This window comes from Alteromonas sp. 14N.309.X.WAT.G.H12 (genome assembly GCF_036697315.1).
Lineage (GTDB): Bacteria > Pseudomonadota > Gammaproteobacteria > Enterobacterales > Alteromonadaceae > Alteromonas.
Genome location: NZ_JBAHZB010000002.1, coordinates 79,713 through 137,383, shown reverse-complemented (window position 1 = coordinate 137,383; position 57,671 = coordinate 79,713). Strand labels below are relative to the sequence as shown.

Annotated in this window: 47 protein-coding genes (1 of these 47 only partly in view); 15 read left to right on the top strand and 32 right to left on the bottom strand. The window is 47.9% G+C overall.

Annotated features, from left to right (window positions below):
- Both V5298_RS02040 and V5298_RS02035 read right to left on the bottom strand, forming a co-directional pair.
- Positions 1–619: the 5' portion of a type 1 glutamine amidotransferase domain-containing protein gene (locus tag V5298_RS02040; RefSeq protein ID WP_332929798.1), read on the bottom strand. 56 nt of this gene lie to the left of the window's left edge; 619 of the gene's 675 nt are visible here — the first part of the coding sequence; it begins with the start codon at positions 617–619; the stop codon falls past the left edge of the window.
- Positions 620–652: 33 nt separating this feature from the next.
- Entirely contained in the window at positions 653–2,071 is a 1,419-nt protein-coding gene (locus V5298_RS02035) for a coniferyl aldehyde dehydrogenase (protein ID WP_332929797.1), read from the bottom strand.
- Between the two features lie 163 nt (positions 2,072–2,234).
- On the opposite strand from V5298_RS02035, the gene V5298_RS02030 reads away from it, so the two are divergent.
- Positions 2,235–3,122, top strand: a complete 888-nt coding sequence (locus tag V5298_RS02030) for a LysR family transcriptional regulator (RefSeq protein WP_332929796.1) — start codon at positions 2,235–2,237, stop codon at positions 3,120–3,122.
- A gap of 42 nt (positions 3,123–3,164) precedes the next feature.
- Here V5298_RS02030 and V5298_RS02025 read toward each other — a convergent pair whose 3' ends face one another.
- Positions 3,165–4,085 (bottom strand): LysR substrate-binding domain-containing protein, encoded by a 921-nt coding sequence (locus V5298_RS02025; RefSeq protein WP_332929795.1) that lies wholly within the window; start codon positions 4,083–4,085, stop codon positions 3,165–3,167.
- A gap of 111 nt (positions 4,086–4,196) precedes the next feature.
- Here V5298_RS02025 and V5298_RS02020 point away from each other — a divergent pair, with 111 nt between their 5' ends.
- From V5298_RS02020 to V5298_RS02005, 4 genes are all read left to right on the top strand, one after another.
- The gene (locus tag V5298_RS02020) at positions 4,197–5,105 is read left to right on the top strand and encodes a dimethylarginine dimethylaminohydrolase family protein (protein WP_332929794.1); all 909 of its coding nucleotides are present in this window, start codon (positions 4,197–4,199) and stop codon (positions 5,103–5,105) included.
- Positions 5,106–5,114: 9 nt separating this feature from the next.
- Positions 5,115–6,344: a Zn-dependent hydrolase gene (locus V5298_RS02015; protein WP_332929793.1), complete on the top strand. Its 1,230-nt coding sequence runs from the start codon at positions 5,115–5,117 to the stop codon at positions 6,342–6,344.
- A gap of 16 nt (positions 6,345–6,360) precedes the next feature.
- Positions 6,361–7,782, top strand: coding sequence for an aldehyde dehydrogenase family protein (locus tag V5298_RS02010; protein WP_332929792.1), 1,422 nt, complete (start codon positions 6,361–6,363; stop codon positions 7,780–7,782).
- Between the two features lie 71 nt (positions 7,783–7,853).
- Positions 7,854–9,032, top strand: coding sequence for a pyridoxal phosphate-dependent aminotransferase (locus V5298_RS02005; protein WP_332929791.1), 1,179 nt, complete (start codon positions 7,854–7,856; stop codon positions 9,030–9,032).
- A 70-nt stretch (positions 9,033–9,102) separates the two neighbouring features.
- Here V5298_RS02005 and V5298_RS02000 read toward each other — a convergent pair whose 3' ends face one another.
- From V5298_RS02000 to V5298_RS01935, 14 genes are all read right to left on the bottom strand, one after another.
- A complete protein-coding gene (locus V5298_RS02000) occupies positions 9,103–9,426 on the bottom strand; it encodes a (2Fe-2S)-binding protein (RefSeq protein ID WP_332929790.1) in 324 nt (107 codons plus the stop codon).
- Entirely contained in the window at positions 9,419–10,645 is a 1,227-nt protein-coding gene (locus V5298_RS01995; RefSeq protein ID WP_332929789.1) for an FAD-dependent oxidoreductase, read from the bottom strand. Before V5298_RS01995 ends, V5298_RS02000 begins: the two co-directional genes overlap by 8 nt.
- Positions 10,645–11,946, bottom strand: coding sequence for a 4-aminobutyrate--2-oxoglutarate transaminase (gene gabT / locus V5298_RS01990; RefSeq protein ID WP_332929887.1), 1,302 nt, complete (start codon positions 11,944–11,946; stop codon positions 10,645–10,647). The genes V5298_RS01995 and gabT overlap by 1 nt, the downstream gene beginning before the upstream one ends.
- Before the next feature lie 17 nt (positions 11,947–11,963).
- Complete coding sequence (locus V5298_RS01985; protein ID WP_332929788.1) at positions 11,964–13,418, bottom strand: NAD-dependent succinate-semialdehyde dehydrogenase; 1,455 nt, start codon at positions 13,416–13,418, stop codon at positions 11,964–11,966.
- Between the two features lie 8 nt (positions 13,419–13,426).
- Entirely contained in the window at positions 13,427–14,569 is a 1,143-nt protein-coding gene (locus tag V5298_RS01980) for an aromatic ring-hydroxylating dioxygenase subunit alpha (RefSeq protein ID WP_332929787.1), read from the bottom strand.
- A gap of 106 nt (positions 14,570–14,675) precedes the next feature.
- Entirely contained in the window at positions 14,676–16,049 is a 1,374-nt protein-coding gene (locus V5298_RS01975) for a YjiH family protein (RefSeq protein ID WP_332929786.1), read from the bottom strand.
- Positions 16,050–16,116: 67 nt separating this feature from the next.
- Positions 16,117–17,733 carry a 5-guanidino-2-oxopentanoate decarboxylase gene (locus V5298_RS01970; RefSeq protein WP_332929785.1) on the bottom strand — a complete coding sequence of 539 codons (1,617 nt, stop codon included), beginning with the start codon at positions 17,731–17,733 and terminating at the stop codon, positions 16,117–16,119.
- 86 nt (positions 17,734–17,819) lie between these two features.
- A complete protein-coding gene (locus tag V5298_RS01965; RefSeq protein WP_332929784.1) occupies positions 17,820–18,677 on the bottom strand; it encodes a hypothetical protein in 858 nt (285 codons plus the stop codon).
- Entirely contained in the window at positions 18,674–20,293 is a 1,620-nt protein-coding gene (locus V5298_RS01960) for a tetratricopeptide repeat-containing sulfotransferase family protein (RefSeq protein ID WP_332929783.1), read from the bottom strand. Before V5298_RS01960 ends, V5298_RS01965 begins: the two co-directional genes overlap by 4 nt.
- A gap of 51 nt (positions 20,294–20,344) precedes the next feature.
- Positions 20,345–22,786, bottom strand: coding sequence for a TonB-dependent receptor (locus tag V5298_RS01955; protein WP_332929782.1), 2,442 nt, complete (start codon positions 22,784–22,786; stop codon positions 20,345–20,347).
- A 340-nt stretch (positions 22,787–23,126) separates the two neighbouring features.
- Positions 23,127–24,290, bottom strand: a complete 1,164-nt coding sequence (locus V5298_RS01950) for an iron-containing alcohol dehydrogenase (protein WP_332929781.1) — start codon at positions 24,288–24,290, stop codon at positions 23,127–23,129.
- Positions 24,287–25,402, bottom strand: a complete 1,116-nt coding sequence (locus V5298_RS01945) for a serine hydrolase domain-containing protein (RefSeq protein ID WP_332929780.1) — start codon at positions 25,400–25,402, stop codon at positions 24,287–24,289. The genes V5298_RS01950 and V5298_RS01945 overlap by 4 nt, the downstream gene beginning before the upstream one ends.
- A 59-nt stretch (positions 25,403–25,461) precedes the next feature.
- Positions 25,462–26,448 carry a carbon-nitrogen hydrolase family protein gene (locus V5298_RS01940; RefSeq protein ID WP_332929779.1) on the bottom strand — a complete coding sequence of 329 codons (987 nt, stop codon included), beginning with the start codon at positions 26,446–26,448 and terminating at the stop codon, positions 25,462–25,464.
- Between the two features lie 10 nt (positions 26,449–26,458).
- Entirely contained in the window at positions 26,459–27,652 is a 1,194-nt protein-coding gene (locus V5298_RS01935; RefSeq protein WP_332929778.1) for an MFS transporter, read from the bottom strand.
- 359 nt (positions 27,653–28,011) lie between these two features.
- Here V5298_RS01935 and V5298_RS01930 point away from each other — a divergent pair, with 359 nt between their 5' ends.
- Positions 28,012–28,917: a LysR substrate-binding domain-containing protein gene (locus V5298_RS01930; RefSeq protein WP_332929777.1), complete on the top strand. Its 906-nt coding sequence runs from the start codon at positions 28,012–28,014 to the stop codon at positions 28,915–28,917.
- Between the two features lie 9 nt (positions 28,918–28,926).
- Entirely contained in the window at positions 28,927–29,742 is an 816-nt protein-coding gene (locus V5298_RS01925) for a helix-turn-helix transcriptional regulator (protein WP_332929776.1), read from the top strand.
- Positions 29,743–29,813: 71 nt separating this feature from the next.
- On the opposite strand, the gene V5298_RS01920 is transcribed toward V5298_RS01925, so the two are convergent.
- Positions 29,814–30,569: an SDR family NAD(P)-dependent oxidoreductase gene (locus V5298_RS01920; RefSeq protein WP_332929775.1), complete on the bottom strand. Its 756-nt coding sequence runs from the start codon at positions 30,567–30,569 to the stop codon at positions 29,814–29,816.
- 325 nt (positions 30,570–30,894) lie between these two features.
- On the opposite strand from V5298_RS01920, the gene V5298_RS01915 reads away from it, so the two are divergent.
- Positions 30,895–31,626, top strand: a complete 732-nt coding sequence (locus V5298_RS01915; protein ID WP_332929774.1) for a FadR/GntR family transcriptional regulator — start codon at positions 30,895–30,897, stop codon at positions 31,624–31,626.
- Between the two features lie 811 nt (positions 31,627–32,437).
- Here V5298_RS01915 and V5298_RS01910 read toward each other — a convergent pair.
- Genes V5298_RS01910 through V5298_RS01900 form a run of 3 tightly spaced genes read right to left on the bottom strand, consistent with a single transcriptional unit; the run spans position 32,438 to position 34,622 of the window.
- On the bottom strand, positions 32,438–34,063 hold the full coding sequence (locus V5298_RS01910) for a PepSY-associated TM helix domain-containing protein (RefSeq protein ID WP_332929773.1): 1,626 nt from the start codon (positions 34,061–34,063) through the stop codon (positions 32,438–32,440).
- Complete coding sequence (locus V5298_RS01905; protein ID WP_332929772.1) at positions 34,060–34,359, bottom strand: hypothetical protein; 300 nt, start codon at positions 34,357–34,359, stop codon at positions 34,060–34,062. Before V5298_RS01905 ends, V5298_RS01910 begins: the two co-directional genes overlap by 4 nt.
- The gene (locus tag V5298_RS01900; protein ID WP_332929771.1) at positions 34,359–34,622 is read right to left on the bottom strand and encodes a hypothetical protein; all 264 of its coding nucleotides are present in this window, start codon (positions 34,620–34,622) and stop codon (positions 34,359–34,361) included. Before V5298_RS01900 ends, V5298_RS01905 begins: the two co-directional genes overlap by 1 nt.
- 403 nt (positions 34,623–35,025) lie before the next feature.
- On the opposite strand from V5298_RS01900, the gene V5298_RS01895 reads away from it, so the two are divergent.
- From V5298_RS01895 to V5298_RS01885, 3 genes are all read left to right on the top strand, one after another.
- Entirely contained in the window at positions 35,026–35,379 is a 354-nt protein-coding gene (locus V5298_RS01895; RefSeq protein ID WP_332929770.1) for a hypothetical protein, read from the top strand.
- 283 nt (positions 35,380–35,662) lie between these two features.
- Complete coding sequence (locus tag V5298_RS01890; RefSeq protein WP_332929886.1) at positions 35,663–36,316, top strand: tRNA-uridine aminocarboxypropyltransferase; 654 nt, start codon at positions 35,663–35,665, stop codon at positions 36,314–36,316.
- Positions 36,317–36,390: 74 nt separating this feature from the next.
- The gene (locus V5298_RS01885) at positions 36,391–37,503 is read left to right on the top strand and encodes a hypothetical protein (RefSeq protein WP_332929769.1); all 1,113 of its coding nucleotides are present in this window, start codon (positions 36,391–36,393) and stop codon (positions 37,501–37,503) included.
- A 53-nt stretch (positions 37,504–37,556) separates the two neighbouring features.
- Here the strand turns inward: V5298_RS01885 and kduD are convergent, their stop codons facing one another.
- The 5 genes from kduD to V5298_RS01860 form a co-directional block, all read right to left on the bottom strand.
- Positions 37,557–38,312 (bottom strand): 2-dehydro-3-deoxy-D-gluconate 5-dehydrogenase KduD, encoded by a 756-nt coding sequence (gene kduD, locus V5298_RS01880; protein WP_332929768.1) that lies wholly within the window; start codon positions 38,310–38,312, stop codon positions 37,557–37,559.
- A gap of 40 nt (positions 38,313–38,352) precedes the next feature.
- Positions 38,353–40,419: a DUF4962 domain-containing protein gene (locus V5298_RS01875; protein ID WP_332929767.1), complete on the bottom strand. Its 2,067-nt coding sequence runs from the start codon at positions 40,417–40,419 to the stop codon at positions 38,353–38,355.
- Positions 40,420–40,491: 72 nt separating this feature from the next.
- A complete protein-coding gene (locus V5298_RS01870; protein ID WP_332929766.1) occupies positions 40,492–42,309 on the bottom strand; it encodes a sodium:solute symporter family transporter in 1,818 nt (605 codons plus the stop codon).
- Positions 42,310–42,499: 190 nt separating this feature from the next.
- Positions 42,500–43,606: a cytochrome-c peroxidase gene (locus V5298_RS01865; protein ID WP_332929765.1), complete on the bottom strand. Its 1,107-nt coding sequence runs from the start codon at positions 43,604–43,606 to the stop codon at positions 42,500–42,502.
- Positions 43,607–43,617: 11 nt separating this feature from the next.
- Positions 43,618–46,059: a TonB-dependent receptor plug domain-containing protein gene (locus V5298_RS01860; RefSeq protein ID WP_332929764.1), complete on the bottom strand. Its 2,442-nt coding sequence runs from the start codon at positions 46,057–46,059 to the stop codon at positions 43,618–43,620.
- A gap of 270 nt (positions 46,060–46,329) precedes the next feature.
- Here V5298_RS01860 and V5298_RS01855 point away from each other — a divergent pair, with 270 nt between their 5' ends.
- The 3 genes from V5298_RS01855 to V5298_RS01845 are packed head-to-tail and all read left to right on the top strand — an operon-like array spanning position 46,330 to position 49,500.
- Positions 46,330–46,530, top strand: coding sequence for a DUF1656 domain-containing protein (locus V5298_RS01855; protein WP_332929763.1), 201 nt, complete (start codon positions 46,330–46,332; stop codon positions 46,528–46,530).
- A gap of 2 nt (positions 46,531–46,532) precedes the next feature.
- Positions 46,533–47,399 carry an HlyD family secretion protein gene (locus tag V5298_RS01850; protein WP_332929762.1) on the top strand — a complete coding sequence of 289 codons (867 nt, stop codon included), beginning with the start codon at positions 46,533–46,535 and terminating at the stop codon, positions 47,397–47,399.
- A gap of 31 nt (positions 47,400–47,430) precedes the next feature.
- A complete protein-coding gene (locus V5298_RS01845) occupies positions 47,431–49,500 on the top strand; it encodes an FUSC family protein (RefSeq protein ID WP_332929761.1) in 2,070 nt (689 codons plus the stop codon).
- A 15-nt stretch (positions 49,501–49,515) separates the two neighbouring features.
- Here V5298_RS01845 and V5298_RS01840 read toward each other — a convergent pair whose 3' ends face one another.
- The 6 genes from V5298_RS01840 to V5298_RS01815 form a co-directional block, all read right to left on the bottom strand.
- Complete coding sequence (locus V5298_RS01840) at positions 49,516–50,841, bottom strand: sugar MFS transporter (RefSeq protein WP_332929760.1); 1,326 nt, start codon at positions 50,839–50,841, stop codon at positions 49,516–49,518.
- A gap of 45 nt (positions 50,842–50,886) precedes the next feature.
- Positions 50,887–52,011: an N-acetylglucosamine-6-phosphate deacetylase gene (nagA, locus tag V5298_RS01835; protein WP_332929759.1), complete on the bottom strand. Its 1,125-nt coding sequence runs from the start codon at positions 52,009–52,011 to the stop codon at positions 50,887–50,889.
- Between the two features lie 2 nt (positions 52,012–52,013).
- Positions 52,014–53,015 (bottom strand): glucosamine-6-phosphate deaminase NagB-II, encoded by a 1,002-nt coding sequence (nagB-II, locus tag V5298_RS01830; RefSeq protein ID WP_332929758.1) that lies wholly within the window; start codon positions 53,013–53,015, stop codon positions 52,014–52,016.
- Between the two features lie 2 nt (positions 53,016–53,017).
- Positions 53,018–53,899: a BadF/BadG/BcrA/BcrD ATPase family protein gene (locus tag V5298_RS01825; RefSeq protein ID WP_332929757.1), complete on the bottom strand. Its 882-nt coding sequence runs from the start codon at positions 53,897–53,899 to the stop codon at positions 53,018–53,020.
- Between the two features lie 168 nt (positions 53,900–54,067).
- Positions 54,068–55,519 carry a M20 family peptidase gene (locus tag V5298_RS01820; RefSeq protein ID WP_332929756.1) on the bottom strand — a complete coding sequence of 484 codons (1,452 nt, stop codon included), beginning with the start codon at positions 55,517–55,519 and terminating at the stop codon, positions 54,068–54,070.
- Positions 55,520–55,552: 33 nt separating this feature from the next.
- Positions 55,553–56,224 carry an NUDIX hydrolase gene (locus V5298_RS01815; protein WP_332929755.1) on the bottom strand — a complete coding sequence of 224 codons (672 nt, stop codon included), beginning with the start codon at positions 56,222–56,224 and terminating at the stop codon, positions 55,553–55,555.
- Between the two features lie 104 nt (positions 56,225–56,328).
- Here V5298_RS01815 and V5298_RS01810 point away from each other — a divergent pair.
- On the top strand, positions 56,329–57,671 hold a 1,343-nt coding region (locus tag V5298_RS01810), incomplete at its 3' end, for a YcjX family protein (protein WP_332929754.1).

The following is a 57,671-nucleotide window of genomic DNA, read 5'->3' as shown; positions in this document are numbered from 1 at the left end:
CGGTAATTAACTGGCCATCTTCAACTACAAATTCACTCCAGTCATCGGCTTTTTTATACTGGCCACCTAAGCGAATAAATTCATCTTCAATTAAAAATGGCACCACGTCAGTGAGACCAACCGCGGCTTCTTCGCCATTGGTAAAGCCGGTGACGTTACGGCCTTTGATTAAGGGTTCGCCATTGGCGGCTTTTACATTTTTAAGCACCCCCGGCGCGTGACACACGAAGCTAATAGGTTTGCCGGCGCGGGTAAATTCTTCAATTAACTCAATAGAGGTTGCAGACTCGGCTAAATCCCAAAGGGGGCCATGACCTCCTGGGTAGAACACTGCGTCAAAGTCGCCGGCATTCACCGTATCCAGCTTTACTGTTTCTGCCAGTGCCCGTTGGGCTTGCTCATCTTCATTAAAACGACCCGTGGCCGGGGTTTGGAAATCGTCTAATTCACTTTTCGGATCGAGTGGGGGCTGTCCTCCCAGCGGTGAGGCAAGGACGATCTCACTGCCAGCATCCAGAAATTGATAATAGGGCGCGGCAAATTCTTCCAGCCAAAAGCCAGTTTTTTCGCCGGTACCGCCGAGTTTGTCGTGTGAGGTCAGTACCATTAGTATTTTCATTGTAACACTCCTACATTTAGGGAAATAAGTCATCTACGCTTTAAAAAATGCATCCAATGCAACGAGTTTGTCTTGATAAGGTGCGCGTAAACGTTGGCTGGATTCAGCCTGTTCACTTTGCACCACCACAGGTTTGGCGTGGGAAAATTGACGGAAGCCGTATACGCCATGATAGGCGCCCATGCCTGACGGACCCACGCCGCCAAAAGGTAAATTCTCAATACTGACATGGGTCATCACATCGTTGATGACCAAAGCGCCAGAGGTGGTGCGTTTGGCAAAACTCTGCTGCTTAGATGGCGACTCGGTAAATAAATATGCGGCGAGTGGGCGAGGATGAGCATTAATATAATCGATGGCTTGCTGTTCATCTTGATAGGTCATGATGGGGAGCAGAGGGCCAAATATTTCCTCTTGCATGATGGCCATATCATCGGTTACATCAAGTATCAAATGGGGCGCTATTTTGCCGGTATGCTTGTCATAGGCGGGTTCATCGTTGCTAGCCAATTTGATGATCCTCGCGCCTTTCTTGTTGGCATCATCCAGTAGCCCCACCAAACGGGTAAAGTGACGGGCATTGATGATGGCCGTGTAATCTGGGTTGTCATGAAGGGTAGCAAAAGCGCTGGTTAAAAATTGATGTGCCTTGTCGACAAAGCTGTCCGCCTGAGATTCAGATAGCATCAAGTAATCTGGCGAAATACAAATTTGCCCGGCGTTAAAGGTTTTTACCGTTAATGTACGCGCTACCGCTTTGTCTAAATCAGCATCTTTTGCTACCACAACGGGGGATTTACCGCCCAGTTCTAGGGTTACGGGTACCAGATTTTCAGCCGCAGCACGCATCACGTGTTTACCCACCGCCGTACTGCCGGTAAAAATTAAATGATCAAACGGCAGGGCACTGAAGGCTTGTCCAACTGTGGCATCGCCAAGTACCACGGTGAGTTCTTCAGGACCAAAGTAACGACCCACGAGTTCGGCGAGCAGCTCTGAGGTTTTTGGCGTCAGCTCAGAAGGCTTTAACATGGCGGTGTTACCCGCGGCGAAAACGCTGGCCAGTGGGCCAAAGGCCAGATTGACCGGAAAATTCCAGGGACTAATCACACCCACCACACCCAGTGGTTGATACTCAACGGAGGTTTGCATGCCTTCCACAGGGGCGGGCACGATTTCAGGCTGCATCCATTGCGCTACATTATCACTTGCGTGCTGCAATAACTTGATGGTGCCAAGTAAATCAGCGGCACCACTTTGATACGCGCTGCGATGGCCAAAATCTGAATTCATGGCATTGGTAAGCGCTTGGTAGTTCTCTTTGATTAACGCAACCGAGCGAGCCAAACGATCTCGACGACACTGAGCAGAAGCAGGCCCATTGTTGGTCTGCTGTTTTTTCATGCTGGCTAGAATGCTGCGTAAATGAATTTGATTGTCACTGTTGCTCATAAGGCCTCCTTGGGGGCGCAGGGGTTACTGAGGTAACCGCATATTGGGCTTTTAAGCGGTGGGCTATCCCGTTTGTAAGCAGTGAGTTCATCTTAATTGGAATAGGTGGCACTTTAAATTCATGGTATTTTGTAGGGGGTATAAATATATTTATGGGTAAGGCATGTCACTGACACGAATGAGAACCTTTATTGAAGTGTACCGGCAACGTTCCATTAGCCGGGCAGCGAAAGCGTTGAATTTAACCCAACCGGCGGCCTCCCAACACATTGCTGGTCTTGAGATAGCGGTGGGTAAGCCCCTGTTTCAGCGCACCGTGTCTGGGGTAGAGCCTACCTCGGCGGGCCAGGAATTGGCCATTGATATTGGTGACACACTGGATTTGGCCGAAGCGGCGTTAGCCAATGCCCGCGCCCGTTCTATGGATGTGTCTGGGGTGCTGCAGATTGTCGGTCATGCCGATTTTATGGCCGAAATATTAAGTGAGCCGCTACAACCCTTATTGCAATCGGGGATCAAGGTGCGCATGCATACCGGCACCGGGGCCATGATCACCCAGATGCTTTTAGAAGGCCATTGCGATTTAGGCGTATCAGCACACCCGGTAATTGATGAAAGGCTGCGTAGTGAACGTATTTATACCAGCCGGGTGATGCCCGTGGCCTCTAAAGCGGTGGCGGAGCGTATTATGGCAGCGGACGATATGGCCACAGCCCTTGGCAAAGAGCCGTTGGTGGCCTACAACTTAGAATTAACTTTGATTGAAACCTGGCTAAAGAAAAATAAATTTGCCCTGAAAAACCTAACGCCAAGCTTGGTTAATTTGGATTTGCGCGCACAGCGAAAAATGCTGATGCAGGGGTTTGGTTGGTCGGTGATGCCCGACTTTTTGTGCCAGGAGCAGATTAAAACAGGCCACATCGTAGAGTTACCGTCTCCCATTGGCACTCATGACATTGATTATTTTTTAATTTGGTTGCCCAGCGCACTGCGTCAGGTACGGGTGGCCCATGCCCGGCAAACACTGCTAAATCTCATCCGCCAACAATAAGCCAATATTGGGTGTTAGTTCAGCCTGTTGGTTATCGTCTTATCACTCAAGGCGAGCGCCCTTGTCTGCTAAGTTCTTGAGTACACTTTGTAACACCAACTGGGTACGGTAATTCATTAAAGGTGCAGGATGGGTAACCAAATATACCGATTCCCCTGCCGGATGGGCCGAGTCTAAGGCCTGCATCAATTTACCTTGGCGAATATCGTCACTGACTTCCACAATATCGGCCAGTGCCAGGCCCATTCCTAAGCGCGCCGCTTCAATGGCCTGATACGCATAATCAAAATAGGTATGTTGGGGCGACTGATGCCCATCAAGCTGATGTTGTTCAAACCAGGTAAACCATTGGCCAAGGCTGTCGTGCAGTAAGGGGTAATGAAGTAAGTCGGCAACGGAATGTAAGGTTTTCCCTTTTAGCAGTGCTGGGTTACACACGGGCACATAGTATTCGTTATACAGTTTTTTCACGGTTTTATCCGGCTCATTGGGTCGCCCCAAGCACAGGGCAATATCCAGTTCTGCCGGCAGGTTTTTCTGGTGGGGTTCCAGTGTGCGTAGTTTAAAGGCAATTTCTGGATATTGGTGTTGCATGTCCGCCAGTATGGGGAGCAACCAGTTAAGCATAATGGTACCTGTGGTACCGATGATGATTTCGCCTTCTACCTGGGTGGGATCCAGCAAATGCAAGCCATTGTTCAACTCGCTAAAGGCCTTTTGTACCGAGGTTAATAAACGCATTCCCGGTGCGGTTAATTGCAATTTATTGTTTTTACGCTCAAACAATTGCGTATTTAGCCGGGCTTCCAGTTGCTTGATATGGCGGCTAAGGGCCGAGTGAGACACAAACATTTCCTGGGCGGCTTTGCGCATATGGCAGTGTCGGCCGGCTGCTTCAAAGGCCACCAATGCATTAAGAGGAATTTGTCGTAAATCTAAATAAGGGGTTTGCTCTGTTTTCATGCTTCACTGTTTCTGGTCTAATTATTAGACCATCTTGGTAATAAAACGATGCTTGAGTATTTGATAGGTCACCATAAACTGGTTTTATTGAAACATAAAGAGTGAATTGCAATGAGTAAATCGTTTTATCGTCGTAACCCCGCGGGTAATACTGGTCGTTTAGATCATTGGAGCATGGACTCCGAGTACGGAGAACTGCAAGAAGTGCTGATTGGTCCTATGGATCACTACAGTTGGAAAGACGGCAATGCCATGTCCCGTCGTTCAGTGCGGTTAGGTCGACAGTTTGATAAAACGGTGGCCGCCAAGCAATACCAAGAGATGGTAGATGTGTATCACCACTGCGGCGTAAAAACCCACTTTCTCGCCCCTGATGAACACCTGCCTTATCAAATTTATGCCCGGGATTCATCCGTATTAACCCCGTGGGGCCCCATTATTACCCAAATGCAAAGCCCTTGGCGTCGTGGCGAATGGGTGAGCGTGAGTAAGTTCTACGAACAGGCCAATATCCCTGTTTATGACGCTGTAACCGCCGGCTCTTTTGAAGGGGGTGATTTTATGGTGTTAGAGCCGGGTGTGATTTTATGCGGTTACACCGGTGAGCGCACTAGCGAAGCGGGCTTAAATCAGGTGAAAGGCTGGGTGGAAAAAGAAGGCTGGGAATTTAAGTCGTACCAGTTTGATCCTTATTTTCTGCATCTGGATGTGAAGTTTGCCATGCTTACAGAAAAGCTTGCTGCAGTGTGTACCCAGGCAGTGGAAGATGAACTTCTTGACTGGCTAAAAGCCCGCAATATTGAAATTATTGATATTTCCTATCGTTCGGTGCTTGAACTGGGCGTTAACGTGGTGGCGCTAGGAAAAGACAGAGTGCTTATTCCTGAGGCCAGTACTGAGCTGGTGGAAAAAGCCAAAGCCCATGGTCTTGAGGTGTTCTCGCCGGATATTTCCATGTTTACTTCTGGTGGCGGCGGCGTACATTGTATGTGTCAGCCTCTTAGTCGAGCAGATGCGTAGGAGCATACTATGGCGTTACAAATAAACGGTGAACGCCTGTGGGCGACCCTGATGGAAATGGCACAAATTGGCGGCACCGACAAAGGTGGCTGTAATCGTCAGGCCTTAACCGACAAAGACAAAGCGGGCAGAGAGTTGTTTATCTCCTGGTGCAAAGACATTGGTTGTACCTTGCGAGTTGATCAGATGGGTAATTTGTTTTTGCGTAAAGCGGGCACTGACGATTCCTTGCCGCCGGTGATCACCGGCAGCCATTTGGATACCCAGCCTACGGGCGGTAAATTCGATGGGGTATACGGTGTGTTGGCCGGATTAGAAGTGTTGCGCACCTTGCATGAAAACCAGATAAAAACACAACACCCCTTAGAAGTGGTGGTGTGGACCAACGAGGAAGGGGCACGATTTTCCCCGGCCATGATTGGTTCTGGCGTCTGGTGTGGCGAATTTAGTTTAGACTACGGACTAAGTCGCACAGATAAAGCCGGCGTGAGTATTGGCGATGAATTAGCCCGTCATGGTTACCAAGGCGAGACGCCGTGTGCCCCGTTTGAGATCAAAGCGGCCATCGAACTGCACATCGAACAAGGCCCCATTTTAGAAGCCGAACAAAAGCCCATTGGCGTGGTGAAAGGTGTTCAGGGCATGCGTTGGTATGATCTTGTGATCACAGGTCAGCCTGTTCATGCAGGGCCCACGCCCATGGAGCAGCGCCACGATCCCATGAAAGCCGTAGCAAAAATTATCACTGCCCTTTATGCCCTTGCTGACGAAACCGGCCCATTAGCCAGGGCGACCTTTGGTGATATCAATGCCAGTCCGGGTTCACGTAATACGGTGCCAGAAACCGTCACCCTTACGGTGGATTTACGTCATCCAAATCAGCAAACGCTGGATAAAATGGATGAGGCCTTTCGCCGTATTGCCAGTGATTTCAGCCGTGAGTGTGGGGTAACACACGAAATTATTGATGAGTGGAATTCTCCGGCGGTGGAGTTTGATACAACCTGTATCGACGCGGTGCGCACCTCTGCAGAACAAGCCGGGCTTGCCTATGAGGAGATGTTCTCTGGTGCAGGGCATGATTCTGTGTATGTATCTAAAGTGGCGCCGACGTCCATGATCTTTATTCCCTGTGAAAAAGGGATCAGTCATAACGAGGCCGAAAACGCCACACCCGAAGACATTACAGCCGGATGCCAGGTGTTGTTAGGCACCATGGTCACACTGGCAAACGCCTAAACGACGAGAACAGCAGATGAAAAATTACATCCAGCTTTATATTAACGGTGATTGGGTTGCCAGTACCGGCGACCAAACCCTCACGGTTGTTAATCCTGCTAACAGCGAAGTGGTTGCCCAAGTGCCTGCAGCCACCGTCGACGATGTGGACTCCGCGGTGAAAGCGGCTAAAAAGGCTTTTGCGAATTTTAGTGCCACCTCGTCTGCTTATCGCGCCGGTTTAATTCACAAAATTGCCGATGTCATGGAAGCACGTAAAGATGAGCTAATCCAAGCCATTGTGAATTCCATGGGATGCCCCGTGGCCTTTGCCGATGATATTCAGGTGCAAGGGGCCATTGACTCCTTTCGCAGTTTTGCCGATCTTGCCGGTGAGCTGGATAAACAAGAGCAACATGATGCTTTTATTACTGTACATGAAGCGATTGGGGTGTGTGTCCTTATTAACCCCTGGAATTACCCGTTATCACAGTTGGTGGGTAAGTTGGGACCGGCGTTAGCCGCAGGTTGTACGGTGGTTATCAAACCTGCGGAACAAACGCCACTACAGGATTTGATTTTGGCCGATATTATCCATCAGTGTGATGTACCTGATGGCGTGGTAAATGTACTTACCGGGGTGGGCCGGGACATTGGTGAAGCCTTGTGTAGCCACCCTGATGTGGACATGGTGTCTTTTACCGGCTCAACCCTTGCGGGTATTAAGGTGGCTCAGGCGGCAGCACCCACGGTGAAACGGGTTTGCCAAGAGCTTGGCGGCAAATCACCTTATATCATTGCGCCCGGTGCGGATCTTAACGCCGCGGTAAAGTATGGCGTTGAAGATATCATGATCAATTCGGGCCAAACCTGTAGCGCCCTTACGCGCATGCTTGTTCCCCGTGATGTACTTAGCGAAGTGGAGCATATTGCCCTTAATATGGTTTCTGCCTGGACGCCCGGCGACCCCAATAACCCAGATACGCTAATGGGGCCCTTAAGCTCAAAGTTACAGCAAGAGCGAGTACTTACTTATATTGATGCTGGTATTAAAGAAGGGGCAAGGCTGCTGTGTGGTGGTAAAAAATTACCTGAATATCTTAAAAATGGGGCGTATGTTATGCCAACCATTTTTTCCGATGTCACGCCTAATATGACCATTGCCCGGGAAGAAATTTTTGGCCCGGTGCTGTGTATTATTCCTTACGGCAGTCTTGACGAAGCCATACAAATCGCCAACGACACGGTATACGGGTTGTCCTCTGCGGTGTATGCCACAGATAAAGAACAGGCGCTTAAAATTGCCGCACAATTAAAGGCGGGTCAATGTCTTATTCAGGGCGCTTATTTTAATACGCATGCGCCCTTTGGCGGCTATAAACAGTCGGGAAATGGTCGTGAATGGGGCGTTGAAGGCCTTAAGGAATACACCGAAACCAAAGCGATTATTTTTCAGTAAGGGCTTACACCTGTGAAGACGATGAAAGGTTCACGGGTGAGGTTGTTGCGATTCAGTTAGGAAGTAAATTTATGCGTTATGCGCCATTAACCCAGGCCATTCAAGGGGAAACCGTGGATGCCTGGGATATTCATTTTAAAGCCACGGCATTAAAAGAAGAGGATCCCGGTGTCATTATACTTAGCATTGGCGATCCAGATTTTGACACGCCGCCAGCGGTAGTGGAAGCGGCGGTATACGGCCTTCGCAATGGCGATACCCATTATGTGGAAATTGAAGGGCGGGACCCTTTACGCAGTGAAATTGCCCGGCAGCATCAGGCAAAATGCGGTCAGGTAGTCAGCAAAGAGAATGTGATATTACTTGCCGGGGCGCAAAATGCGCTGTTTTCTACTTCCTTGTGTATTTTAGCGCCGGGGGATGAAGCTATTGTGTTGCAACCCATGTATGTGACCTACGAGGCTTGTATTCAACTTACCGGCGCAACCTTGGTGCCGGTGGCCATGGATAAACACAATGATTTCAGGCTAGATCCCGATGCGTTGGCCACCGCCATTACGGATAAAACCCGGGCTATCTTTTTTGCCACGCCCAATAACCCCAGTGGTGTCATGCTAAATCGTGAAGAACTGCAATTTATTGCTGATCTTGCCATTAAACACGACTTGTGGGTGGTTTCTGATGAGGTATACAGCCAAACAATCTTTGAAGGCGAGCATTTAAGTATTGCCGGTTTCCCTGATATGGCCGAGCGCACGGTAACCTTAAACAGTTTATCAAAGTCTTATGCCATGACCGGTTGGCGTGCAGGTTGGGCCATTGCTCCTGAAACCCTGGCTAAACACCTGTCTAATTTGTCTTTATGTATGTTGTACGGGTTGCCGGGGTTTGTGCAACAGGCTGCGTATGCGGCATTAACGGATAAAAGTGCCATCGAAGCATCAGAACAGATGCGTCAAACTTATCAGCGTAGGCGGGATACCTTGGTAGCGTGTTTTGAAAAGCATAAAAACCTTTCCTGCGTCCCGCCTGAAGCCTCCATGTTTTTACTGGTGGACGTCAGTCAAACCGGGCTTAACGCGCAACAGTTTGCTGAAGCGTTACTGGAATTTGAACGTATCGGGGTGTTGCCGGCGACGGCCTTTGGTCAATGCGCTTCCGACTATATTCGGATTTCTTATGTGGTGGATGATGAACAACTTGCCGATGCGTGTTCCCGAATCGACAGGTTTATGACCCGCTTTAACTAGCACTTTGGTTAACGAACACCACAAACAAAAAACGGGCATAGCGCCCGTTTTTTAGTATCAGGTTCTTCGGTTACCAGTCGCTTTCGGGTACTTTTACCACCAGACCATCCAGATCATCAGAGACGGTGATCTGACAAGATAACCGGCTACCAGGCTGGCAGTCTTCAATGGCACTTTCAAGCAGCGCCGTTTCCATTTCGTCGGGGGGCGTGACCTTATCCAACCACGCTGTATCGACAATGCAGTGGCAGGTGGCACAAGAACAACATCCACCACAATCAGCGGTAATTTGCTCAACGCCGTTATCTACCGCGGTTTGCATCAGGCTATCGCCCTCAATAGCGGCTACAGTCATTTGGCTGTCATCAGGTAAAATAAAGGTTACGTTAGGCATGCTGTGGTGCTCCTGTGAATATGTCGCTAACAGGGATACTGGCATCGGCCAGTAAGATCTTGTCTAGTTCGGGTCGTTCAGGAAGGTATTTGCGTGCCACCATAAAGGATTTAGGCTGATTAATGGTGTCCACAGCAATAAGCTGACTTCCTGAAAAATAAAACGCCGCTAGGCTTTTTTCTGATTCTTGGCGCACAACCACATCGGTATACCCGGCAGATAACCCGGCAATTTGCAGCTTTGCATCGTATTGATCAGACCAAAACCAGGGCAACGCGTTGTATGGCGCAGGTTTGTTACAGATTGCGAAAGCCACGGTCTTGGCTTGATCTGTTGCGTTTTGCACCGACTCAATGCGTACTTTTTTATGATACACTGGATGGGTGAAGTTGGCGCAATCGCCAATGGCATAGATATGTTCGTCATTGGTTTGCATAAAGGCATTCACATCAATACCGTTACTTACATTCAATCCACTGTCTGCAGCCAGGGAATGGGCAGGTTGTACGCCTATGCCCGCCACTACCATATCGGCGTCGTAGTGTGTGCCATTGTCGGCTATTACGGATGTCACCTGTTTGTCACCGGTGATTTCTACTGCCAATGTATTGGTGTCAATAACCACACCATGTTGCTGGTGCAATTGGGTCATAAAATCACTGATGGCCGGGCAGGTTAAATGCTGCAATGGTCTGGCGGTATTGATTAAGACAGTCACGTCTTTACCCATTTTGCGAAGGGATGCCGCCGCTTCAAGACCAATGTAACCGCCGCCGATCACCACCACTTTTTGCGCCTTGGGTAAGGCTTGTTTAATACTAGCAGCATCTTGATGATCACGTAGATAATACACGTTCTCAAGATCCGCGCCTGGAATGGTCAGGCGGCGTACTGATGCGCCTGTGGCTAAAATGAGATCATCATAAGCCAGTGCTTGGCCATCCGCCAGTTCCACGGTTTGCGCCGACCGGTTAATTTTCACCACCTTAGTATCCAACATTAAACGGATGTTTTTTTGCTGGTAAAAGGCTTCAGGGCGCAGCCATAAACGGGCCTCGGGTAAGGTGTCTTGCAAAAACGCTTTAGACAATGGCGGGCGCTGATAAGGCAATACCTTTTCGGCGCTGATAAGGGTAATGTCGCCCTCATAGCCCTGGGCGCGCAAGTTTACTGCGGCTTGCACGCCGGCATGGCTAGCGCCTACGATGACACAATGCATTAGTAACTTACCTCTTCCGCGTTATCTAACAACGATGCCAGTAAAGCGTCAAAGTTATCTAAACCTTCAGCAGCAATATCTGGGGTCATGGTCAGCGCCGGTAAAAAGCGTATCACATTCCCGTAGTAACCACAGGCCAGCAGAATAAGGTTGTGCTCTTTGGCTTTAGCAATGATAGCTTGGGTAAGCGCAGGGTTGGTTTGCTCAGGGTCGCCGTTGTACATAAATTCAATGGCTATCATGGCACCGGTATTACGTACTTCTGAGATGAACTTGGGATAGCGGGCTTTGAGCGCATTAAGTCGTGCCGAGAACAGTTCGCCCAATGCATTGGCTTTACTGATCAACTGTTCTTTTTCAATGACATCTAATACTGCCAAGGCTGCGGCGCAGGCCACCGGTGAACCACCATAGGTGCCGCCTAATCCACCGGGCAAGGGCGCATCCATGATCTCAGCTTTCCCCACAACCGCGGATAACGGGAACCCACCGGCAATCCCTTTGGCCATGGTCATTAAATCAGGCTCAATACCGGCATATTCGCAGCAGAACATTTTACCTGTGCGGCCAAAGCCAGTTTGAATTTCATCCACAATCAGCATGATGCCATGCTCATCACAGAGTTTGCGCAGAGTTTGTAAAAAACTCACCGGGGCAGCATTAAACCCACCTTCACCCTGAACCGGTTCAATAATGATGGCGGCTACGTCGTCAGCGGCAATGGTGGCTTTAAACAGGTTCTTTAGCGCTGCTAATGCGTCTTGCTCGGTGATATTGTGCAGCGCATTTGGATATGGCACATGGTAGATATCCGCGGGGAAGGGACCAAAGTCTTTTTTGTAAGGGGCTATTTTACCGGTAAGTGCCATGGTTAAATTGGTGCGGCCATGAAAGCCGGCGTTAAAGGCAATCACACCACGACGGCCAGTATGGCAGCGGGCAATCTTGACGCAGTTTTCCACCGCTTCGGCGCCGGTTGTTACAAAAATGGCTTTTTTGGGGGTGTCGCCTGGCGCTAGGGCCGTTAGTTTTTCCGCCAGTGACACGGCACTTTCATAAGGATTGACCATTAAGCAGGTATGGCTAAAGGCGTTAATTTGCTCGGTAACGGCTTTTACCACATCCGGGTGACTGTGGCCGGTATTACATACAGCAATGCCGGTGGCAAAATCGATAAACCGATTGCCTTCAACATCGAAGACTTCAGCGTTGCGGGCTTCTTTTACGTACACCGGGTAGCTGTTACCCTGACCGCGGGCGAATACTTTGTTTTTTCTTGCTTGCAATTTTTCGTTGTTCATTACTGTTTCTTCTGTTTTCATTGCCCGATTCCCCCCATACAGAGATATTTAATATTGGTGTAATCACTTAACCCATAATGGGAGCCTTCACGGCCCGTACCTGATTGCTTAACGCCACCAAAGGGGGCGGCAGTATCAGAAATTAAGCCTTCGTTAATACCTACCATGCCAAAATCCAGCGCTTCAGAAACCCGCCATACCCGGCTGATATCTTTAGAATAAAAATACGACGCCAAGCCATATTCCGTGTCGTTTGCCATGGCAATGGCTTGTTGTTCATCAGCGAATTTAACCATGGGCGACACTGGACCAAAGATTTCTTCGCGAAATACCCGCATGTCAGGGGTAACGTTTCCTAACACCGTGGGAGGATAAATATTGTCGTCACCGGCGGGGGTACCGCCAAGTACTAAGGTGGCCCCTTTTTCGATGGCATCTTCCACTAATCCATGCACATTTTTGCAGGCGTTTTCATGGATCATGGGGCCTATGTCTGTGCCTTCGGCCATGCCGTCACCCATTTTTAGGTTAGCCACCTTGTCTGTGTATATGGCGAGGAATTTGTCGTAAACACTTTCTTGTACCAGGATACGGTTGGTACACACACAGGTTTGCCCCGCGTTGCGGTATTTTGATTGGATCAAGCCTGTTGCCGCGGCGTCAAGATCCGCATCGTCAAACACAATAAAAGGGGCGTTGCCGCCAAGCTCCATGGATACCCGTTTTACCGAGTCGGCACACTGTTTGGTCAATAATTTGCCCACCCGAGTAGAACCGGTAAATGAAAATTTGGCCACGTCGGGATGTTGGGTTAACACTTTACCCAATCCAGCCGCATCTGCGCCGGGTACCACATTGAAAACACCACTGGGGATCCCCGCTTTTTTAGCCAGTACTGCCAGCGCCAGTGCCGAAAGTGGCGTTTCTGTGGCTGGACGCACCACAAAGGTACAGCCGGCAGCCAATGCTGCGGCTGCTTTGCGGGCAATCATGGCATTAGGGAAGTTCCATGGCGTAATGGATGTCACCACACCCACGGGTTGTTTGATTACCACAATGCGTTTATTGGCTGCCGGGGCCGGAATGGTATCGCCATAGACACGTCGGGCTTCTTCGGCGAACCATTCAATAAAGGAGGCGCCATAGCCAATCTCGCCCACGGCTTCTTTTAACGGTTTACCTTGTTCTAGGGTCAGCAGTTTGCCCAGTTCTTCTTGGTGCTCAATGATCAAGGCATACCAAGCCTTTAATAACTTGCTGCGTTCGATGGCGGGCATGGCGGCCCAGGCTGGAAAAGCTTGTTTGGCCGCTTCAATCGCCGATGCCGCATCGTTCTCGTCACAGTCACTGACGTCAGCAATATGCTCACCATTCAGCGGGTTGGTTACCGCGAAGGTACCAGGTTTCGTCACCCATTCACCATTAATGTAGGCAGCGGTGGCAACTAATTGTTCATTGAATGAAAAAGACATGTTCGATCCTACTTTTGACTTGCTGCAGCGGCCATCTTTTGTAGCCACATTTGATGGAACGTCATGTTGACCTGATCCCAGGCCTTGTTCAAGTGACCTTGGTTGGCGATGTCATTACTGCGGGTCACTTGCAGTTTATCGAGCAGTTCGATGTCCTGTTCATTCACTTCGTTTAACACCTCATGGAGACGATCTCGCTCTGCCTGGTATTCGTCACTGGCCGCGTCTTCGCTTACCACATAAATACTCAATGATTCATCAGTACGGGTTTCCCCCATGGGTTTAATCACAATGGTTTGAACCCAGCATGGATCCACAAAAAATAAGGTGTTAGGGAAAATGCCAAACCATTGTTGGGTGCCTTTTTTCTCATCCGGTAAGCCTTGCCAATGGGGGAGTTGCTTACTGGTTTTTGCCGGTTTGGCGCTGGCACCGTTTTTGAGTCTTAGTCCCACAATATCGTCAGATAAAAATAAGTCGTCTTGTTCCAGTACCGATTCCACGGTACAGGCTTGGGAGTGAACAAAGGGCACATGGTAGCCGTCAAGGAAGTTATCCACTGCCAGTTTCCAGTTCACCTCACCGGAGTAATCGGTGGTGCTCACCATTTGCATGTCTTGTTTCGGGTAGTCGGACAACAAGTCATCAAGGGGCTTAATAAATTCGTCAAAGGGCTGGGCATCGCCGCTCACGTTAACAAAGATAATGTCCCACCAGAGGGCAAAGCGAACAGGAATCAGTCCTTTATCGGCTTTATCTTCAGCTGACATCACTTTGTTTTCTTTGCCGAAATACCGTGGTGCGCTTAACAACGAACCATCAATTTTAAAGCTCCATTTATGGTAAGGGCACACTAATGAGCGTTTGTTACAAGGTTCGTCCACCAAAGGCGCTGCTTTATGGCGGCAAATATTATGAAACACACCGATTTCACCGTCTTTATTGCGCATGGCAATTAATGATTGCCCAGCAATGCGAACGGGCATGATATCGCCGGGCTTAGCAATTTGCTGGCCGCAACCGATGCTGGCCCAGCCGTTAGCAAAAATAGCGTCACATTCCGCGTTATAGGTATCAGGATCTTTAAATACGTTTGCAGGGAGTCCATGCAAAGCAACGTGTTCACTGGTAATAGTTTCTACCGTGTTCATAAATTTACTCCAGATTTTCGGGTGCCTGTTCTTCATGTTCTATCTAATCACAACCGTGTAACCGCGAACATACGAAGAATGTTATGTTGTTCGCGGTGATGACCGATTAAAACAGAAGATGCGCCATGCCATAGAGTATGGGGAAGGCAATAACAGTGCGGATCGCAAAAATAGCAATCAATTGCATAATGGTTAATGGGATCGCAGAACGCATAATGAGAATGGCGGTTTCTGCGAAGAAAATCAGTTGGGTAATGGAAAGGCCCGCTAAAATAAACTTAGTAAAGGGGTCGGCAATGCTACCTGCAATAATGGTAGGTACAAACTGATCCAGTAAGCCGATAAACATACCCGGTGCTGCCATCTCGGCCTGGGGAACGTTCAGCAGTTCCAGTAATAAATACGCGGGATAACTGATCATTTGCATAATACTGGTGTTGTAATACACCGACAACGTTAAAAACTCTATGGCCATGGCAGCGGGCATCATCATTAGATAGATGTCGAACATGGACCAAAACCCTTTTTTCATGGACTGCACCGGCGACGGCGCTCTTTTGGCTGTGGTGATGGCACGTCGGCTGGCAACTATCAAACGGCTTTCACCAGAATCCACATCTTCGTTTAGCTGTTTTTCTTGTCCTTCAAAATACTCGTCTTTGAAAGAAGAAAGGGGCGGTAAGCGGGGGGTGATCACGGCACATAAAATACAAATACCAAACATGGTGCCGTACAGGGGAAGAAAATACTGCTCGATACCGGCTACTTGTGAGGTTAATAGCACGAAGGGGATAGAGACCACAGAAAAGTTGGTGGCGATCACCGCCGATTCACGAGCGCTGTAATAGCCTTGCATGTATTGGTAGTTGGTCATAACGACAGCAATACTCGATGAACCAACCCAGGATGCCAGGGTGTCGATGGTAGCGCGTCCAGGAAGGTTGAAAAATTTTTGAAAGCCCTTTTGCAGCAGTGTACCGACAAAATCTAGCAAGCCGTAATCGGTGAGAAAGGGCAGAAAGAAACACCCGAGTCCGATAAGCATAAAAATGGCTCCGGCCACATCGATATAGGCGGTAACGCCAGTTTCTTTGCTGGTTATCCATTCTGGTCCCACCTGAAATAAGGTCATGGCGGCAGTAACGCCCCCAATAAGGGTCAGTACTGTCCATGACCAGTGTGACGCCATCAAACGCCGACTATGGGGCAGGCGGATAGCGAAGCTGTGGGGAGTAAGATTATAAATGGCGGACAATATTGCACCAAGAATAAAAATACTGCAGGTAAAGTACTTCATGTTGTCGCCTAACAGGGAGACAAAAAAGTTCGATACCACGCCAAGCACAATGGTCCAGGAGCCATCGTAAGTAAATGGCACAAGGAAAAAGCCAATGCCAAACAACGAACAGCAAATCAGTTTCGCCCACACAATTAACGGTGTGGGATCCAGTTTAGTGGTTGATGCTTCTACTTTAATCATGGTGCTCTCCTTACGAGAAGCTTAACTTGCGAGGAGATAAGAAAATCAATCATCACTATCAACTCCTTTAAAATGCATAACCGCAATCTAAGGAGGCTTCATTCACTTCAATCAGAAAAGGGCCTCCCTGTTGCTTGGCGTCAAGTAAGGCCGCTTTCAATTCAGCCAGACTATGGGCTTTGGCTGACGCACACCCCATGGCTTCGGCCAGTGCCGCATAATTCGGCGCGGCAATATCCACACCAGTACGGGTTACTTTGGCGTCGTCCATAAAGCGGCGGATTTCGCCGTGACCACTGTTGTTCCATACCACGTAAATAACCGGCACGTGGGCATCCACCGCGCTGATAATTTCGCTTAAGCTAAATTGGCCGCCGCCGTCGCCGGTCAAGCCCACAACCGCTTTCTCTGGTGCCCCTAGCGCCGCACCAATGGCGGCGGGAAAGGCATAACCTAAGGTGCCGTAGCCGGTGGTTGAATGGAAATAGCGGGCAGTGTGTTGGGTTTCGTAGTAGGCCTGGGCGTAATACGCCGGTTGGGTAGAGTCTCCCACAATGATGCAGTCGCCTAATACGTCGGTGAGGATCTTAAAAAAGCTGGCATACACGGGCTTTTTCATATCTCGTGTACGCTCTTTGAGTTGCGTGCATAAACCTACAATATGGTCGTCCATATCACGGTTAACATTAGTGAGCGTATCGACGATTGCCCCTAAGGCTTGTTTAGCGTCAGACAACACCGGCACATCAGGGCGATGATTTCTTAGCAACTGGGCATTGTCGATATCAACCCGAATAAGCTTTCCCTGAATGGCTAAATCGCCTAAAAAGAAAAAGTCATAATCGGTTTCCGATAGTTCCGTCCCCACAGCCAGCACGACATCGGCATTTTGTTCAATTTCTTCCCGAATGGCCGGGTGAGAAGGGGTAGAGCCAATACTTAACGGGTGATCGCCAGGTATAACGCCCTTTCCGTTACAGGTATTGACCACGGGCATTGCCAGTTTTTCCGCCAATGCTTTTGCCTCTGCGCCCGCTTGTCGGGCACCGCCACCTAAGATCATTAATGGGCGCTTGGCGTCTTTTAATAAAGCAGCGGCAGCAGCAATACTGGCTGGGTGTGCCACAGGGCATGCGGGCATGGGCCAGGGGGTGAGATCAAGGTGGCTGGCATCAGCCGATAGCACATCAATGGGGATTTCGATGTGTACCGGACCCGGACGCTGACTGTTAAATACGGCAAAGGCCCGGGCAATAACTTTAGGTAAGTTGTCTACGCTAAGAAGGGTATGGTTATACAAGGACACACCCGCGGTAATGCCTGCCTGGTTGGGAAGTTCGTGTAATCGCCCTTCGCCCATGGCCAGTTGTTCGGTACGGTTAACCGAAGAAATAACCAGCATAGGAATGGAATCTGCCAAGGCTTGGCCCATGGCGGTGATAATGTTGGTGAGGCCGGGACCTGTAATGATGTAGCACACGCCGGGCTGGCCGGTTACCCGCGCGTAGCCATCGGCCATGAAACCCGCGCCTTGTTCATGGCGAGGGGTAATATGGCGAATATTGGTATGGTTAAACCCTCGGTAAAGCTCGATGGTATGAACGCCAGGAATACCAAAAACGGTGTTGACACCATAGGCTTCTAAAAGCGTGGTTAACGCTTCACCACATGTTCTTTCCTGCATAACTTACTATTACCTTTACTTAATATCTTGTTGCCGGGGTAGCGCATCATGGCCCTACAGGCTGCAACAAGGCTTTTATTGTCTATTTATTGTTCGCTGATAGCCTGTTGCCATAACTGGTGCGCGGTGTCGCGCAATATCAGGGCTTCTTCCCAGCGATCACTGAGTTCTTGTCCATTGCCATCGGTAATGGCGTAAACCGGCGGCCCGAGTTCGCATAAAAATACACAGGCGTCGTCGCTTTGCTTTCCATGGCGCGCCAACCAACCTTGGAAGCCTTCTAACCACCACTGTTTGAATAAATCGAACCAGGGTTGATTTTGTTCGAACATTAAGGGCACCTGCACTTGTTCCCGGGTGGCTACCCGGCCATGAAAGGCTTCAGCGCGGGTAAGAAATTCAGAGATTCGTTGCTTGGCCATATCGTGTAGAGGCAAGTAGTATTCCTGATTGACCAAAGTGTGAGATAAATCTGCCACCATGAGTAAATCGGGGACCCTTTCCATCAGTTGTAAGGTGAACAACAGATCGTTAGTCATGCAGTTACGGTGGATCTCCACATGAGAGGTAATGCCGGCTTTTTCGCTAATGGTCATCCATTGACGGGTGACGTCGGCCACCGCGTCCACATTCCAGGGCTCGATTTGCCCAACAATGGCAATAAAGCGAGGTTGCACAGGCTGACTGGCCACGAATTCTATGATTTCTTCGTAGTGGGGAACGCTTTTTACAAAGGCGTTGTACACCAGGTCTAAACCGTATTTCTGTAACAGGGGCATGGCGGTTTGAATGGTCTCAAAAGAGTGGTAACCGATATCAAAGCTAAGACCTACAAAACCGGCGTCTGCGATTTTTTTAATTTTCTCTTCCAGGCTTAACTCGAAACCGTCTGGGCGTCGGTATTCCATGGCCCACATAGATTGAAAAACATCGAGCTTACTCATGATTGTTCCTTGGCTGTCTCTGGCATGATGCCGTGTGCTGCAAATACCGTTTTAAGCGGCGTAAGGTGCTTATCAAACTGACGCCACAGGGCCACGGAACGCTGATAAATAGGTTCGCGAACCTGGCTGGCGCTGGCGGTTTGGCTGGCATTGCTATTGCGATGAAAATGAAGGCAGTCGTCGGCCCAGGGGAGCTGACAAAACTGCAACAATGTTTGGGTTTCTGTTTGTTGGTATGTTACCAGTTGTTCGTATTCAACGGTGTGGATCTGGCCGGGAAAACGCTCCTTCCAGTTCTCCATTAACTGCTCGTAAGCGGCGATAAAACGGGCCGTATCTTCTAAGTTGTAAGAGTACTCATAACCCCGGTCAAACAGCATTTTGAAGTTGCTAACCGCCGCATCAAAGGGGTTACGTTTGACATGGATAATTTTGGCGTTAGGGATGGCCTGTAAAATAAAACCGCAGTACAAAAAGTTATAGGGTAGCTTGTCCACAAAGCGGGCTGCCCCTTCCACGTGATTGTTGGCAAGGGCAAGGTAACGGCTGGCAAGGGTTTGTAATCCTTCGCCATTTAAGGCGGCTATCAATTCGCTGTTAAGCCCGTCTAAGCCTGTGGAAAGGGGCTTGCCGCCGGCTTCCAATAACGCCATAGGAAACGCATTAAGTTCACCGCCACTGACCACCTCTGGGTGAGAATCTAAAATTCTTTCCACCAGCGTGGTGCCGGTACGGGGCAAGCCCAATACAAATAGGGGCGTTTGAGATACGGTTTTTTCGGCAGATTCTGCAGGTGGACAGACGGACTGTAGTGAGTCGGAAACCCGACAAACCGTGTCCATTAGCTGTATATCTTGCGCGATGTCGTAGGGCCGCTGTGTACGCTTTAAATTGGCGCCTTGTTGGTAGCTGGCAAAGGCCTCATCAAAGTTGCCCGTATCTTCCAGTACCTTGCCTTTGGCGTAGCTAAGCATAATGTGACCATGGTGAGTCGCTGGCAGCCGTTTTTCACATTCATGAATATGGCGAAGTAAGGGCGCGGCGGTTTTAACGCGGCGAAGTTGCGATAAGGCATAGCAGGCCTGATAGTTACCCGGCTCGCTTTCCAGTACCTCCTGATAAAGCTGTTCAGCGTCATCCAACTGGCCTTTAAACCGTAGTAGCGCGGCCAGATGGTTTTTGCTGCTAACGCTGTCAGAACAGCAACGAAGTGCCTGGCGATGGGCCTCAATGGCGGCATCCAGATTATTGGCGGTGTAATACAATTCCCCCAGTTTGTCCCAGGCGTTTTCATCGCTATTTTGCGACATAATGGTGCGTGCGCGAGCAAGCACGTTCTTTGCTGGTGCAAAAGCCTGGAAGTGCAGATAGCATCCAGCCAGATGGAAATAGTGCCAACACGCATCCGGTTCACAGTCGATGGCTTTAATTGCCATATTGATGGCGGTTTTTCCCTGACCTAAGCGCATACTGATGTCCGACAGGGTGACCCAAAGCTGGCCACTTTGGGGAAAGGCTTTGAGTCCTTCGATGCACAATGACGAAGCCTCAGACAGCTTGTTGTTGGCAAGCTGCTGTTGTACGGCGTGGTGGTATTGTTGCGCTGAATTAAACAAGCACATGCTCCCTTTTAAAGCCCTTCGGCATGCGCCGAAGGGAAAGGCCAATTAAAAAGCATAGCTCATTGAAATGCCCACAGTACGTGGTCTTACCCGGTATACCTGGTCTCCCAGTTGGTCGGTATCATACTGCTCACCGGCTTTGCTTTCGCCGGCAGATTCATCAATGATGTATTTGCCATCACCGTCAGAAGCGGTGATGTCATCGGCGTTAAACAGGTTGTCGGCGTACAAGGATATGGACCAGGCGTCTTGCTCGTATCTCACACTGGCGTTCCAGAGTGTGGAAGAGGGGATCTCATCGTAACCGGATTCATAAAAAATAGACGGCGAGTCAAACCCGGTAGCGAAACTGTCTTTGTACGATACGCCTAACTGGGCGGTTAAGGAGCCCTTGGCAAGCTCTTGTGAATAAATAAGAGTACTGACCAGGGTTTGCTCTGGAATACCCGGTAACGATTCGCCTTTGGCACCACCAAAGTCACCGTCAGGTGTAATAAAGTCTTCTGTAAGTTCAGCACTGGTATAGGTATAACCGAAGTTTAACTTAACGTGTTCACTTAGCTGGGCGTTCATTTCCAGTTCAATCCCCTTTGACTCAGCGCTTTGGGCGTTGATCATGGCGGGGAAACCGCCGTTAGGAGACTGTATCAGCAAAATGGGATCTTCCCAGTCGATATAAAATGCGGTGGCACTGTAGTACAGGCTGCTATTAAGCAGGTTACCCTTTACACCCACTTCATAGTTGGTGGTTTTATCAGGATCGAAAAATAAATATTCTTCACTTTCGGCAAAAATCCCTGTGGTTGGCAGGCCGTTTGCGCCGCCATGACGGAAGCCCTGGGAAATATTTAAGTAAACCTTGGTATCCAGGTCGATGTCATAGGCAACGTTAAAACGATACAACACGTCGTCGAAGTCTTTTTCATCTTCACCGGCAGCATAGCCTCTAGGATCAATGCCGGCGTTTTCCGTATCACCACAGGTGAAAAAGCCCAATGTGGTGTACCAAAACGCTTCACAGGCAGGCAACAGCACCTCTTGCTTGGCATAGAAGGTTTGTTCAAAATAACGTAACCCTGCCGTTATGCTTAGCTCGTCGGTGGGGTAATAAGTCACTTCCCCAAAGATGGCGTAATCTTCAAATTCCGTGTGTTGAATGTTGCCATACCCCACATCTTTACCCACCGGGTTAGTGATATTGAATGCCTCATCGAGCCCGTAAACAATGTCATAGGCTTCGGCATCAAAATCTACCGAGTTGTAGTACAAGCCGACTAACCAATCAATGTCATTGTCGGTGCTGCCGGTTAAACGAAATTCCTGGGTAAAGGTATCTGTGTTGTAAGTTTTTTGTCCTGCCACCACTTCTGCTGCTGGTGCCGTACCGCCGGTATAGCCGTAATAGGAAACATAATAGGGGCCCCACCATGACGAATACGGATAGTTGTAACTTTGGTCGTGAACACTTTCGGCATCGTTATTGGTAATCGAGGTGGAAGACGTAATATCGGCAAAACCTAAATCGTGATCAATCACTAACGAGGTCACGCTGGTTTCGCGCTCAAATTGCTCAATAAATTTTGCCGCCGACTGATACGCTTCTAAGCCTTCAGAAGAGGCTGCAGTGCCATCCACTTTGTCTTTTTGAAAGTTGTAGGTTAACAGCACATCGGTATTTTCGGTGGGTAACCAACGGGCTGAGAGCCGTGCCATTTGCACTTCTTCATCATTAATATCTTCCGCGCTGGTGTATTCACCGGTGGGTTGGTTGTCGTCATCCAATGTTGCGATGTAATCGCTGTCGATATAGCCGGCATTTTCCAGCTGCATGATCACACCGCGAATGGCGAAGTTGTCCGTCACCGGCAGGTTAAGGGTAAGTTCTACATCGTGGTTTAGATCGCCGGCTCTGTCGGTGGAGGACAGTTTTGCTTTTACGTTGCCAGAGACTTCATCAAATTCGGGCTTGTTGGGGATGTAACGCATGGTACCGCCCAAAGAGCCAGAACCGTACAAGGTTGATTGTGGGCCTTTTAGCACCTCAACCCGGTTCATGTCGCGCAATTCTAAGTTGGCGAATAAGGGGGTTTCGCCCAAATAAACCGACACCACAGGGTCAGTGACCATGGCGAAATCTTCCTGTGCGCCACCGGTAAGGTTTAGGCCACGCATAATGATACCGGAAGAGATCCCGTTTTTGCCGCGTCCCACATCGGACAGCACAAGACCGGGGATAGCACGGGCTAAGCTAGAAAAATCGGTAATACCTGCATCAGCCAATGCTTCGCCACCGTAGGCGGAAATACTGTAGGGTACTTCCTGGATGGTGGTTTCCCGGCGCGTAGCGGTAACCGAAATGGTTTCGATGGCGTTGGTTTTTGACGCTTGTTCTGTCTCTTCGTCAGTTTGCGACTGCGCCATGCCCGGCAGCGGTGAACCGAGGCAAGCACAGCAAATAGCAATACTTAATTTGTGTGGTTTAAACATCAAAATTTTCCCTAGAATGTAGTCTTGTTGTTAGTGGTAAAGCGTTTCTATTTTTATCTTCTGTTATCCATACTAGGGGGGGACTTTTTAACCGGCAAACAATGAAAACTCCTAGTGCTATTCCAAAATGGAATGGTGCGGTGAGACAGGGTTTTCGCTGAATGTAAGCAACAAAAAGAGGCGCGCAAATTGAGCTTGAATGAAAAATGCGCCGTAAAATAATGTGGGTTAATAAAAAGGCGAACTAACAAAGGCGTGGCATGATGCTATTTCGTGATGTTGCTGCTAACGAGCGCAAAACGAAGGGGTATGCTGTGCCTAATCAGCCGCCGTTGGGGTGTCAAAAGGCGGCGTTGAGAATGGTTAGAAAGTCTTGTTCGCTCATAGCAATGGGGTTGGTATGATGCTCGGTATCTTTATATGCCAAAGCGGCTATGGACGGTAATTGCTCAGCCTTTACGTCTAACTCTTTAAGATTATTGGGAATGGCGAGTTGCAGACGTAAGGCTTCTATCCAGTTTATGAAGCCTTCAGCGGTTCGGTCTGGCAAAGCTAATAAATTGGCTAACGTTGTTAGCTTAGTTGCAATTTCCGAAATATTAAACTTAAGCACATAAGGTAATACAACCGCGTTTGCTAACCCATGGTGAATATCTAACATTGCCCCTAGTGCATGGGCAATTGAGTGGACAGAGCCTAACCCCTTAGACGTAAACGCAACGGCAGCAATAGATGACGCGGCCATCATTTGTGTTCGCCCTGGAAGTACATCGTCACTGTTTATACTGTCAGCCAGATACTCATGGCACAACCTTACGGCTTCTAAAGCAATGCCATCGCATAAGGGGTTAAAACCGGGGGCACAATAGGCTTCGATAGCATGGGTTAATGCATCCATACCCGTCCATGCGCTGATGTGCTTGGGCAAGGTTTTTAGCAGTTCAGGATCTGCAACCACGGCAAAAGGAAAGTGTTGTGGATGATAGGCCACCCGTTTTTGATGGCGTTCTTCATCGGTAATAACGCATGAACTCCCTGATAATTCAGAGCCCGTTCCCGCGGTGGTAGGAATGATCATCAACGGAACGAAATCCTCTGCACTGTTTATTGGTGGCAATGTAGAGGGGTCTTCAAAGTAGCAATATAGCCAAAGGTTATTCTTATTTCGAGCCACTAACGACATGGCTTTTGCAACATCGATAGCGCTGCCGCCACCCAAAGCAATAATACTGTCGCAATTTTTTTCTACAAACTGTACTACGCCATTATCGACATTGTTTTTTGTAGGATTCCCTTTGATATCGCTATAGGTGCTAACCACACAGTTGTTTTCTTTCAAAAGTTCAATAAGGGTTTGGGTAAACGGCTGGCAAAGTACGCCGGGGTCGGTAACCAACATTGGGCGCGACAAACCACGATGGGTTAGTAAGTCCGCAGAGTGTTGCACAGAACCTGGCCCAAAGGTGACATTGGGTACGGTTACCTGCCAATGTGTGATACTCATGATTTTGCTCCTTTTTCTTTTTTGTTTTGATCATAGTAAGCAACCACCGATGCCGCGGCTGATTCTATATCATCAAAATACGATTTAGGCATAGGATCGAGGCCACTTATGCCACCAAACACCACTGCTACCACGTCTGTTTCCGGGCAGACAAAAACATACTGCCCTCCCCAACCAGAGTGGGAATAACCGGTTTTTAGTACAGTTAACGAAAGGCCATATAGATTTGTTGACTCGGGTATTTTTGTAGTTGCTTCTTTTCGCACCGTGGGCAAGTAGTTGCAATCTCGCAGCAACATGCCATAACGGGCAAAATCACGTGCAGTGAGGATAAGGCCGGCGCCAATACTCGGTACACCTTGATGATCCGTCGACATATAGACGGTGCCTTCTCCACCAATATCATGCATGAGTTCTCTCACTTGCATAGCCAATGGTTTATTCATAGCGCGTTCTAAGATCCAGCCGCTAACTTCTGTGTTTATGGTTGCATACACCATGGTGTTTTCAGTATTTTCATTGCTGCTATGGTGAGGACTTGGTTGAAGGCTTTGTGCAAAATCGCGACGGGATATGGGAAAAGAACCCTGGACGGGAAGGTAGCCAAAACTGCTTTCATCCGCAATGCGTAATTGTTCAAGCCGACTACCCATAGGTGCGGTATAGGCCGTCATCTCGTTAAATTCATGCAATACATTCATGCTCATAATGTCTTTTACTGAGCATCCATAAAAGCCTGGGCCTATTTCAGGAATATACTTTTCAACATGATCGTCAATGGCTATTTTTCCGGCTGATATCGCTTTTTCTAATAACAGGGTACTGACCGGTTTCGTTGACGATTGGGCGCTATGTACGCAGGAGGCAGAAAAGCCTTTACCATAGTGTTCAAAAACAATATTGCTTCCTTGTATAACCACAATGGCGGCAATGTCATCTTTTTCACACAGACCGAGTAAATGTGGTTCCTTGGCCAATGTATTGTCGTATGCTGGGACCAATTTCTTCGTGTTTCTGGCGTTCACACTGATTAAGTCGGGCAAAATACGATGCAACTGCCGCAGACCCAGCTTGCGATTTAACTGCCAGTTATCCAATGATAAGGTGCTCATGCTTTAAACGTTTTCCTTTCGGGCATACAAATTTCGCCGGTTAATTTAAGTGCTGCCAACTATTTAGTTAAAGGGGAGCTAGGCACATCGTTTTGCCAAGTCACTGTGTCTCTTGCCGTGCGATTAACTGATAGCTGAAACACATCACTGCGTGAATAATGGCCGACCACGTCTAAATCGTGTTTATATTGATATACTTCTTCTAAATTGATGTCTGCGTAGATAATGCCGGGTTTGTCGAAAAGGGGCTCCACCACCCATTCTCCGTTTGGTCCGGCCACGGCGCTGCCGCCGTTAAAAAACAGGTTGTCATTGGTAAGTACGGGGCCTGTTGCCCCGAGTCCTTTTCGGTATGCCGTGCGCAGCTCTTCAGGCACATCATCTGATTGTAAATACTGCGCCGCAGAGATAACAAAACACCGGCCTTCGAAGGCATATTGTTTTACTGAAACCTTGTGGCTAGCGGCCATGTCAGGCCAGCAGGAAATATGAATTTGTTCGTCTTGAAAGTGCATTGTCTGGCGCATTAGTGGGTGCCAATGCTCCCAACAAATCAGCGAACCAACTCTGCCGGTGGAGGTTTCTATAACATTCAGCCCCGAGCCGTCACCCTGAGCCCAAGCAATCCGTTCAGTATGTGTTGGGGTTAACTTACGATGAACATTGAGGGTTTCACCTTTGGTGCCAATTAACAGCGTGCTATTGTAAATAGAGCCTGAGTGAGGGCGTGCGCGTTCGTTTAATCCAATCAGTACATTCACCTTGCAATCGGCGGCCGCTTGTCTAATCGGTAATAAACACTCACTGTCAATGGTCGGGCATTGCTCAAGAAATTTACCATGCCAATACCTTGCTTGTGCGTCGTCCCAAATTGCTAAGTCAAAAACCCAGGCGGGATAACCAGTTAACCAGCTTTCTGGAAAAACAATTAGCTCGGCACCGTTTTGGGCTGCTTCTCTAATAGCCGCTTCAGCTCGTTTTACGCCTTCTGTTAAATCTAAAATGGCCGACGGTGTTTGCACAATGGCAATTTTTTTATCATTCATGATGAAAGCCTTAACCTCCACTGTGTGTTGCGAGGAGTTGTTTTTTTAAAGTACTGAAATAAACAACGCTGAGTGAGCATAAAAGACTAAGAGTGTAGAAAAGACCACATGAGAAGAGGGTGATTTGAAAGCTTTCTGTGGCATTGAGAATATAACCGTGGATCCACAAACCGAAAGAAAGACCACACCAATACATAAGCATAGATAAGGCGGCAGTATTTTTGTTGCCATGACTAATGTGATCAAGCTTTCCTTGTATTACCGGGACGGTATATGCCCAGCCAATTCCGGTTAGAAATAAACTAATGGTATAAAATGAAAAGCTCTTGATTCCGGTAGATAAAAATACGATAGAAAGCCAGGTTGTAAGCACGCCAAGCAAGATCAAATAATGGCTTTTTAGTAATTTTTCGCTGCGTTCTACAAAAAAGGTAGCAAACCCACAGACGGCGCTTACCGACAACACAAAAATGATATCGGCTATGTCCAACCCCCAGGCAATACCCAGTCTTTCATAAAAAGCCCAAGAACCACCGACACCAATCATAAGAAACAAAACACACCCCAATAAACAGAGGATTATGATGTTGTTTGTCGGTAAGGGCGAGGCGCCAAATTGGGTCTTTTCCACCGCCTGGCTAGTTGCCGGTAATGTGAGAAAGTGCAATAAAATCAGTGATACACCTCCCAATACGGCTAACGAGATGAAAAGCCCCTTTGTGCCATAGCTATCGATAATAAAAGGGAGAATAAAAAGACCAATACCACTGGCCACGAACATGCCCAGCATATACAAACCGAACCCCCGTTTTTGACGAGGGTATAAGGTGATAGCGGCAGCCACGCAGCCACTGATAATGCCCGACGCTAAGCCTGAACAAAACCTGACAAAGGCAAGCATATCGGTATTGATGATAAATGCCGACCATAACTCAGCGAAAGAGATGAGCAAGATCCCCAGCAAGGCGCATTTTTTGATACTTACATGTCCCATGGCAACGATAGACACCAGGGTGCCTATGGCGATACCGAGAAAGTTGCTCATAAAGATAAAGCCGGCCACATCTGGTGTGGCGTATAAATAGTCGCTGACCGCACCCACCATAATGGGTAAAAATTCGATGACGCTGGCGGCAAAGGAGCCAATCAGTGCTAAAAAGAGATGTTCGCGCAGAGGATTATTCTCTGCTTCATTATTTAACACTATAAAACCTCAGTTAATGGGGCGCTAACGAATGACTCATAAAGCAATTCATCTGTCTTACACCACGGAGTAGAAAGTTTGAATAAAGCTCAATGCTGAAAACCTAATTTATTCAAAATGTTGTGGTTTAAAATGAAGTCTCATTAATACAGCTATTCATCTCATACTATGGATGAGAATTTTTCGCTGCAAACAATGAAAACTCCTAGTGCTATTCCAAAATGTAATGGCCTGTGTCACACTGATTTTGTACCCTGATCGTGTTGAAGCCTTATGTACTATAAATGCGGCAAAATGATGCTGTATGGCATGGGGGTTAGTACGGTATTTGCTATTTTTAGTGCACAGAGAGACACGCCATGAGAGGAAAACTGCCGAGTATTATTTCACTTCAGTGTTTTGATGCTGTGGCTCACCATTTAAATATGACCTATGCCGGTGAGGCTCTTCATTTAACCCAAAGTGCAGTAAGCCGTCAGGTAAAAAACTTAGAAAATCTGATTGGTCGAAAGCTTTTTTATCGGCAGGACAACCAGCTTATTTTAACGCCGGTGGGCGAGCAATATGCCGAAGAGGTGCATAAGATCCTCAACAGCTTAAATGCGGTAACCCAGAAAATATCGTCAAATACCGACTTTAAACAGGCGGTAAAGCTTAAAGTGGTGACTGAGCCCACGTTTGCCATCGCCTGGCTCATGCCCAAACTCAATGAGTTTTACATCAACTACCCGGATATCGAAATTGACTTAGGCACCGATTTTGAAGCGGTAACCCGCAACACCCGTCGTTGCGATTTTGCGATTTTGTGGGGAGAAGGTGACTGGCCACATTACTATGCCGAGCCTTTGCGCAAAGAAACCTATTTGGCGGTATGCACGCCCCGATATCTTCGTGGTAGAAAACCGGTAAAAACCATGCGTGAGGTAGCCAATTTCGACTTTATTCATCAAAGTAGTGCCATGTCCACCACCGAGCAGTGGTTTTTAAATGCCGGGCTGACAGAAAAAGAAATCTCCATGATAGGTGGCCAGCATTTCGATTATTTTATTTATCTTTTGCAAGCGGTGAAAAACAATATAGGCGTGTCTATACTGCCGGAGTATCTGGTTAAAGACGACATAATTAACGGCGATCTTATTTTGGCCTGCGAAGAAAGCTTTAGTCCTGAACAACGTTTTTACATACTCTATGACGAAGAGCGCCAGGAAGACTACGCCATTCGTCAGTTCAGAAAATGGCTGATGACCCACAAAGATGACATGTAGAGCACATCCATGAACCAATCAAGATTTCCTGATGTCACCCAAGATGCCGATGGTATTTCGGCGCTGGTGATGGCCATCGGTGAGTCCGACTTCTATCCTGTGTTACTGGCTTATCTTGCTACTCTGATCAATTTCGACAGTGCCTCTGCCATTATCTACAAGCAGGGTAGCGCGCCAGAATTGCTATTTGCCAATTTTACCGAAATCGAACAAGCCATATTCTGCGCCCGATTTTTAGATGGCGCCTACGTGGTTAGCCCCGCATATCAAGGCTTTGTGAATGGGTATCCAGATGGCATGTATCCGTGGTCAACATTAATGCCGCCGGGGTTTAAACAGTCGCAAATGTATGCGGCGTATTATCGGCCCAGTTGTATTGAAGATTTATTGTATTTTTTCGTCGATACCGGTGAGACGGGCTATCTGCAGTTTAGTTTAGGCCGACATTCACCTAGTAAGGTGTTTCAGGAGGACGAATTACACCAAGCTCAGCAGGTGGCCGGGTTCGTGATTGGGTTAATTCGAAAACACACAGAAATAGCCGTGTTACGGCAAACTCTACACCCGCAACCTTTGTCGCGTATGGTGTCAGACAGGGTAAATCACTTGCTGGAGCATTTTGAGGCCGAACGACTAACCAGTAGAGAGCGGCAAATTGCCAAGCTGATTATTATGGGACATTCATCTCAATCGGCGGCAGACAAACTCTGTATCTCGCCGGGCACTGAACGGGTGCACCGGGCTAAGTTGTATGCCAAGCTCAACTTACGTTCAAATTCTGAGTTATTTTCTTATTTCTTAAACTTGCTCACCCAGGCGGGATAAAGGTGAATGGTGGGAATAGGGCAGACCATGGGTATGCGCTGCCCTTACTCAATCCCCCAATCATGGGGCCTTTAGATCCCCAATGCCTGGCCGCCGCCAATCTGAATGGTTTCTGCGGTAATGAAGGACGCATCATCACTGGCAAGGAAGGAAACAACCGACGCCACTTCTTCCGGTTGACCTAACCGTCCAAGTAAAATGCTGTCTTTCCATGACGCGAACACCTCCGGCTTGGTGGCTTTAATTTGCGCATGAAACGGTGTGTCGATGGTGCCTGGTGACACGGCATTAACACGAATTCCCGCCGGTGCAAGCTCTTTGGCCAGTGCGCGAGTAAGTACGTGAACGGCGCCTTTTGATACGCCATAGATACCTGCACCTGGGCCGCCGGCATTCCATCCTGCATTCGAGGTGCAGTTGATGATTGTGCCGCCGGTGGTTTTCTTAAGGTACGGAATGGCTGCACGAGACACAAAGAAGGCGCTGTCTACGTTTAAGGCCATCACCGAACGGTAAAACTCGGTGGACATCTCTTCTATCGAGCTACGTCCACCAAGCCCGCCAGCGTTGTTGACGACGGTAGTAATGTATCCATATTTATCGCCAATTGCCGTGATCTGTTCAGTGACGGCTTTGTCATCTGTGACATCAAAACTAACGTATTCGGCGTCTATGCCTGCGTCTTTTAATTCTGCTAGACACGCCGCACCTTTCTCGTCGTCTCGACCATTCAGGATGACGGTATAACCATCATTTCCCAGACGCTTTGCAACCTGAAAACCGATACCGCCAGTAGCGCCGGTGATTAAAGCTACTTTTTTAGACATAGTGAATTTCTCTTTTATGGGTTAATTGAAGATATGCTTTGTTACGCTTGTTCTACACGACCAGGCGAATCCATATGCGGGTAACGTAACGGTTTTACGCCTTGTTTGCCATGTAAGACAATCAATAGTTACCAATTTAGATTATTTGGTAACATTAATCCACTTTGGTTCATCTAAAGACAACTAAATGAAACTATCTTTAATAGGAAAAGTCGAAGAAAAGCCTGCTATACAGGGCGAGGAAGCTTTGCGCTTGATTGGCGTTCAGGATACAATTGCGTCCGTTTGTAATTATTAGAATAAAATACTAAAAAGGTAGAGAGTAATGAAAGCTCGCCGGCTATTTTGGAACATCGTTGATAAATTAGAAGCATTAATAGACCAAGGTGTTTATCCTGTAGGTAGTCGGTTGCCACCTGAACGGGAATTGGCTGAGACCTATAATGTCAGTCGCCCCACCATTCGTGAGGCGATTATCGCACTGGAAGTACGAGAACGTATTGAAGTAAAAACAGGCTCTGGGGTCTATGTTGTAAATAAAGGTGCAGCGAGTCGTTCAGCAAAATCTATTAGTGCTTTTGAACTGACCCAAGCGCGAGCTTTGGTAGAAGGCGAAGCGGCAGCCCTTGCTGCGGCAACCATTCAGCCAGATGAATTGGCTGTGTTAAATCAAACCCTCGAAGATATGTGTGATCCGGCCCAGGCTGAATCCGCCGACCAGCAGTTCCACGAAGTCATTGCCACGGCAACCCGCAACAATGCCATTATTTTATCGGTGGAAAATTTGTGGGAACTGAGAAAAACCGTGCCAGAGATTATCGCATCATACAGCGAAGTGTGTTCGCAAAGCAGTGAACAAAGACTAAAAGAACATACCCAGATCTATGAAGCCATTGCTTCTGGTGATCCATCTGCAGCCAGAAAAGCCATGCATGATCATTTTAATCGTTTAATTAATGCGTTATTTGAAGCCAGTGAGGCGAAGGCATTGGAAGAGATTAAACGTAAAACCGACGAAACCCGCGGCTTATATTCAATTTCCCATCTCAGTAAATAATCCCCTAAAAGTAAAACAGGCTTCATAAAGAAGCCTGTTACTTACGTAGGGTACGCATGAGAAATGCGTTTTCTTATTATTCAATTAATGCAACCGCTAGGCGTTAAGTGCAGCGGTATGTAAATGAAAACCGAGGTCGACGTCGGTTTTCATTTACTAACACACCTTACATAACTACGTACTTTTTGCAGTTATTTTGTCGCTATGGGGGACGAGAACAAAATTTGCGTGGTTAACCACTTACTGCAAAATCGGTCGCAATTAATGTAAGACCAAATATAGTGACCAAAAAATTGTTTGTCAAAGCATTTTGTAAGATAGATTTGTTTTTTATGTAGACAAATTTAACAGTCATGGAAAATTCGTAATTTCCGTTTTACATTCTTTTTATTTAACTAAAAAAACGATTAGGCCCATTTATTTTTCTAATTAGTAATGATTCTCATTTGTGTTAAAGGCGTTTGGTGGTATAGTTAACCCATAATAAAAAAGACAGCGCAGTAGGCAGGTATTCCGAAGTTCCAGGAATTAACAAACGAGGCCGTACAAAAATACAACCTAAATTAGGAGTCGAAGGATGGAAGCACTTATGTTTTTTTTGTTGGCTGGGGGGACAGCCACGACATTCGGATTAGTTGTGCGTTTCTTAGGCCATAAGAATATCGATTGAACCTGATGTCGTCACAGTTTCATTTAAGGTTTTGTGCATAGATTAAGTATTAGGTGGTTTAATCTGGGCACAACACCTTAAATTGTGACATATCTTCTCTTAATATCACTTCTCTTAAACGTTGCAGCCCCATTACTTCCCTTAACGTACATTCGACGGTGTAATATTGCTGCCCGCCAGTGGAGTTTCTGTGTTTGTCCGCAGGGCCCAAATGCTGTTGGCATCGCCATGATAGGCACGTTTTGCGGTTTTCCTTGCGCCGTAGTAAAACAGCAGCGCGAAAACAACGGCCCCCATTTCTACTCCCATTGCCGCCGGTGTGGTGATTGTCCAGGTTTCTGTATTGGCAAATAACGCCACAATTAACGACGTGACAGGGACACCTATGCAACTGATGGCAAGGGCATATTGTAGCCGTATGGCACTTAATGCGGCGCCTTTCCAAAAGCTATAGGCAATGGACAAGAAAAATACCCCATAGTAAATGGTGAGGTATTTTTGATTGATGGAGTGATTGAATAAATACAGCCACTTCGATGACAGCAAGCATACGGCAACGCCCAGCACCGAGCCTAAACACACCCCTACTGTAAGATTCGCCATAACACGGGTATTGCGAGCTTGAGCCCCTTGTTTTTTACGCCGTTTTTCCAACCACAATAGGTTTCCGGTATAGAAAAGAACTGCACCCATTAACCCCAGAACAAAGTAAATCCAACGTCCTGCGTCATTGGCAAAGTTGCCAAAGTGCAATGAAAAGAAGCTGGTGACAAGGGCGCCATAGGTACCGTTTTCGTCCGTACTCAGGGTGGAATAAAGAATATCTGTGGTGTAGGGATCCATACTTATGATGTCTGATTCCGCAGCCCGTTGCATTTTTCCGTCACCGACAATATTTATTCGTACCGAGGCTCCGGGACCTTCCAGTTTACTGAAGGTTAAACTTGATACGGTATAGCCGTCAGTGGTTTCGGCTACTTTATCCAAGTAGCTGGAAATGGGCGGCAGGGTATCGATGGTATGGGTTTGTGACGAGCTTGGCATGCGGCCAAACATGGGTTCGTCACCGTACACCACGGACAGGCCATCGTACATGACATCATGAAAGGCAAAGACAACCACCGTCCAGGCGATAATCAGGTGAAAGGGCAAGCTGGTGATCCCTAAAAGGTTATGGGTATCAAGCCAAAACCGATTGGCACCTTTCTTTTGGCGCAAGGCAAAAAAGTGTTTCACCAAGGTGGGTAAAAGGAAGATCACGCCCGATACCAAGGCAACAAAATACAGCGCCGAAGCCACGCCTAAAATCACCACGCCTAGGTCTTCATGGCCCGCTTTGCCCGGGATCCCTGCGGTTCGATGGAGCCAATCTATTAAATCGCCCAGCACGTTTTGCTCGGTTTTAAGTGTGATCAGGTTACCGTTTTCATCTAACGAAGCATGACGGACTTCATCTTGTAAACGTAACCCCCGGCCACCGCCTTGTTCGTACCAGCTCATGGGGGAAAGGTGTTCGTCTAAGTTGATGGTAAAGCCATTTTTAACTTTTTCGTGCTCTTTGGCGGCGAGTTGAATAAGGGTATCTTTTTCCTCTAGGGATACCTGCGGTAGCGTTTGGGTTGCCGGGATGGCCCATTGGGTGATGGGCGTTTGAAACATGGTCAGCGCGCCGGCGAAAAAGGCGATAAACAGCACTAAACCTGTGGTGATCCCCGTCCAGGTATGTACCGATTGATAGATGCGTAGAATGTCACTGCGTATTTTCATAGTACATACCTTAAAAGCACAAATAGGCCCCAGCAAATGAGGTTTGCTGTGCCCAGAATAAGAAACGCCCGAGCGCCGGTTCTAAATAAAAAGGAGAATGAAATAATCAGCAACCAGATTGGACTGATTATCCACATATTAAATTGATTTTTAGTCGCTGCGTGGATCCCGCCAGGCCCGTACCAAGCAAATAAACCCACAAGGGCAAAGGCCAGGGTTAAACCTAACACCGTGCTGGCAATGGTTTTGGACCACCAATCAGGCTGAATTTTTTGTTGCGCACTTAAACGGGCCATTAAGTTGGATTTCCTGTCTTAATGAGTGAAATAAAGGGGACTGCCACAAGGGTAATCATCAGTGTGGTAAGCCAGGTAAATACCGCAGACGCCACTGACAGTGCCGATAAGAAACAAAGAAAAGAAACACCCAACTGAATATAGCCAGTTACACCATAGTGACGGGCGAGAGGGCGCCCAAGGATGCGTTGATTGCGGTTTGTAAGATACACACATACCGTGCCTGACAATGCCAACACAAATGCCACAAAGAGAAAAAGCATGTTGAGCTTCCTGTAATTGAATTTTAATGCGGTATAAATAACGCTGGTTGACTAATGTGCCGATGACGATAACGCTGACATCGCCGTTATTCATTTCTATTTTTGCGTGATTATACATAGGTGTCCGTCTTGATGGAAATGGTAATTATTCCTATTAGTATCTGAGGCCCAGCCATTAAATCCTTAACCCCACCGCCGGATTGTCCTCATTTCGACCTTGTTTGTTTTCGCTTGTAAGGGTTTTAATAAATATTGTAAATAGTAACAATTATCATTTGCGTTATTTGTTTTTAGTGTCTAATGTAGAGATTAATCGGTGTACGAATATCACCGAATCGACCTTGAGTGAGTAGGGTGGTCGACCTCGAAAAGACAATAAAACAACGAGTAGAAGGCATTACATATGAAGGTGAATTTTCTATGTCCTAAACATTCGGAATGGGTTTATAGCCATCCGGACGAAGCCGTGCATTTCCTCGCCAGAGACGAATATCAAGGCTCCATGCTTTTTGTTGATGGTCAAATTCGTGAAGCCATTGCCTACCTAGGCTGTGCCTTTGATATCGCCGCTATCTTGTATGAGCTGGATGAAGGGCAAAACACGGTACTAAAACGGAAATTAGAGTGTTTATCCAATTTGTTGTGCCAGGCCTTTGCAAAGCTGGGATTAAGCGAGTATTCCATAGCCGTGAAGTCGCGCATTGATAACTTGTTTTTTGACGTGATGTACGGCGAAGTGACGGTGCTCCATGCCTGAGGTAATCAGGCCACAATGTCGTCGCAAGTATATCGTCTGAGCTAGCCACCAAAAATCCTGACGACAGAAAATATTGCATGTGGGTGCGCCGTGAAAACGTTATTGGCAAAGTGGTATGGAGCAGCAAGTAACAGGGGCTAAGAAGCAAAACCCGCGTGGATTTAGCCAGACAAAAGGGGTTTTCCTGGTTTTCTGATGAGGTTCCAGTCGCAACTTGCTTCGGGTTTGCGTACACTTTGTTTCCTGCTCACCTAGCTTTTATACCACATTGCACAACTCTATTATGGCCTTACGCCAGCAAGAACTGGCTTGTTCAACCCGTCCGTTTATTACCCGGGGCAGCCGCGTGGTGCGTTGTGACGACTGCCTGCTGCCCCAGCTTGATTGTATTTGCGCTGCCCGTCCTTTGCCTTCTGCCAATAGCCCATTTGTGTTTTTAATGGCGAAGGGAGAGTGTTATAAACCCTCAAACACCGGGCGTTTAATCGCCGATGTGTGTAAACACAATCATGCTTTTGTGTGGTCACGCACTGCGCCTCAGCCTGAGTTGTTAGCCTTGCTGACAAACCCTCATTATCAGCCTATTATTATATTTCCCCACGAATCAGCACCCGCTCAGCGATGTATCTCGGCCGTGCCGGAAAATCCGAATAAGGTACCTTTGTTTATTATGCTGGATGGTACATGGCGGGAAGCGGGTCGCATGTTTAGAAAAAGTGCGTACTTACAAACATTTCCGGTATTGGGGATACAGCCTGAGAAGCTGTCAGCCTATGGGTTGCGCGAGGCGTCTCATGCTCATCAGTTATGCACTGCGGAAGTGGGTGTGGAAATTCTGAAGCTGGCCGGTGAAAACCCATCGGCACAAGCACTACACCACTATTTTTTGCATTTTAGGCAGCAATATCTAAAGGGGAAGCCCCACAGTAAGGGATAAAGCCGCTGAACAGACTTTCTTGTCTTGTCCCCTTTGTGGCACACTGGCTTTAGTTTACTAAGGGAAGTTGTGATATGACACTTAATCGTCCGTTATTCAAGCATATACGCAACCACAATGCGTTGTTCACCGAATTGGCTCAATACCGGCAACAGGCGGTCGCCAGTTTAGGTATGAAAGAGTATGAATTTCATAAAACGCCGAAGTTTGTGGATGGGCAGGGACGTCGACTGACCATCGAACCCGAGCGCAGCATTGTGTTGCCCAGTGTGCATGACTTAGCGGGAGTAAAGACAAAACTGGCGCAAGCCATTCCTTCGTTAACCATGGTTACCCACAGTGAAATTGGTTATCGCTATCCTACCGCCGCCCTTGCTGGTCTTGATGCCCCTTTTATAAAGCGAATGCGTTCAGAGTATTTTCATCGGGTGGATGAAGATCGCAGTATTTGTCGGCCGGTGAACTTATCTTACGGCATTAAAAGCCGGGGTAAGGCGGATAATCGTCAGGAATACGAAGTGTGGATGCCCGACGAAGCGCCGGATCAAAGCCCGCTGCCGTTACTCATAGATCGTTACGGGGAAGACTTACCTGACGACGTGCGCCATTTTGCCCAGCAACCTTCACGGGTACACGGGTGGATGGGGGTAAAACGGGCGGCATTTGAAGCCTTATACCAAAACCCTGCGGTATGCGGCGACCTTATTATTTGTGTGGCGTTAAGTGTGGATGCGTACAACATTGGTGCAAAACCGGATTTGTCCTTTTCCCCGGAAGCCGAAAGCTCCATTGCCGTTAGTAATGCCGAACTAGAATGGGAAATTGAAGGCTATTACGCGCCTAGGGAATGGCAGTTTCATCATGACGATGTATGGCGCGCCATTAACCATACTTTAGAAGCGATCAATGCCCCGCTAAGAGATTTTTACGGAAATTCCATTGTGCCCCTTACCGAAAGTAAAACGGAACGGATCCTCTCTACCATAAAAGCCATGGGCGTCACCACGGAAGAAATCGACGCGCTGGATCTTCAGCCTTGGGAGTTTGTGCAATCAGAAAGTTTGCATCGGGTGAAATCCCACGATCCCAGTCGTCCAGTGAATTTCTTAGGCCGACTTAATCGCTTGTTTTATCAGCCCGATCGCCAATTGCCTTCCCTTAACTGGATGCACGATCTCATCAGCTAGCAAGGGTGCGCCCTGGGGGTAAAACAGGGCGCATTATTGATGGCTTGGCGAGATTATCGGGCCAACCAGCCGCCATCTACAGCCAGCACAGTCCCGTGCACATAGTCTGAGGCCCCAGAAGCTAAAAAGACTGCAGCGCCGCTTAGATCCTCCGGTTGCCCCCAGCGCCCAGCGGGAATGCGGCCAACAATTTCCTGATTGCGTTTTTCATCGGCCTGTAAGGCGGCGGTGTTATTGGTGGCTATGTATCCTGGAGCAATGGCATTTACGCATATGCGTTTCGTTGCCCATTCATTGGCAAGTAACTTGGTTAACCCGGCCACACCACTTTTACTGGCCGTGTACGAAGCAACGCGAATGCCGCCCTGAAACGACAACATAGACGCAATATTGATGATTTTCCCCGGACGGGATTGAGCCACCATACGTTTCGCCACGCATTGACTAAGAAAAAACAGGGTTTTTAAATTCAGGTCCATTACCGTATCCCAGTCTTCTTCGGTGAATGCTAAGGCATCATTTCGCTTTATGGTGCCCGCATTATTTACCAGAATATCGATGGGCCCCAGTTCTGCTTCGGCGTCACTGACCATGTTGTCCAAACCAGCGGTACTCGATAAATCGGCTTGTATTTGCACGCAGCGGCTGCCCGTAGTTTCAATACACTTCTGGGTTTGGTCGGCAGGGGTACGACCAACAGCCACTATGTTTGCGCCAGCTTTTGCCAGCCCAATAGCGATCCCTTGTCCAATACCGGTATTGGCACCGGTGACTAAAGCAGTTTTCCCTGATAAATCAAATGGGTTCATGGTGGTCATTCTCTTTCATAAGGGCCAAAAATTGGCGCGATCATTCGGGTTGTGTGTATTGGGTGGTTTTTATTAGCTTCCCGGCCTTGTCTTTAACAACCGATAGCCAGGTTGCGTGAACTGTTACGCCTTCATATTGCATATTGCCTTTAGGGGCGTACAAAAAGGTTTCTACATAGTTTTGGGAGGTAATTTCTACGCCCTGCCAATGGTCTGAATGTAACGGGGTGACAGATATCGGCGGCGTGGGAGCATCACTAAACAGGGTTTTTGGCTGCATAACGGTTAAAAATGCCATGTTTTTAGCCGGTTCAGCGTTTTCAATGAGCAGCGTTTTTAAACTGATGCGGCGAATATCATCGGGACGCTGGGGCGTCATCACCTCTTCTACCAAGGTTTCTTCTATACGTACCTTACGGCTTTGCGGGGCAATGGGAAATACGCTTAATGCTCCGTTGCCGTTTACAATTTCAAACTGGTTAGGGTTAATGTTGTCGGCAAATTTTTCTGAGTGAATGCGCCAGGTGTAGGTATGTTCAAGGGCGCTGGCTAGTTCATCTAAAAGAATAAAATACCCGCATTGGCTATTGATGATGTGTCGCGCGTTACGGCTTAATTGCATTTCTGGGTAATACATTTTACTGGATTCGCCCACCGCATAGGTGTAGTCATCCTGATTGTAAAATGTTTCGATTTGCGCCGTGGCTTCACGGGGCACGTCTTTCCAGACATTGAAGATCCCTTTGCAGTTTAAGTCGAACAGCTCTGGATCGCTTAAATCGGCGTTGTCCCATATTTTTTCCCCTACGCAGCCAGTGCCATCCACGGTGATCATATTGTGGATTTCGGCTTTAGAGGTACGGTTATAGCCTTCATCTATGGCAAGGTAGGTGCCGTTATGAATAAGAATAAAGCTGTTAAAATCCACGTGATAATGGGTCAGACTACGGGTATGCCATTGGTTTTGTTCATCCACCTGCCAGCTTAATGCCCATTGCTTGTGGCCGCCCGGCGGACTGCATTTAAATGACAGATGGGTGGCATCGATTTCCCAACTCGAACGCATCACTACCAAGCCTAAATCCGGGAAGCAAACCGACAAGGGTAACGCGTCAGGGGCAATGGGCTTAACCTTGGGTTGATACCAAATCATCTCTAAAAAGGCTTCGGGTAAAATGCCGGGAAAGATTTTGCTTTGATAAGCTTCGCGGAAAAGAAATTTTTCTCTTACCAGCTCGCCTAACCATTGGGCGTGACCGTTATTGTATTCACGGGCAATTTTGTAATAAGCCCCAATAGAATGAGAGCTACGTTTGTCATGCACATCGGCAAAGTTGACGTTTTCTTCCCAGTTAGGATTAGACTGATACAACCGGTAATAAAAGGTGTTTTTCAAAAAATCTGTTTCAAAGTGGTTGTTGCCACCGTCTTTACGAATAAGATCTGCAGCCACTAAAAAGAAATTAATGGCAAAACGCCAATAGCCGGTACCTTCGTAATTTGAGCCGTCTTCAGGCATGTACTTAAATACGGTATCAAAATTGGTTTTAATTTCGTCTATCCACACCTGAGCGGGGGGATAATCGTCGACAATGGCGTAAGCGGTGGTAAGCAAGCCTGCGTAGTTGATCCAATTATGGTTTTGCCAAAAATTCGTTGACCAGCAGTGGCCCAGGTTTTCTTGTCCGTAATCAAATATCTTATTGCCTTGTAAAATCAGCTTCTCTAAAAATTGTTGTCGTTCATCATCACTCAGGTGGTCTTTTAGCCAATCGTAAGATAAGCCCAAGCCAAACAGTAACCACGAGGCGCTTAAATCTACATCCACCAAAAATCCATAACCCCACACATCGTACCCTACCGCAGTGAAGATCCAGCGTTTGGCTTCTTCAAGGTAGTGGGGCTGCTCGGTGAGTAAATATGCCAAGCTTAAATTGGCGCTGGCCATGCCCATATAGGTAACGCTGGTGGCTGGTGGCGTAACCGACAGTGGCTCGTTTTCATACAGGCGGCATTGTTCAATGAGCCGGGTAAATTGGTTTTTCCGGCAAGTGCCTAGCTCCGCTTTTAAGGTGTCGAGTTGCTCGTTAATAAGCAAATAATTCATGGTAGCGTTTAACCTTTTGTTAAGTGTTTTCACGTCGAAAATGGTTGTTTTCAACGTGGTGGCTAAAAAGCATTACTTTCCGTAAGTGCATGATGGGGCATTGTCGGCGCTGGGTGTTACCGCAATGGTTTTTCTTGAACCTGCCCAAATCATTAGCGCGCTTAATACACCGATCACCACGGCAAGTATAAGGATAGCCAAGCGTCCCGTTGGGGGGTTAGGAAAAAACAGCATACAACCCACAAAAACCGCAATGGCGGCACCAAACCAACCCACCACGTTTAATTGTTTTAAATCGTTCCCTTCGCCAATTTCCTTTTCAAAATCAATAGGTGTACGAATAGTCGTAAAAAAGGCATCCACCCGTTTTCGGTGTTCGGAATGTTTTGGCGGTGCAAAAGGGATGGTTAAGAAGAACGCCAGCGAGCCGGTAAGCAGTACGCCGAAAAACTGGTGCTGGAAATTCCACGAAAAGCTATCGCTGATGGTGTGTGAAAAGCCAAAGTTCACCAAGGGGACTTTGAAAAAGGCGATGCACGAGAATATCAGGGCACAGCCAATGGAAAACAGCGCCGCCCACCACGGGGTACGGCGAATAAACAGCCCCCACAATAAGGGAATGGTGATTGGTGTAGACAGCAAAGTGCCTACGCTGATCATCACTTCAAAAATACCAATGCCTTTTTGGCCAGCAAAGTACATGGCGAGTAAAATAATAAACACTCCCATTACCCAGGTAAGCTGCATGCCGTAGCGCAGTAGTTGTTTTTCACTTTTCGGCTGCCACTTAAAAAAGCGCACCAGTTTGGGGTAGATGTCTTTGACCAATATGGCCACGTTAGTGTTTAGCCCAGTATCCATAGAGCTCATGGTGGCAGACAATATGGCCACCACAATAAGCCCCACCAAACCTACTGGAAGTAAGCGCATACTCGCTACGGCATAGCTGGCCTCAGCTGGCTTGCTAATAGCAAAGCCGTCTATCATTTCGGGGTATAAAATACGTGCAGCAATGGGAGGTACAAACCAGATAACGCTGCCCATGGCCATTAAAATGGCACATAACAGGGCGGCTTTTTTGGCCTCTGCCCCGTCTTTTACCGAAAAATAGCGGGGCGCGGCGTTAATAGAATTAAATACGATAAACTGCTTAACCACCATGGCGCTGGCCCAACCCCAAGTGTAAGCACCGCCAAATAAGGTGGCTGAGTTCACCATTTGATAGTCTTCGGTTAGCCCTTTTATTTGTATTTGCTCAAATAGGGCAGACACACCGCCGATTTCACTGATACACAGCCAGGCCACAATCACGGTTAAGGGCACCAAGATTAACCCCTGTAGAAAGTCGGTGGCCATTACCGCCCAGCGCCCGCCGGTGGCGGAATATAACAGTACCACTATGCCACACACGACAATTACGTGATATATGTCGTAGCCAAACACAGCGGAGCAGAAGATCCCTAAGCCATATAAGGCCATGGCAGAATAAAGTAACCGCACGGGGACTTCGTAAAAGGCATAGAAATCGCGGGTAACGTTACCAAAACGCTTGGCGATGGCTTCAGGAAAGGTGGTGACGCGCATTTGCCGTAGCCATGGCCCCATAAACAGGTAATTGACAAAAAAGCCGAGCACATTGCCTAGAAAAATAAAAATAACCGAAAAGCCCGATTCATAGGCAATACCCGCTGCGCCGGTGAAGGTCCATGCGCTAAAGGCGCTCATGAATGCACTGGCGCCCACTAACCACCAGGTGCCTTTACATCCGCCTTTAAAGTAATCGTCGGTATTGGCCGAGAATTTCTTAAACACCAGCCCTACGGTCACAATGAGAATGAGATAGCCAAAAATGACTAAATACTCGAGATCAGAGATGGCTATCTGAGGCATAAGTGTGTTCTCAAACGTAATGGCAAGGTAAACAAAATGCGCTTAATGCTTGCGATAAATTTACAATTTAAAAACATACTGACGTATTTAAAAGGTAATGTCCAGAGTTGCGCAGGCCACGTTTTATATGAACATAAAACGTTTTACTAAAAGGCACCGTTAAACCGGTGTAGGCAAAGCCTTTAGCCGGTTAATTCAGTTCGTTGGGTGGCGTGGTAAAAGGCATGGTGCCGCTTAGTGTGTCTAGAAATGCCCGTAAATCGTGCATTTCTGTTTTAGTTAACTTTAACGGCTGTATTAAGGGAGAGAGTGTCGCTAAGGGAACCGTATTCTTTGTATCGTGGAGGGGGGCATTTTGCCACCAACCTGCATTATACAACGCCAAAAGGTTGTCCAAATTGCTTATTAAACCATTGTGCATATAAGGTGCAGTATGGTTAAGCCCGCGTAAGTTAGGCGTTCGAAATGCACCTACATCGGTGGCTTGGCCGGTTACGCGGTAGCGACCTTCAAAATTGCCTACTGCTTGAAATGACGTGCCAAGGTGATGAAATTTATTGTCAGATAGTTGGGCACCGTTGTGGCAATTGATACACCGGGCTTTGGTTCTAAACAGATGCAGGCCGTGGATCTCTGCATCGCTAAGTGCGTGCCGTTCTCCCCGCAAAAAACGGTCGAACCTGGTATTCGTAAGGGTTAACGAACGTACATATGTAGTAATGGCATTAGTTATACGCGAGGTCGTTACTTGCGCGGTACCAAAGGCTTTTTCAAATAATGGCAAATAGTCGTGCAATTCACTGATGCGCGCGGTGGCAGCCGATAGGGATGCAGCCATTTCAATGGGATTGCTCCATGATTGTACGACTTGTTGCTCTAAGGTGTTGACGCGACCGTCCCAAAACACAGAACTCAAATAGGCACTGTTTACTACGCTAGGAGTATTTAAAGTATGTACTTGGCGGTTATGACCAATAGATTTTCGCCGTCCATCGGCCCAGCCTAAATCGGGATCATGACAATTTGCGCAAGCAATTTGCTGAGACTTTGATAACCGCCGGTCAAAAAATAAGTATTTGCCTAGTTCTCGTTTTTCGGCTGAATAGGGATTTTCTGGCGGATAAGGCGGCTGCACTGGCAACGGTGCTAGAGGAGAATACTGCGCCCCCTTGTCAATGTGGGGCGCAGGCCAGTGCTCTTGTGGGCCACGGTAAACCTCGGTGAGTGCGTCGCTACTCACCGGGAAAACCCAGAGCCCAACGAGAATGCTAAGAATGCAGCCAGTTTTGGTCAACATGTATTGAATACTCAGATATTGATACCGAATTCCAGCCAGAACTGTCGACCAATACCAAATAGCTGTACACCTTCTTCTGCTCGGATCACGTTGGATTTATTGGTTAGGTTAACCACATCCACTTTTACGTAAGGTTCGGCATTAAACATTGGCAAGGTATAGTGAACAGAGACATCCCAAGAAAAGGTAGAACCTTGCTCAACCACCTCATACATATCTAACCCGGTGGTGTCATCCTCGCCTGTTTTTGATACCGCTTCGTAACCTGAGGTGAAGGTAAACCGATTACTCAGCGTAAGCCGGTCTTCTAGGGCCGTGGTAAAGACATCCACATTGGCTCTGATGGGTACCGAATAGTCTGCCGCTTGTAATTCATAGCGGGAAATTTCCTCACCTTCAAAGATCACGTTTTCTTTGGCATCTTCGGTACCAGAATAGCCACTGAAGTATTGTTGATCGGATTCTTTTTGTGTCCATGACAACATGGTGTTAACGCGCCACGATGCCGCTAGCCATTGATAAGCGGGCGTACGCCAATAGACATCAACTTGCTGGGTAGTACTTTGGCCCCGATTAACATACTGATATAAACCCGTATCGCTATCATAGTTGGTGCGAATTTCATCTTTCCCTTCTCGTCGCACAAACTGAATGCCGGCTTGGCTGTGCCACAATGCTGTGGACAATTCGAGGCTAAGTTCATCATTAAAGGGGGTATCAAGATCGCTTTCTAACCATTCATCATTGCCAGAAAAGGTTTCGAAGGGCGAGGTGGGATCATATTGGGTTTCTCGCCGTACCGTGGTGACATATTGCTTTTGAAGATCGGCGAGTTTGTAAGACAAAAAGGATTTGCCGTAATAGCGATTGGCGCCAATTTCAAAACGGGTGCTGTCGTCGGCACCAAAGTAACGGCCAAATGAAACCCGGGGCGCAATATTGTTATTGGCGAGAAAGTCGTCGCGGGTGGCGCGTAAGCCCCCATGATAAAACCAGTGGTTTACCATGCCATCTAATTGTAGGTACGCTGCCAGATTCATCGATAAAAAGGCGATATCGCCGGCGCCGTAGGTAACTTCTTCATACAGGTAGTGTTCGTCGTAGGGGACGGCACCATTTAAGCCGTTTAAGTCTGATAAATTTTCTGGGTAAAACTGCGATTCTACATAGTCTTGTGCCCGGTGCTGTTGTAAATCGACCCGCTTGATTTCTGCCCCCCAACGCAAATTCGTCACCTCATTGACGGTGGTTATCATATCGGCAGAAGCGGTGATCACCGTTTGTTGTGTTTCTAGCGAACCATAACTGCCAACGTATTGGTTATCGGTATAAAAGTTACGCCCGTTGTAGGCAGATAGCGTTTGTGAGTCGCTGTCTCGGGCATTATCGCTAAAGTTGATAGCTAACGTTGTATCAACACGGGTGGCGCCATAGTCATTGCCAAAGTTTACACTTAGGTTAGTGCCCTTAATGTTGCTGGTATAATCAGAATTTAAAAAGTTAATTAAAAATGAGTCTTTTGAATAGTCGCTGTGGGCCAAGGTAACGTATAAATCATAAGGCACGTCAAGAAGGTCTGCACGCACAGTGGCGAATCGTGAATGGCTTTCGAGTTCGTCTTCGGTTTCACGTAAAAATACATTCCCTGTTTCTAAGAAGTAATCGAAATCGTACAGTACAGCCAATGTCGAGGTACGTTTTTGAACCGTTGATGAGCGTTTGTCGCTGTAACCGGCAAAAATACCAATGTTACCCACCCGGGTGCGACCAGAAATCAGGGTTTCGGTTTTATCGAAGGAAGGCTGAAACTCACCGGGTATACCCGTGACACGTTGCGCGGCACCGTCTTCAAAGTCACTTAGCTGCGTTGGATCGATATGAAATGATGACCAACTGTCCTTGGTGATCCTATGACTTACCGAAAATTCGGATTCGCCTTCAAATTTACGGGTTTTGGCTTTGACTACACCACCTGTAAAACCCCCTTCGCTAGCCGCTGCATTGCTATCGATCACTTCAATTTCAGATAAAAATGATGGCTCTATAAAAACCGATTGGGAGTGACCGGCCACTGATGTTCTGCTGGGATAGTCGCCACCAGAAAGTTTGTTTGCGGGGTCAAGAAAGCTATCGATGCCTGCGTTATCCAGCTGAATATTATTTTGATAAAAGGCTGCCCCACGAATAGAAAATTCGGCAGGTTCCAGATCGGATTGCTGTAAGCTGTTGCTGGCAGTGTCACTAACCCGTACCGAAGGAATAATAGACAATGATTCACTTAAATCTGAACGTCTTGATTGACGCATATCTTCATTTTTAAGGGTTTTGTTTGGGATGACCTCTGCGGATTTTACGGCAGTGACATCTAGTTCTGGCAAGGGGATGTCTTGTGCCAACGTGGCGCCTGAATGAAGAATCGCAAACAGAGACAAAAAGCATTGAGTGTGTTTCATTGTTGATACTAATTTAAATGATAATTGTTTTTATTAGTGTCTCACGGAGGTGTATTTAATTTCAACATATTTTGGATTGGCCGAATAATTTATTATTGATATTCCCATGTTCCCTATTTTCGAGCAGGCTACCAGAGCGGGCAAAATGGGGTTATTTGTTGTGGTTTCATAAGCTAAGAAACACATCATGGGAATAAAAGGACGAAAACCTGATCCTTTCTGTATTAGAATTGCAAAACAAAAGAGTCGAGTTAAAACGACGGAGGCGTAGTGCTAAGTGAACTTTCGTTAGGCGGCATGCTGTTCAGCCCAATGGTAGTGATGATACCACTGGCGTTTGCGTTGTCGTTGATCACCCGTTATGTGCTGTATGCTACGGGTATCTATCAGAAATTATGGAAACCGCCTTGGGTGGAAGTGGCACTTTTTGTGTGCTATTTGGCCGCTGCAGTGCGGATACTTGCGGGGTAAGCATGGGAAAATACCTTCGAATTGGACTCACTTTTTTAGTGATTATTGTTGCGGTGATTTCCGGGCGCTGGGTGTGGGAATATTATCTGTATTCACCCTGGACCCGTGATGGCAAAGTGCAGGCAGATATTATTACCGTGGCGCCGGATGTGTCTGGTTGGGTGACGTCGCTGGCGGTAAAAGACAAACAAGGGGTGAAAAAAGGCGAGACGATTTTTCAAATCGATACCCGGCGCTATCAGGCGGTGGTGGATGAAATGCAGGCGGCGGTGAATAACAAGCAGCTGGCGTTAGATTTAGCCAACCACGAACTTGCCAGGCGGGTAGGGCTCCAAGCCAAAAACAGTATTAGTGCCGAAGAGCTGGAAAGCAGCCGCATTAGCGCCAGCATGGCTAAAGCCGCCTTGCAATTGGCCCAAGCTCGGTTAGCCAGTGCACAAATAGACTTACAACGGGCAACGGTGAAAGCCCCCATCGACGGCGTGGTTGTGAATTTAAAACTGCGGCAAGGTAACTATGTGCAGCAAGGTACGCCAGTCATGTCCATTGTGGCAAAAGACTCCCTGTACGTTACCGGCTATTTTGAAGAGACCAAACTGCCACTTATCTATGAAGGGCAAAAGGCAACCATCACGCTTATGAGCGGCGGCGAACCTATCAAGGGCACGGTGATGAGTATTAGTAATGCCATTGCGGATAGCAACACCGCCACCAATAGTCAGTTGTTACCCCAGGTACAGCAAACTTTTAACTGGGTGCGATTGGCCCAGCGGGTGCCGGTGGATATACGCATTGATTCGGTGCCTGACAACATTCGGCTGGTGGCGGGTATGACGGCATCTATCAGGTTAGACACCCACAGTGAGTAGTACCGCCAAACGTTTAGTTGGGGCATATCTTATGCCCAACCGAACGTCGCTGATCTTTGCCTTCAAAGGGGTGATTTCCATGGCCATGGCATTGTATGTGGCTATGTGGATGGATCTCGATCGGCCATACTGGGCGTTGGTGTCGGCGGTATTTCTTCAGGTGCGTCCCGAAACCGGTATGGTGCTGGAAAAAACCGTATGTCAGGTATTAGGCACGCTGCTGGGCGGCACCTTTGCACTCATCATCCTGAATTTCTTTTTGGCCTATTCAAGTATTGTATTGTTTTGCTTGGCTATGTGGCTGTGCTTGAATGCCAGCTTATCGTCATTGGTTCGGCGCATTAATTTCATCTATTTTTTTGCCACGGCCAGTGTCACGCCCTGTATCATCATTTTGCTGACAATGGCGACGCCGGAAACCGTCAGTAGCCAAAGCATTTTTAATATTGCTCAAGAACGGGTAAGTGAAATTATTGTGGGGTCGGTATGTGCCATGTTGGTGTCGTTAATACTTTGGCCCCAGCGGGTGGAAAAAGTGCTTCAGCAGCACGCTCAGCATGCCATCAATGAAGCCATGGCGTATTTGGCAGTGGAGCTGGCCATCGATGGCTCTCACGAGCAGCGACATGCCCATATCGACAGTACACTGGAATCCTTAACCGCATTGAATGACGATTCCAGCGCGGTGGTATTTGAAGGCCCTAATGGACAGCGTCAGGCGCGGGCTGCCACGGTGATCTGCAATAAGATCTTGTCCTTGGTGGCTGTCGTGCAGATATTTGGGCGCTTACAGCGAGATAACCCTTCGTTATTCTCCGACAATATGAAAACCCTGCTGCAGAATTTACGTGAAGATGTGGGGCTTATTGGTAGTTCGGATGATTTTGATGAATGCTATACCTTGGCCCAGCAACAACGTCGAAAGTGGCGCAAGCTGTTTGACTCGGATGAATTAACGCCACTGGAATACCGGTTATGCCGTAACGCAGAAGAAATGGTGGCCGATTTGGTGATTATTTTGCGGGCCTATCGGGCCTATCGGGCCATGAGTGGCGGCGAAGCCTCCAGTCTTAAAGCCTCCTCGCTTATTCCTTATCGCGATCCGCTGGTGGCGCTGACAACCGGTTTTCGTACCTTTTTGGTGTTTTCCATTGGTGCCGGTTTGTGGATTGGCACTGGCTCACCGGCGGCCATCATGTTGATGATCTTGCCGGTTATTTTTTCCATCATGTTTGCTCGCTTGCCCTCTACAGTGGTTAAAAAATCCTTACGAGGCGTGCTGATTGGCGCAACAATGGCCATCCCGGTGGCGATTTTTTACGCCTTGAATCTCATTGCTCAAAGCAGCGGCGACTACCCACTTTTGGTGATGATTTTAGGCGTGCCCTTGTTTCTTGGCTTAATGCTGCTGTCTCACCGTGCTTTACTGCCCTACGGACTGGGGTTTTGTATTCCCTTTGTGATTTTAGTGCAGCCGAGTAATAACATGACTAGTTCCCTTTCGGTGGACTATACCGCCAGTAATGCACTGGCAATAATGACCGGGCTAATTGTGCTTTATTGGGTGTTTAAATTATTTTCCGGGCCCGGTATGGCGTTAATGCAGCAACGATTATTTATGGTTACCCGCAACGATCTGATGAAAGTGGGCACAGCCCATCACGATCTCGATTGGTTTAATGCCCGAATGTGTGATCGCCTGTTACGTTTGTCCAGCTATGAAAAGGGAATGGCTGCTCAAGGCCGAATTGTCACCGATTTGGCATTAACCGGTTTGAACCTGGGGCATCTGATTATGCGCATAAAAAAATGGGTCGATGGGATCAGCTCGGAATCCTTGACTCAACTGCTACAAGCCTGGCAATGGGCATTGGCCGAGTCTTATGTTTTGGCGGCGCATGGGGAAACACCGGCGTTAATGAACCCGGTATACCGGCAAATTATTGCGGCGTTAGAGCAACAACAGGCCCCGGCTGAAAACATCGCCATGATAGAAGGGGCCTTTGAGCGGATTAATCTGACTTTTGAGCGCACCGCGAAAATGGTAAGAACCGCCGATACCCGTCAAAAATCACCGACGGCGTCGTTGACGGAGCATTAACGGTTTGATTGCTAGTTACTTCCAGCTTGTAATGCGACAGCCTTTTATGGCGTAAAAAAGAATAAAGCCATAACAAGGAATGGTCATCCAGTAGGCATCCAGTACGCCCACATGATCAGAAATCAGTCCAAATACCATGGGCAATATGGCACCGCCCGCAATGGCCATAATAAGCAGTGCCGAGCCGCGGGCAGTAAATTTTCCCAAGCCTTCTAATGCCAACGGCCATATTGCCGGCCATACAATAGCATTGGCCAAACCGAGCAGGGCTATACAGGTAATGGGGTTAGGCAAGGTAGCAATGCCAGTCCAGTCCCATAACACGGTCGAAAGCATATTGCTATCTGGGTCGGTAAAGGGAATACAAAACGTAAGCACAATGGCTAAACAGGCCGATACCATCAGTAATTGATGTTGGGTGAGTATACGGGGGATTAGCAGCAACCCTAATACATAACCTATAACCATAAAGAACATGGTGTAGGAGGTTAAGCCAAGTGCGCCGGGAACCCCAAGTGTAGACCCCGCCAAGCCAATGGTATCACCGGCAATGACTTCTACGCCCACATAGAAAAACAGAGCAATAACACCTAACACCAATTGAGGAAACTGTAAGACAGAGCCACTGGGTTGCTCGGCATCTTTTTGTGCGCTTGTTTCGTTTTCTAAGTTCAGTTCAGGCAACTTGGAAGCCCGTAAGGCCAGCGCCAGCACAATTAAGGCAATCGCCATGGCGATATATGGCAGCACAAGGCTGTCGGCCAGTGACTGAATTTGTATTTGCCGTTCGGCGTCGGGCAAGGCGGCAACACTTTGGGCGGTAACGCCTGAAAATTCTCCTAGCACCAGTGCGGTAAATACCACAGGTGCTAACCAGCCTGCGCCTTTATTCAGCAAACCCATAATGGAAATACGCACTGCCGCACTTTCTGGCGGCCCAATTTTCACCAGATAGGGGTTGGAGGCAGTTTGTAGAATGGTAAGGCCCGAGCCCACCACAAACTGGGCTGTAATAAAGAGTAAGAAGGTTTGTGCTTCGGCGGCAGGAACAAACAACAAGCAGCCTCCGGCAATCAGTGCCAGCCCCAGGGACATGGCATTGCGATAACCAATTTTATTCAGCACAAAGGACATGGGCAGCGCCATGACAACATAGGCAATATAGAAACTAAAGGCGATAAGCAACGCCTCGGAACTGGATAACTGACAAACAATCTGCAAAAACGGAATAAGGGCACCGTTTAACCAGGTAATAAAGCCAAACACAAAAAACAAGGTGCCAATGATCACCATGGGCATGAGTGGAGAGGTGGCCGGTTGCTGTTGCGGATTTGTTGTCATTATTTTTTCCTTTTTGTTTACCGAGACGTACCTGCGTATTCCTCGCTACGACATCAATTGGCCATTACGCCATGTGCCTGTAATTGATAGTTTGTCATCTAAGGTTAACCAGTTTGCCTGAGCGCCTTCCTTAAGTGTACCTATGGTATCGCTTAATCCCAAAAAGTGAGCCGGCGTGGCAGTGGCCATTTTTAATGTGCTATCAAGGGGAAAGCCCAAATCAAAATGGGTATTTTGAATGGCTTCTTCCTGCGTAAGGACCGAACCGGCCAATGTACCATCTTCCAGCTTTAACGCTGGGCCTTGGCGTAGTACTTTAACACCCTGATAGTAAAAATGATCTTTATCGCTAGCCGCAGGTGCCATGGCATCGGTGATAAGCATCAGTTTTTCATCGCCTTTAAGCCGAATGGCCAGGGTTGCGCTTACCGGATGCAAGTGTTGATGATCCACAATCAGCCCGCAATAAATATCGTCGCGGTATAATGCCGAGCCCACGGTGCCAGGCTCTCGGCCGGTCAAAGGTGACATGGCATTGTACAGATGCGTCGCGGCAGTGGCACCGGCATCAAACGCGGCAAAGCACACGTCAGCGGTGGCATTGGTATGACCTAACGAGACAATCACACCGGCATCGGTTAAGCGACGTATATCCGCCGCAGAGACGGTTTCTGGCGCCACTGTTACCATTACAGTGCCTAAATCTTTGCGGGTAAACAGGGCAAATTCTTGGTCACTTAAGGGGCGAATATATTGCTTACTGTGCATGCCTTTTTTGGCGTTGCTTAAATGGGGCCCTTCAAAGTGAACGCCGGGAATCGCAATGGGATCCCATTGTCTGGCGCTAGCGATGGCATTCGCCCCTTGTTTCATTACTGACACATCATCGGTAATGAGCGTGGGCATTAAACTGCCGGTACCCGTTGACAGAAATGCATTTGCCATTTGCTTTAAAGTGTCGACGGTGGGGGCGTCATTAAACTGTACGCCGCCACATCCGTTCACCTGAATATCCACCATTGCGGGCATTACCAGCCCATCCAGTACAATGGCGTCTTCGGCAGAAGCATGGGAGATCAACCGGGTAATACGGCCATTTTCCACCTCAAAACGCATATTATTCAGTAGTGAATAGCCATCGAATAATTGTGAAGCAAAATAGCGGGTCATGATTACACTGTCTCTGTTACTTTTTTAAGGCCTACGGGGCTGTCTGGATCCATATTCAGGGTACGGGCAGCCAGTTCTATATCAACATAAAAGCGCTGCATAATAAGAAGCGGCGCCACCAGTGGGTGGGTTGTACTGTCGGTTTGCAGCATAGGGCAAACCGCTGCACCACGGCTTTTCACTTCTTCAATTTGTGCACGATGATATTGTGCCGAGGCATCTTCGATATGTACATCAAGAATCGCTACGCCGCGGTTTAACAGCGATATGGGGCCATGTAAGAATTCAGCACTGCTGAAGGCTTCGGCCTGAATACCGCACACTTCTTTTAATTTCAGGGCGATTTCCCGGGAGATGGCATAACCAAATGCCCGACCCAGCACAACGCAACGTTCCATGGGACGAAGGGTGTCGGCAAGTAGCACAGGCTGACGGGAAAGCACTTCTTCCATTTGCTGCGGAAGGGACGCCAGTGCCGCAATTAGTGAAGTATTATCGGTACAAACAGCCACGATATTTAACAGGGCATATAAGCTTGCCAGATAGCTTTTCGTTGCAGCGACGGCCACTTCCGGGCCAGCACACAAGGGGATGAAAAAGTCAGCAACGTCTTTAAGGGGCGAACTTTCGTCGTTCACCAGGGCAACGCACAATGCGCCTTGCTCTTTTGCCATGCGCGCCTGCGCCAGAATATCCGGGCTACGACCCGATTGGGAAATAATAAACACTAACGCTTTACTTAAACGCAGGGTTTTACCGTAAACACTGTTTACCGAAGGCGCTGCGGCGGCCACAGGTAACCCCATTTGGGTTTCGATGAGGTATTTACCAAATACGCCGGCGTGATCAGACGTACCACGGCCAATCATGTAAACAAATTCAGGATCTTGGCGTTTAATGGCATCGGCAAGGGCAACAATTTGTTGTTTATTTTGCGTTTGTTGACGACGGAAAACATCGGGTGTTTCGGTAGCCTCGGCGGCCATTTTTGTCATTTGTGCCATTTTCAGGCCTCCTTAAATGCTTGTCGCGCCAGCACTACTGCACCCATTTCCGGGGGATTGAGCGCTGGGCTTAAAAGTTGTTGAACGTGAGGCGTAAACCAGCCTGTCCAGTGGCTGGATAAACCGCCAATAACAGAGATGCGTTTTGCGCCAAGATCGCTTAGTCGTAAAATCACCGCTTCTAAATAGGTTTTTCCGTCTTCCATAATGGTGGTGGCAATGGGGTCGTGTTTGTAGACATGATTCACCACTACCGGCGCTAATCGCGCGTAGTCGCGGCTAGTAAAGCCTAAGGCTTCGCCTACAATTTTGCGGGTATTGTCGGTGCCCAGTGCCCGGCACATGGCACTGACCATGGGCGTAGAAGGGCGCAGTTTATCTAGCGCTTCTAAGGTGTAACTAAGGCCGCACCAGCCTAACCAAGCGCCGCTGCCTTTGTCCCCTAAGGGAAAGCCATGACCACCGATCGCCGTATGCACATTGTTCACGCTGGCAAAGGACGAACTGCCTGTGCCTGTGATCACAATGGCTCCCTCAGGACTGCCGTGTGCGCCTACGCAGGCGACGTGTAAATCGGTGGTCACTTTGACCTGACGAAAGGGCAGGGGCCAGTTTTCAGCAATGGTGCGGTAAGCTGGCACATTTACCCCAGCCAACCCCAAACACACTGACAGTTTCTCCTCGGTGAGGCCGGGTATATTGGCCGCTTGAACGGCTTGATGTGCAGCTTCAACAATGGATTGAAAGGCTAGGTCGGCATTTTGTACGGGGTTGGCTGGCCCAGCTAACCCTTCTGCCAGTAACTCACCATTGGCGTTTTCCAATCGTGCTTTACATTTTGTACCGCCGCCATCAATGCCGAGAAAATACCGTTGCTGTGCCACTAACTCAATCCTTAATTAAACTGTCTACAGGTGTCTTTTTTACCGATTACACCATCACCTTTAGCTTAACAGTAGTGATTTATGGCAACGTTGTCAATTTAATTTGTAACGCCTTGCTACAATCCTTTCACATTAAGCCTTTTGGCGCTGTATTCCTTTAGAATAGGGCTATTGACGTTGCATCACCGCCGAATAAAAGCGTACTGCATTTATCATATTGTCTATGCTCACTTTTTCGTTGGTGCCATGAATCGAGTCTACATCCGACAAGGTAATAACCATGGGGGTAAAACGATAAGCATTGGTGATTTGTGAGTAAAAACGGCTATCGGTGGCGGCAATAGTGATCCCCGGCGTAATGATGGTATCAGAGTAAATGGCACCGGCGGCTTCAGATAAATCTGCAAACCCTTTTGTGTCTGAGGGCGCAACGTTGGCTGCCTCAAAGGCCTCTAAAGGCTCAATTTTTATTCTGTCGTCATCAATGGCATTTTTTACCCAGGCTATAACATCATCAATGGTGTCTCTGGGGTGCAAGCGAAAATTCACCGTCGCCGTGGCTGTTGCCGGAAGCACATTGGCTTTTACGCTGCCCGATAACATGGTGGGCGCAGTGGTGGTTCTTAACATGGCATTGCCGCTAGGGCTGCTGGCCAAAAAGTTGTTAAGCAAAGGCTTAAATAACCACATATTGGCAAACAAAAAGCGTTTAGGAAAATCCATATGACGGGCAATATTGCTGTACATTTGCTTGCTTACGCCTTCCAGTGAGCCGGGTAGCGGGGCGTTGTGTAGCTTCACCAAGGCATTGGCAAGCAGGGTTACTGCGGTATCTTCTGGTGGCATCGAGCTATGACCGCCGGCAGCGCTAGCGGTAAGCTTAAGGTTAAGAAAGCCTTTTTCGGTAACGTTAATGCTGGCAATGTCTTTGTCTACGCCAGGGGCAATGCCCCTTAGCACAAAGGAACCTTCATCCAGTGACCACGCCAAGTTAATGCCGTTTTCTTTAAAATAGGTCATCACCGCCTGAGAGCCTAATTCACTGCCTAATTCTTCATCGTGGGTAAAGGCGATATAAATGTCGTTGGTGGGGGTGAAGTTTTGCGCTAGCAGGGCGTTAACCGATGCCATTAAGGCCACTACGGTGCCTTTGTCGTCTAAGGCACCACGGCCCCAAATCATGCCATCGGCAATGGTGCCGGCAAACGGCGGGTGCTGCCAGTTTTGCTCTGTGCCTGGATTCACTGGTACCACATCGTAATGGGCAGAAAACAAAACCGGCGCGGTGCTGGCGGTGCCTTGCCAGTGTAGCAACAAGGTGTGCTGGTTAAAGCGTTGTACCGAAAGGGTGGTAAAAACCTTTGGGTAAGTGTGTTCAAGCCAGGCAGTAAAATCGTTAAAGGCTTCGTTATCGTCAGCGTTACCGTTTTCTTGGGACAAGGTTTGAAACTGAATGGCTTCGGATAATTGTTGCGCCAGCTCATCTGCGTCGGGCGCCACGGCGATGGCATAGCTAGGCGCCGACGGTTTTGAGGGGGCAGAAAAGCGAACGGCGTTAAAGACCAATACGCCCAGTAATAACACCAGCACCCCTGCTAAAGACATAAAAAAACGTTTCATGCTGTCATCCTTTTCTTAAAAAATACGGTGTTGTTATTGTTCTATTACTTTTCTTACTGCCTGGCGCATCGATTCAAATGCAATATCGTTAAAGTTAATTTGTTCGGGTTTCAGCCATGTGACACCGGCTATTTCCGCCTCTTGTAATGAAAATAGCGGCTTTGCGTTCAAATAGGCAACAAAAAAAGCATCGCAGGTGTGGTAACGCACATTGGCGTAGTCGTACACATTGGGTGACGACATCAGGTATTGCCATTGGGTTACCTTAATACCCAGTTCTTCTTCGGTTTCTCTTTGCATGGCTTGTTCTAAGGATTCGGTACAATCGACGAATCCGCCGGGTAAGCCCAGCTTGCCTTTGCCTGGGTTTTTAGCTCGCACGGTAAACAGTAACTGGCCATCGTGGATAAGGATCCCTGCGGCTGCGGTTGCGGCGTTTATGAAGAAGGTGAAATCACAGTGCTCACAATGATAGCGATTATTATCTAAGGTGAAGGCATCGCTTTTACATGACGGACAAAAAGAAAACGGGTCGGTTTGCATAAATACGAAATAATAAAAAAGAGATATACCTAGCATGCCAGAGGATGAGGGGTGGCGGCAAATTCTGTTTAGCTGGATGAATATATTGTTTGGGGCGAGGGGGACGCCATGGCTTGCGTTAGATGCGCCTTGGGTAAAGGGGCGTAAGATCTTTGTTTCCAAATGTGACTACCGGTTCCTTTTTTTGTTAATGTCCCCATAATAAGTACAGGTAAATATATCCAAGGTCGGAGATATTCTATTTTTCGTCAATGCGTTAGAACACAATGAAAGGTTTTTTTAAACAGGCGCTTTCGCCGCTGGAGCAATTGCTTGATGGCGTGAAAGACGCTGGGGATTGGTTTTCTCGAGAAACACATCGCTTTACTATTACCGGCTTAAGCCGTAGTGGTAAATCCATGTTGTTTACCAGCTTGATGACCATTTTAAAATACCGCAGTGAAGAACAATATCAGTGTTTGCCGTTGCTAAAGCGTTTGCCGGTAGAGCTGGTGGATGCCATGTGGCTGGAGCCCCTTGACGACTTCCCCATGTTTCCCATTGAAGAACATATGGCCTCACTGGATAAGGGAGAATGGCCCGCACCCACAGAAGATGTGTATGGGTTTAAGATGGTGGTGCGTTTACGTCAAACCAGCCAGTTAAAAAAGTATTTATTCCCCCATACCCAGATTGTATTTGAGTTTATCGACTACCCCGGTGAGTGGATCACCGATTTACCCATGTTGGGTAAAACCTATGCCCAATGGTCTGATTCCTCGCTAGCGCAACAGCTTACCGAACCTCAGCGATTTTACGCCCAGCAATGGCACAGCACGTTAGAGAAGTTCGATTTTGATGTACCACCCGAGGGCGAAGCGGCCCATGAATTAGTCACTTCATATCGTGAGTACTTACTTAAAGCAAAGGCTGCGGGTATAGCCATGTTGCAGCCGGGAAGCTTTTTGCTGGATGGGTCGGGTTTTGATTGGCGCGCACAAGGTTTTACGCCTTTACCCAGCAAAATAAGCAGTGACATCGATCATCCATGGACAAAATATTTTAGCCAGCAATTTACCCATTTTCAGAGCAGTTGGCTGCAACCGCTACGAGAAAGTACCTTCCGAGAATCGGACAAGCAAATTATTCTCATCGACTTATTTGAAGGGTTAAATCATAGCCGTCAGCACTTAGGGCAACTAAAAGAAACCTTAAGTCATCTTGCGGATGTGTTTGTGTATGGCGAGTCGAGCTGGTTTGCCAAAACCGTGTTACGGAAAAAAGAGATTGGCAAGGTAGCATTTGTGGCCACTAAATCGGATTTAATCCCCGAAGGGTATAAGCCTCAGCTTCTTTCACTTCTAAAAGATGTAAGTGCCGGGGCAACAGCCAAGCTAAGCCGGGATAACGTGGCGTACGAGCACTTTTTGGTATCGGCCATTAAAACCACCGATGAAGGTAGGCACGACACTGCATTGCGCTACACCAATAAAAATAAGGTATATACAGAAGCGAATTTTGAACCTGTACCAGACTCTATTCGTGGGATGTCGGAAGATGAACACTATCCGACGTTACAGGTAACGGTGCCTAACGATTATCTACCCCGTATTTTAAAAGGGCGTGGGTT

Excerpts from the sequence above, each read along its gene's own strand:
- V5298_RS02035 (WP_332929797.1), bottom strand. The coding sequence starts at position 2,071 with ATGAGCAACAGTGACAATCAAATTCATTTACGCAGCATTCTAGCCAGC.
- V5298_RS02030 (WP_332929796.1), top strand. The coding sequence starts at position 2,235 with ATGTCACTGACACGAATGAGAACCTTTATTGAAGTGTACCGGCAACGT.
- V5298_RS02025 (WP_332929795.1), bottom strand. The coding sequence starts at position 4,085 with ATGAAAACAGAGCAAACCCCTTATTTAGATTTACGACAAATTCCTCTT.
- V5298_RS02020 (WP_332929794.1), top strand. The coding sequence starts at position 4,197 with ATGAGTAAATCGTTTTATCGTCGTAACCCCGCGGGTAATACTGGTCGT.
- V5298_RS02015 (WP_332929793.1), top strand. The coding sequence starts at position 5,115 with ATGGCGTTACAAATAAACGGTGAACGCCTGTGGGCGACCCTGATGGAA.
- V5298_RS02010 (WP_332929792.1), top strand. The coding sequence starts at position 6,361 with ATGAAAAATTACATCCAGCTTTATATTAACGGTGATTGGGTTGCCAGT.
- V5298_RS02005 (WP_332929791.1), top strand. The coding sequence starts at position 7,854 with ATGCGTTATGCGCCATTAACCCAGGCCATTCAAGGGGAAACCGTGGAT.
- V5298_RS02000 (WP_332929790.1), bottom strand. The coding sequence starts at position 9,426 with ATGCCTAACGTAACCTTTATTTTACCTGATGACAGCCAAATGACTGTA.
- V5298_RS01995 (WP_332929789.1), bottom strand. The coding sequence starts at position 10,645 with ATGCATTGTGTCATCGTAGGCGCTAGCCATGCCGGCGTGCAAGCCGCA.
- gabT (WP_332929887.1), bottom strand. The coding sequence starts at position 11,946 with ATGAACAACGAAAAATTGCAAGCAAGAAAAAACAAAGTATTCGCCCGC.
- V5298_RS01985 (WP_332929788.1), bottom strand. The coding sequence starts at position 13,418 with ATGTCTTTTTCATTCAATGAACAATTAGTTGCCACCGCTGCCTACATT.
- V5298_RS01980 (WP_332929787.1), bottom strand. The coding sequence starts at position 14,569 with ATGAACACGGTAGAAACTATTACCAGTGAACACGTTGCTTTGCATGGA.
- V5298_RS01975 (WP_332929786.1), bottom strand. The coding sequence starts at position 16,049 with ATGATTAAAGTAGAAGCATCAACCACTAAACTGGATCCCACACCGTTA.
- V5298_RS01970 (WP_332929785.1), bottom strand. The coding sequence starts at position 17,733 with ATGCAGGAAAGAACATGTGGTGAAGCGTTAACCACGCTTTTAGAAGCC.
- V5298_RS01965 (WP_332929784.1), bottom strand. The coding sequence starts at position 18,677 with ATGAGTAAGCTCGATGTTTTTCAATCTATGTGGGCCATGGAATACCGA.
- V5298_RS01955 (WP_332929782.1), bottom strand. The coding sequence starts at position 22,786 with ATGTTTAAACCACACAAATTAAGTATTGCTATTTGCTGTGCTTGCCTC.
- V5298_RS01950 (WP_332929781.1), bottom strand. The coding sequence starts at position 24,290 with ATGAGTATCACACATTGGCAGGTAACCGTACCCAATGTCACCTTTGGG.
- V5298_RS01945 (WP_332929780.1), bottom strand. The coding sequence starts at position 25,402 with ATGAGCACCTTATCATTGGATAACTGGCAGTTAAATCGCAAGCTGGGT.
- V5298_RS01940 (WP_332929779.1), bottom strand. The coding sequence starts at position 26,448 with ATGAATGATAAAAAAATTGCCATTGTGCAAACACCGTCGGCCATTTTA.
- V5298_RS01930 (WP_332929777.1), top strand. The coding sequence starts at position 28,012 with ATGAGAGGAAAACTGCCGAGTATTATTTCACTTCAGTGTTTTGATGCT.
- V5298_RS01925 (WP_332929776.1), top strand. The coding sequence starts at position 28,927 with ATGAACCAATCAAGATTTCCTGATGTCACCCAAGATGCCGATGGTATT.
- V5298_RS01920 (WP_332929775.1), bottom strand. The coding sequence starts at position 30,569 with ATGTCTAAAAAAGTAGCTTTAATCACCGGCGCTACTGGCGGTATCGGT.
- V5298_RS01915 (WP_332929774.1), top strand. The coding sequence starts at position 30,895 with ATGAAAGCTCGCCGGCTATTTTGGAACATCGTTGATAAATTAGAAGCA.
- V5298_RS01910 (WP_332929773.1), bottom strand. The coding sequence starts at position 34,063 with ATGAAAATACGCAGTGACATTCTACGCATCTATCAATCGGTACATACC.
- V5298_RS01905 (WP_332929772.1), bottom strand. The coding sequence starts at position 34,359 with ATGGCCCGTTTAAGTGCGCAACAAAAAATTCAGCCTGATTGGTGGTCC.
- V5298_RS01900 (WP_332929771.1), bottom strand. The coding sequence starts at position 34,622 with ATGCTTTTTCTCTTTGTGGCATTTGTGTTGGCATTGTCAGGCACGGTA.
- V5298_RS01895 (WP_332929770.1), top strand. The coding sequence starts at position 35,026 with ATGAAGGTGAATTTTCTATGTCCTAAACATTCGGAATGGGTTTATAGC.
- V5298_RS01890 (WP_332929886.1), top strand. The coding sequence starts at position 35,663 with ATGGCCTTACGCCAGCAAGAACTGGCTTGTTCAACCCGTCCGTTTATT.
- V5298_RS01885 (WP_332929769.1), top strand. The coding sequence starts at position 36,391 with ATGACACTTAATCGTCCGTTATTCAAGCATATACGCAACCACAATGCG.
- kduD (WP_332929768.1), bottom strand. The coding sequence starts at position 38,312 with ATGAACCCATTTGATTTATCAGGGAAAACTGCTTTAGTCACCGGTGCC.
- V5298_RS01875 (WP_332929767.1), bottom strand. The coding sequence starts at position 40,419 with ATGAATTATTTGCTTATTAACGAGCAACTCGACACCTTAAAAGCGGAG.
- V5298_RS01870 (WP_332929766.1), bottom strand. The coding sequence starts at position 42,309 with ATGCCTCAGATAGCCATCTCTGATCTCGAGTATTTAGTCATTTTTGGC.
- V5298_RS01865 (WP_332929765.1), bottom strand. The coding sequence starts at position 43,606 with ATGTTGACCAAAACTGGCTGCATTCTTAGCATTCTCGTTGGGCTCTGG.
- V5298_RS01860 (WP_332929764.1), bottom strand. The coding sequence starts at position 46,059 with ATGAAACACACTCAATGCTTTTTGTCTCTGTTTGCGATTCTTCATTCA.
- V5298_RS01850 (WP_332929762.1), top strand. The coding sequence starts at position 46,533 with ATGGGAAAATACCTTCGAATTGGACTCACTTTTTTAGTGATTATTGTT.
- V5298_RS01845 (WP_332929761.1), top strand. The coding sequence starts at position 47,431 with ATGCCCAACCGAACGTCGCTGATCTTTGCCTTCAAAGGGGTGATTTCC.
- V5298_RS01840 (WP_332929760.1), bottom strand. The coding sequence starts at position 50,841 with ATGACAACAAATCCGCAACAGCAACCGGCCACCTCTCCACTCATGCCC.
- nagA (WP_332929759.1), bottom strand. The coding sequence starts at position 52,011 with ATGACCCGCTATTTTGCTTCACAATTATTCGATGGCTATTCACTACTG.
- nagB-II (WP_332929758.1), bottom strand. The coding sequence starts at position 53,015 with ATGGCACAAATGACAAAAATGGCCGCCGAGGCTACCGAAACACCCGAT.
- V5298_RS01820 (WP_332929756.1), bottom strand. The coding sequence starts at position 55,519 with ATGAAACGTTTTTTTATGTCTTTAGCAGGGGTGCTGGTGTTATTACTG.